Here is a 56,851-nt window from a genome sequence, read left to right on the forward strand (position 1 = left end):
GCTGCTGCTGTTGGGCGGAGTTGTGATGATGCAACGGCGGCGCGCGGCAGCGCTGCCGCAGACCGCCTGAAGGGGGGCGCGCCATGTTCAAGAATATCCTGCTACCCGTAGACATCGAACATCCTGAATCATGGGCAAAGTCCTTGCCCATGGCGGTGGAACTGGCGGGAACGACAGGGACGCTGCACTTGCTGGGGGTAGTGCATGACATCGGCTCGGCTTGGGTGGCGCAATCCCTGCCCCGCGATTTCGAGGCAACCTCGCTCCAGATGATGAAAACGCGTCTCAAGGAACTGGCCGCGCAGGAACTTCCGCAGGACCTGTCTGTCAAAACCCATGTCGGACATGGTCATATCGCTGAACGCATCCTGATGATGGCAGATTCCGTGGGGGCCGATCTGATCGTGATCGCAGCGCTACACTCCGACGATCTGCGGACGCTCATGGTCGGTTCCAACAGCGGAAAAGTTGTCCGGCATGCGAAAATCCCCGTTCTGACCGTGCGCTAATCGCCGCCTTGAGGTTGACGCAGCGTCAATCTTGGTGGAACAGAACGAAAAACCGCAGCCAAACTATTGCGTCTGCTCGAAAACACCCCAAATCGCAGGGCAGCGCGCATCTGGAGCCTGTTATTAAAGTGAAACTGCCGGTTTGGGGGGCTCCTTGGACCGGTCGGGGTGAAACCGTGTTGCACATTGGGTTTCATCCTCTTTAAAACGGCGCAACCGGTTTGCCGTCTACGGTATGACAGTTTGATCAAGGAGCCCTGTTCGTGACTCTGATTCTTATCGCTGCCCTTCCGTTTCTGGGTGCGCTTCTGCCGGGACTGATGATCCGTGCGGGTCGTGATGCCTGCGCCTGGACAACGGCCTCGGTCACGCTGACAGCGCTTGTCGGTCTTCTGGTCCATGCCCCCGCCGTGATGCGCGGCGAGGTGATCCAGTTTCAACTGGAATGGATGCCCTTGCTGGGGCTCAACGTGAATTTCTTTCTGGACGGTCTTGGCCTGCTTTTCGCGGGGCTGATCCTCGGGATCGGCCTGCTCATCATCATCTACGCCCGCTTCTATCTGGCGCGGCAAGACCCGATGGGGCAGTTCTATACCTATCTGTTGTTGTTTCAGGGCGCGATGGTGGGCATTGTCCTGTCCGACAACATCCTGCTTTTGCTGATCTTCTGGGAACTGACCTCGCTGTCGTCCTTCCTGCTGATCGGCTATTGGAAGCACCTGCCCGAAGGCCGCCAGGGTGCGCGTATGGCGCTGGCTGTCACCGGCATGGGTGGTCTGGCCCTCATCGGGGGGATGCTGATCCTTGGCAATATCGTCGGCAGCTATGACCTGACCGTGATCCTTGATAACAAGGAGCTGATCCAGGCCAGCCCGCTTTATCTGCCTGCACTCATCCTGATCCTGCTGGGCTGCTTCACCAAATCGGCGCAGTTTCCGTTCCATTTCTGGCTGCCGCACGCGATGGCCGCGCCGACGCCGGTTTCAGCCTATCTGCATTCGGCCACGATGGTGAAGGCGGGCCTGTTCCTGATGGCACGCCTCTGGCCAGTGCTGGCGGGAACACCCGAATGGTTCTACATTGTCGCCACGACAGGCCTGATCACGATGGTGCTGGGCGCGGTGATCGCGCTGTTCAAGGATGACCTGAAGGCACTGCTGGCCTTTTCGACGGTGTCGCATCTGGGCCTGATCACCATGCTGCTGGGCTTCGGCACGCCCTTTGCCGCGGTGGTTGCGGTATTCCACATCATCAACCACGCCACGTTCAAGGCGGCGCTTTTCATGAGCGCGGGGATCGTGGATCACGAGACACATACACGCGACATCAAACGCTTGGGCGGCCTGCGCCACCTGATGCCCGTGACCTTTACGATTGTCACAGTCGCAGGCCTGTCGATGGCGGGTATTCCGCTGTTCAACGGCTTCCTGTCCAAAGAGATGATGCTGGACGCGGCCAGAAATACGGTCTGGAGCGGCAATCCTTGGATCATTCCAGCGCTGGCAACACTGGGCGCGCTTTTCTCGGTCGCCTATTCGTTCCGTCTGATCGTACATACTTTCCTTGGGCCCAAGCGCGACGACTACCCCGCCAAGCCGCATGATCCGGGCTTTGGCATGTGGGCATCGCCCGCGCTGCTGGCGGTTCTGGTCGTGCTGATCGGTATCATGCCTGCGCTGATGGTCGGCCCATTGGTCGCTGTGGCATCGGGCGCTGTGATCGGGGACGATCTGCCTTATTACTCGCTCAAGATCTGGCATGGTGTGAACCTGCCGCTGTTCCTGTCGATCATCGCGGTCGTGGGCGGGCTGGCGTTGTTGGCACTGCACCGCCCCCTGGATGCGGGATGGATCAAGGCGCGCCGTCCTGAGGCCAAGGTGATGTTCGACGCGATCGTCGGAGCCGTCACCCGCGCCGCACAGTCGCTAACGGACGGGCTGCATAACGGTGCGATGACACGCTACGCCTCTGTCTTTATCGTCGCTGTGATCGCTGCCGGCACTACGGCATGGTTCGGCGGCACAGCCGCTGCCCCGCTGCGTGAAGTGCAGGAATTCGGGCTGGTGCCCCTGACCGGTTGGTTCCTGCTGATTGTTGCCACAGGCTGCATGGTGGCCTTTCATCGCAACCGCCTGCTGGCGCTTGTCCTGATGGGGATTGCCGGACTGATCGTGTCTGTCGCATTTGCCTATATGTCAGCGCCCGATCTGGCGCTGACGCAGATCTCGGTCGAGGTGGTGACGATTATCCTGCTGCTTCTGGCCCTGAACTTTCTGCCAAAGACCACGCCCAATGAAAGCACCAACACCAAACATTGGCGGGACGGCATGATTGCGATACTGGGCGGTTTGGCCGTGGGGGGACTTGCCTTGGCAATGCTGCTGTCGGATTTTTCGCAAGAGAGTATCTCGGCCTTCCATCTGGCGAACTCCAAGCCCGGCGGTGGCGGCACCAATGTGGTGAACGTGATCCTTGTGGACTTCCGCGGCTTCGATACGTTCGGCGAGATCATCGTGCTGGGTATTGCCGCGCTGGTAATTTTCGCCATGACGGAATCCGTGCTCGACAGCCCTGTGGGCGCAGCGCTGAAAAACCGGCCCGTCAACCCGAACGAGGCCGGTGACCGCCACCCGCTGATGATGGTTGTCGCCACGCGCGTGATGATGCCCATTGCGCTGATGGTCGGTGTCTTCATCTTCCTGCGCGGCCATAACGAGCCGGGCGGCGGGTTTATCGCCGGTCTGATCGTGGCCATCGCTCTGGTCATGCAATACATGGCCAGCGGCTTTGACTGGGCCGCAGCGCGTCAACGGTATCCCTATCACACGATCATTGCGCTGGGTGTCTTTGCAGCCGCCTTCACAGGGATCGGGTCGTGGTTCGCGGATCGCCCCTTCCTGACCAGTAATTACGGCTATTTCCAGATCCCCCCAATGGGCGAATTTGAACTGGCCACAGCAATGGCCTTCGACGTAGGCGTGTTCCTATGCGTCGTGGGTGCCGTGATGCTGGCGCTGGAAAGCCTGTCACGCTTTGCCCACCGAGCCGGAGAACGGCCCAGCCCCTACCCCATGGATATCGACCCCTCGCGGGATATGCCGCAGGAGGCGAAGGACGCGTAATGGAATATCTACTTGCTAGTGCAATCGGCGCGCTGACCGCCGCAGGGATCTATCTGACCCTGCGCCTACGTACCTTTCCGGTCATTCTTGGCATCTCGATGCTGACCTATGCGGTGAACCTGTTTCTGTTCGCCTCGGGCCGGATCGCAATCAACCTGCCGCCCGTGCTGCTCAACAACACACCCACCTATGCGGACCCATTGCCGCAAGCACTGGTGCTGACAGCGATTGTGATTTCATTCGGGATGACAGCCGTTGTTGTGCTGATGGCATTGGGGGCTTTCCTGTCCTCGAAGAATGATCATGTGAACCTGTCCGGCGACGCTGCCGACGAGCAGGAGGTGGGCAAATGAACCACTGGATCATTGCGCCCGTCCTGCTGCCTGCCCTTGTCGCGGCGGTCATCATTTTGGCCCTGCGGTATCAGGTTTCGACACAGCGCGTGTTTTCCGTAGCATCGACCGTGGCGCTGGTCGGCATCGGGATCGGTCTGCTGGTGCACAGCATGTCGGGCCAGATTGACGTTTACGAGCTTGGTAACTGGCCCGCCCCCTTCGGCATCGTTCTGGTGCTGGACAGGCTGTCGGCCATGATGGTGCTGCTGACTGCCCTGCTGGCACTGGCGGTGGTTCTTTATGCCATCGGTTCGGGTTGGGACAAGCGCGGCAACCACTTCCACGCGCTGTTCCAGTTCCAGTTGATGGGCATTTTTGGCGCTTTCCTGACAGGCGACGCCTTCAACCTGTTCGTGTTCTTCGAGGTGCTGTTGATCGCCTCCTATGGTCTGATGATCCATGGCGGCGGTGCCCCAAGGCTGCGCGCTGGCGTGCAATATGTAATCTACAACCTGCTGGGCTCGACGCTGTTCCTGTTCGCGCTTGGCACGATCTATGCGGTGACAGGCACGCTGAACATGGCCGATCTGGCCCTCCGCGTGGCCGACCTGCCTGCGGATGATACCGCGATGATCCGCGTGGCGGCCATGCTGCTGCTGCTGGTCTTTGCGGTCAAAGCCGCGCTAATCCCGTTGCATTTCTGGCTTCCCGCCACCTATGCCGAGGCCCCTGCACCTGTTGCAGCGCTGTTCGCGGTCATGACCAAGATCGGCGCCTATGCGATCATCCGCATCTACACGCTAGTCTTCGGGCCGGATGTCATGGCCACGGCTGACATCATCGGCCCGTGGTTGCTGCCTGCCGCTATTGTCACATTGGCCATCGGGATGATCGGTGTGCTGGGGGCCAGCCATCTGGGACGGCTTGCAGCCTTCGCGGCCATCGGGTCGATGGGCACCTTGCTGATCGCCATTGCCCTGTTCACCCCGCAATCCATCACGGCCGCGCTTTACTACATGATCCATTCCACGCTGGCCGGTGCCGCGCTGTTTCTGGTGGTGGACATGGTCCGCGCCCGCCGCATGGCCGAGGATGACACCATCGCGTCGCGTCCTGCCATCGCGCAGAACGGTCTCATTGCGGCCTTCTTTTTCGCCACCGCCATCGCCATGGCCGGCATGCCGCCACTGTCGGGCTTTCTGGGCAAGCTCTTGGTGCTTGACGCCGTGCGCGATCACAATCTGGTCTGGGTGATCTGGGCCGCGATCCTGATCACCTCGCTTGTGGCTGTGGTGGGCTTTGCGCGTGCAGGCAGCATGGTGTTCTGGAAGGTTGAACCCGATGCCACGGAGCAGACCCCGTCCGGCACCGCTGCCGCCCTGCCCTTCGTGGCAACCGGCGGACTGGTCGCAGCAATCGTGGCGATCACGGTCTTTGCCGGTCCTGTCACTGCTTTCCTGTCTGACACATCGGCGCAGGTTTTCGACAAGCAGTCCTATATTGCTGCCGTGCTGGAAACTCCGCGCGCGATCGAAGCTGAAAACCTGCCACTTGAGGGGTCGAAGAAATGATCGCCCGTTTCCTGCCTCATCCATTGCTGACGCTGCTGCTCGTCGCGGTCTGGCAAATGCTGGTCAACTATGTTTCGCTTGGCACGATCGTGTTCGGGCTGATCCTCGGGATCGTGATCCCGCTGATCACAGCCCCCTACTGGCCAGACCGACCGCGACTGAAAAACCCCATGATGATCATCGAGTTCATTTTGGTCGTCCTGTGGGACATCGTTGTCGCCAATGTCGTGGTTGCCAAGACCATCCTGTTCACCAGCAACACCAATATGCGCCCGACATGGGTAACCATTCCACTGGACCTGCACAGCCCCGAGGCAATCACCGTGCTGGCGGGCACGATCACCATGACTCCGGGCACGGTGAGCAGCGACATCGCCGCAGATGGCCGCAGCCTGCTGGTGCATTGCCTGAATGCGGCTGATCCCGACGCTGTGAGGGACGAAATCAAGCAGCGCTACGAGCGCCGATTGAAGGAGATTTTCGAATGATCCTGTCCTCTGCCCTGATCTTCGCGACCGCCTGCTTTACCCTTGCGCTGCTGATGAACCTCTGGCGCGTGGTCAAAGCCCCCGGTGTGCCCGACCGCATCCTTGCGCTGGATACGATGGTGATCAACTTCATCGCGATCCTTGTGCTTTACGGGATCATCGAAGGCACCGCCGTCTATTTCGAGGCCTCGATCCTGATTGCGATGGTCGGTTTCATCTCAACAGTTGCCTATGCCCGCTTCATGCTGCGCGGCAACATCATCGAATGACCGGAGGAATGGATATGGAACTCTGGCAGGAAGTCACCGTTGCGGCGTTTCTGGTCGTCGCTGGTATCTTCGGATTTGTCGGTTCTTTCGGGTTGATCAAGCTACCCGACCCGATGACACGACTGCATGCCCCGACCAAAGCCACCACGCTGGGCGTGGGCGGTGTGTTGATCGCGTCAATGCTGTATTTTCTTTTTGCACAGGGCCAATTCAGCTTTCACGAGTTGATGATCACGCTGTTTCTGTTCCTGACAGCCCCGATCACGGCGCATTTCATTGCCAAGGCGAACCTGCACACCAACGTCAACCGTGACAGGGTATCTGCCACGGGAACGGATCGTCCATGGGCCGGGTTCGAATCTGACGAGGCGCGCCGCTTGCACGAGGAACAAGGCGCTTCCGGCAAATGACCGCGACACCGCGCGACGCGTTGATCGTGGCACATGGCGCGCCCGCCGATCCTGCCCCGCAAGAGGCCGTGTTGCAAGCTTTGGCCACAGCTACCGCGCAGCATCTGCCGCAAGGCTGGCGCCTGCGCGGCGCGACAATGGCGGCTGAAGGCGCGCTGGAAGCCGCACTTGAGGGCTTGAACGCGCCGCTGGTCTATCCGTTCTTCATGGCCGAAGGCTTCTTTACCGGCACCTTGCTGCCCCGCCGTCTGGCGGATGCAGGCGCAACAGAGACGCTGCAGACAGCGCCTTTCGGGATTGATCCTGCCCTGCCCGACCTGATGGCCCGTGTCGCGCTTGAAGCTGCAACCGCTGCGGGGATTGATCCTGTCGTATCTTCGCTGCTGGTGGCGGCCCATGGCAGTAAGGTCTCGCGCACATCTGCCGACAGCACCCATGCAATGGTCGCAAAGCTTGGCCCGCTGACGGGTTTCGGGCGCATCCTCGCGGGTTTTGTCGAGGAAGGCCCGTTTCTGGCGGATCAGGCGCGGGAATTGAGCGCGGGGATCTGCCTGCCCTTCTTCGCGCTTGAGGCCGGCCATGTCGTGGGCGACATTCCAGAAGCCATGGAAGAGGCCGGTTTTGATGGCCCTGTCCTGCCCCCGATCGGTCAGCACAGGGACGTGCCTGCCCTGATCGCGCAAGCTTTACTGCGCGCGGCCGGGTAGTCGCGGCAGGTCACCCTGCCGCGACATCACCACCTCAACTTGCGAATTTATCGCCGAAGATGGCACGCAATTCGTTTTTCTGGACCTTGCCCATCGTATTGCGCGGCAGCATCTCGACCAGTTCCAGAGCCTTGGGCTGCTTGAACCGCGCAAGGCTTTCGCGCAGCACCGCGTCAATCGCCGCCAGATCGGGGCTCTGACCCGGTTCCGCCACGATCACCCCCAGAACTGCCTCGCCGAAATCGGGATGCGGCACCCCGACAACCGCGCTTTCCAGAACGCCGGGCTGGTCATCAAGGATCAACTCGACCTCTTTGGGATAGACGTTGAAGCCGCCGGTAATGATCAGGTCTTTCTGGCGCCCGACGATAGACAGATACCCGTCCGCATCGAATTGTCCCAGATCGCCGGTGATGAAAAAGCCTGTATCGCGCAACTCTTCACGGGTTTTCTCGGGCATCTGCCAGTACCCTTTGAAGACATTGGGGCCGCGCACCTCGATCATACCGACCTCGCCCTGCGGCAGGGCGTCGCCCGTAGTCGGATCGGTCACGACAACCTCGACCCCTGGCAAGGGCAAGCCGACAGTTCCCGCACGGCGATCGCCCGCATAGGGGTTCGAGGTGTTCATATTCGTTTCTGTCATGCCATAACGCTCAAGAATGCGGTGGCCTGTGCGCTCTTCGAACTGCACATGGGTTTCCGTCAGCAACGGGGCCGAGCCGGACACGAAAAGCCGCATATGTGCTGTCAGATCTGCGGTAAAGCGCGGATCGTCCAGCAGGCGCGTATAGAATGTCGGCACGCCCATCATCGATGTTGCGCGCGGCATCAGGCGGATCATGTCATCCATGTTCAGCCCCGGCAGAAAGATCATCGCCCCCCCGGCCAGCAACGAGATATTCGTCGCCACGAACAGGCCATGGGTGTGGAAGATCGGCAAGGCATGCAACAGCACATCCTTGTCGGTGAACTGCCATTCGGCGGTCAGAACCTCGGCGTTGGACAGCAGGTTCTGATGCGTCAGCATCGCCCCCTTGGACCGGCCTGTTGTGCCCGATGTATAGAGAAACGCCGCGAGATCCTCGGGCCCGCGCGCGACCGCCGCGAAACTGTCCGACTGCGCTGCGACCAGATCGGCAAAGCTACCTGATCCGTCGGCATTGACCACCATCAGCACCGCGCCCTGCGCTTGCGCCACAGGGGCCAGCGCCTCTGCGCGCGCGCCGTCGGCCAGCACAAGTTTCGGCGTGGCATTGCCTACGAAATAATCAATCTCGGCGGCTGTGTAGGCCGTGTTCAATGGCAGAAAGATCGCACCTGCCGCGACAGCCCCGCCATAAATCGCCAGCGCCATCGGGGATTTGTTGATCTGTACCGCGATCCGGTCACCGGGGCGCACACCTGCCGCCACAAGCGCATTGGCGACCCTGTGCACCATATCCAGAAACGCTGTGCCGCTAATCTCGGACCCGTCGGGCAGGATCAGGAATGCACGGTCGCGCCCCTTGAGCGGAGCAAAGAACGCATCATAGAGCAGGTTCGTCATTGGTCTTTTCGTCCTTTTTCTTTCCGGTCCTTCACTGGTCCCGCCAGCGCCTTGACGCCACGTGTTGCTGCCACCGTCTGGACGCTGGCAAAAGCTTCGTGGTTTTGTTCCACCCGCGCCGGATCGTAAAGATAATTCACCATCGCGCCGCAAGATTGAGCGCGGCCCTTGGGCGACAGATCGGCATTCGCATGGATCTCGTGCACCTCGGCCCCGTTGCCCAGATGAAAGCGCGCAACAGGGTCCAAGGGCTGTCCGTCTTTCGCCTTGGCCTCCAGCAGATAGGTCGCGGCCATCGCGCGCAGCAGGTCCGCATCAGGGGCCACGCCATCATCGGCCAGCAGCGCCTTGGCATGGCTGTCGTCCTGTGTGTCCAGCCAGCGCACAAGGCCGGGGATCGGCGAGAGGGTCACGAATGTCTTCAGCCCAGGCACCTCGCGTCCCAGAACATCGACCACCTGCTTGATCAGCGAATTGCCGAAGGAGATCCCCCGCAAGCCTGCCTGACAATTCGAGATGGAATAAAACACAGCCGTGTCCATCTCATGCGCGGGCAATGCCTTGCGATCCTCGGCCAGAAGCGCACCGATTGCGCCGGGGATGCCGCGCGTCAGTGCCACCTCGACAAAGATCAGCGGATCATCGGGCATGGCCGGATGAAAGAAGGCGAAACAACGCCTGTCGGGTGGCTCAAGCCTGCGGCGTAGATCGTCCCAGCTCTGGATCTCGTGCACGGCCTCATACTGGATGATCTTTTCAAGGATGTTAGCGGGGCTTTCCCACCCGATCCGGCGCAGCACCAGAAAGCCGCGATTGAACCACGATGCGAAGAGGTGCCGAAAATCCAGATCGACACGCGCCAGATCAGGCTCGGCCTTGGCCGCCGCCATCAGGTCGACGCGCATCGCCACCAGATCGGCCGTGCCGCCCGGCGCTTGATTGAGACGCCGCAGCAATTCCTGACGCGGTGGTTCAGCCGCCTCCAGCAAGGTCGACAGATGCCGTGCATCCCGCCCCTTGGCATAGGCTTGCGCCGCCTTAGTCAAGGCAGCGGGATCCAGATCCATCTCGTCGGCCAGAAAGCGGAAGAAAGCGGCTTTTCCGGCGGCATCGGCCTGACGGTAGCGCATCAGCACTTCCGCCGCCCGTTTCATCCCCGACACCTCGCCCTGGCCCGACAACAGCGCGCGGCACAGTTCGGGCAACGGCTTGCCACTTGCCGACACATCGCCGGCGCGCCGCCTCTCGAACAGCGTGGTCAGAAAATCACCCAGCGCCCAGCCGCCCAAATCCCATGTCCGTGCCATCAGACCGGCCCCATCACAAGATTGGGCAACCATGACACAATCCCCGGAAAGACGCACAGGATCACAATGGCCAGAACCATGCAGCCGACATAGGGCATCGAACCGCGCAGGATTGTCTTGAGCTTGATATCGGGTGCGATCGAATTGATCACATAGAGATTCAGACCCACCGGCGGCGATATCAGCCCGATTTCCATGTTGATGGTCAGGATCACCGCGAACCAGTAGGGGTCGAATTCAGCAGCAAGGATGATCGGCAACAGGATCGGCGCCGCCATAAGGATCACAGCTACCGGCGGCAGGAAGAATCCGGCCACCAGCAGGAAGACGTTGACGATCCCCATCAGCACCCAGCGGTTGACCTCAAGATCGGAAATCCACGCGGCGATCGACTGCGTGATGAACAGAGAGGACAGCATATAGGAGAAGACACCAGCCGCCCCGATAATGAACAGGATCATTACGGATTCGCGCGTGCTGTCGCTCAGGATGGTCCACAGCTTTTTGGGCGACCACAGTCTGTAGATCACCATGGCGATCACAAGACACAGCAGAGCACCGACAGCCGCCGTTTCCGATGGCGTCGCGATACCGCCATACATGGCATACAGCACGCCCACGATGATGATGATAAACGGGATCACACGCGGCAGGATTTCCAGCTTCTGCTTAAGGGTATAGGTGCGGCGCGCCAGAACATCGGCAGAGCCGTAGCGGAAGGTGTGAAACACCGACCACGCCATGAACAGGCCCACCAGCAACAAGCCAGGCAACACACCCGAAAGGAACAGACGGCCGATAGATGTTTCGGTCGCAATGCCATAAACGATCATCGTCACGGATGGCGGGATCAGGATACCCAGCGTACCACCCGCCGCGATCGAGCCTGCGGCCACCTCATCGGGATAGCCGCGCTTGCGCATCTCGGGGATACCCATCTTGCCAATAGCCGCACAGGTTGCAGGGCTGGAGCCAGACATCGCCGAAAACAGCGCGCAAGCGCCAAGGTTCGACATCACCAGACCGCCCGGCACACGGGTCAGCCACCGTTCCAGCGCCTCATAAAGGTCGGCCCCTGCGCGGGTCGATGAGATCGCAGCCCCCATGATGATAAACATCGGAATGGACAACAATGCGAAGGAGTTGAGTTTGCCAAAGAAAATCTCGGGCATCAGTTCCAGCGAGCGAATCCCGTCAAATACCAGCAGGAAACCGGCGGATACGATAAGCAGTCCCGACGCGACAGATACGCCCGAAAACAGCACCACGATGGTCATGAATGCGACCAGAAGGCCAAGCGAAAGCGGGTCCATCAGTTGTCCTCCAGTCCGAAGGCGCGATCAACGCCCAGAACAAGCGCCACGAAGTCAGCGGCAAGTTGCAGCAGGTAAAGACCGAACCCCAAAGGCAACGCCAGATAGGGAATCCACAGTTTCGGTGCCCATACCGTTTCCGACCGCCAGCCGCGCTCCCAAGCGAAGTGCCAGTTCTCGAAGGCATAGAACAGGATCACGCTGACCACCGCCATCGTCATCAGAAGCACCACACCTGCCAGAACGTTGCGCGCGCGCCCTTTGATCAGGATTGGGATGAGATCGACATTCACATGACCGCGCAGGCTTTGCACATAGGGAAGCCCCAGCAATGTGGCACCGATCATCAGATAGATCACAGCCTCGGTCTGCCAGATCGTGGATTTTTCCATCACGAAGCGGACAAAAATCATCTGGCAGGTGATCAGGACCGAGGCGAGGATCATCAGGGCCGAAACCCATCCGCACACAGTGGACAGCCCTTTGATCAGGCGCAAGACAAGGTAGCCACCAGTGCTGGCGGCACGGGTAGAGGGCAGGGTTGCCATTGATACGGCTCCGAAGATTTGAGGGTTTGATCGAGGCCGGGCGACCATTGGACCGCCCGGCCTGTATTAATGGCGGGCGAGTTTATTCAACCGCCAGCGCCATATCCAGCAGCGCCTGACCATTCGGCACACTGTCCACGAAGGATTTGTAGGAACTGGTTTTCGCCAGTTCGAGCCATGCGTTGAAATCGTCCTGTGTCATCGCGGCAATCTCGACACCGGCGGCCTTGAAGACCTCGACCGACGCTGCATCCTCGGCCTTGGCCTCTTGCAGATACCATGCTTCCGCTTTGGCCGCCGCTGCGGTCAGTGCCTCTTTCTGCGCGTCTGACAGGCCGTCAAAGGTAGATTTGTTCATCAGAACCGGCTGGTACATGAACCACAGTGCCACATCGGCCGCAGGGGTGTAGCACTTCACCTGCTCTTGCAGACGGAAGGACGCAAAGGACGAGGACGACGTGTTGACCGCCTGAAGAACGCCGGTCTGCATCGCGTTATAAACCTCGGATGACGCCATGGACGAGATCGAGGCACCGGCAGCCGCCAGCATTTCCTCGAAGGACTTGCCCGCCGCGCGGGTGCTCAGGCCGTTTACATGCTCGGGCCGTGTGATGCACTCGCCGACACTGGCAAAACCGCCGGCCAGATAGCCATGCACCAGCACCATGATATCGTCCTCGGCAAGGATCTTCTCGATCTCTTCCATGAACGGGCTTTCGTTCAGGCGCGCCGCGTGATCGTGGTTCTTCACCAGACCGGGCATCAGGGTCAGGTTGTATTCACCGCGCTGGCCGCCGGAATAGGACAGCGGATAGACGATCATGTCGACCTGCCCGCGTGACAGAGGGTTGTACTGCTCGCGTGCTTTCAGCAGCGATTCGGACGGAAATATCTTGATGTCCAGATCGACACCTGCAGCCGCAACATCTGTCGCGATCATCTCGGCCACCTTGTGGCGCACATCGCCGGTGGACCACTGATGCGACAGGCGCAGTTCGGTGGCATTGGCAGCCGAAAGACCCATTCCAAAAACAGCAAGAGCCGCAGCAGCGGCGAAAGTTCTGATGGCCATTGTATCCTCCCAGATATCAGTGCTGCGGGCTCCTCCCCGCAATCACAATGATCTTGCGCGGCTTTGCATTCCATGTCAAACTTTTTGTATACAAGAATTTGATTGCTGGATTTCAGTAGACCGCATATCATTGCATACATGAACACACGTATGGCAGATCATGTGCGTGAAGCACTGGAACAGATGATCGTGACCGGCGAATTCGCCGATGGCGAAAGGCTTGACGAAATCCGGCTGGCCGAGCGGTTCCACGTCTCGCGTACACCTCTGCGCGAGGCGTTTCAGGTGCTCGCCGCATCCGGTCTGGTGGAACTGCTGCCCCGTCGCGGGGCCTTTGTGCGCCACCCTGCCTTCCACGAGATGATCGAGATGTTCGAGGTCATGGCCGAGCTTGAGGCCTTTTGCGGCAGGCTGGCCGCGCGCCGCGTGACACCCGATGTGCTGGCCGCGATTCGTGCAACAGTGGACGCCTGCGAAGCCGCAGCCCATGCAGGCGACAGCGACGGCTACTACCGCGAGAACGAGAGGTTCCACCACATGATCTATACCGCCTCCGGCAACGAGTTTCTGGAAGGCGAGGCCCAGCGCCTGCACCGCAGGCTGCAACCTTTCCGTCGCATGCAATTGCGCGTGCGCGGGCGGATGGTGCAATCCCTGACCGAACACCGCCAGATTCTGGACGCGCTCGAAGAAGGCGACAGCACCACCGCCGAAACCGTCCTGCGCGACCACGTCGCGGTGCAGGGCGGCAAGTTCAACGACCTGATGGCCAGCTACAAACAATCCAACCTGCGCGCCAAACCGCCACTTGTAGCCATGCGAGGGTGATGCCTTCCCTCTTGACATGGTTTGTCTGTGGGCAGGATCGACGCAGCCGGAATGCGGGACGCAGAGGTCAGTTGCCACCTATCGTCCTGAATACCTCCGAGGTGCGTCACCAGATCGACTGTTCAATCGGGCCGTCCGTCGCGTTTTTGAAGGCAATCGAAATTATCATCCCAATGCGCGCGACTGGAAAAACAAATATGCCCGTCGGGCTATCCAGTGGTCCAGTTGGCACGACAGGCACACCATCGCCTACCTGCCTGCCTGCCTGCCTGCCTGCCTGCCTGCCTGCGAAAAAGGCAAAGCGGACCCGCAGTCGGTGCAAAAACATTTCACATGCTGTGACCCAGTCGGCCTGAAATCCCTAATTTTTTCCTTGCCTGACAACCAAGTAATCTGCGCCGTGGACGAAAACAGGTTGGCCGAATGGGCTGACCCGCTATCCTTGCGACAACACCAGCAATGACAAAGAAAGAAACTTTTGAACTCTGCCGATATCCGGAACGTCACAGTTGCACACAGGCACTGTCCAGTCACTAGATTATCCATGCACAGCCTCTCAAGATGCGACTCCCAAGCCTTCAGACGAATGTAGACTGCCCGGCTCCCTATCGTTGTGTAAGACCAAGGTTAAAAAGAAAAAAGCCAACTCACCTCCTTCCCTGCCCATGCCATACCAAGCAATACCGCGGGTGAAACGAGTCTCAGGGTCAACCTGCAATTCCAGTCCCCCATACCGCCTCCGATCATCACAGCCCTATCCGGCACAACGCGAGACGATCCGGGGGCGGGCTTGGTTCGGTCTTGTGGCCTCGGGTCAGGTGCGCACAGCGCCGCGTGTCACGCGGGCGGTCCACCAGAAGATCACGGGGGTGATGAGGACTGTGGGGCCAAGCCAGACCACAAGATCGGGCAGAAAGCCCAGATTGACAACGCCCGCCGCCGTGATCGTGGCGATGGTTCCACCCAGCATGCGCCCCAGATGCCGCGCGATGCGACGTTTGCCAGCGACCGGACCGCGCGCCCAGTCGCGCCAGTCCGCCAACGCCATGGTCAGCCCGATCGCGCCGAAGACCAGCAGGATCACCGGCTGCGCGCCACTGCCGCTCAGCATGCCCTGCCCGCCCCAGCCAAGCATCCCGACCCCCGCCAGCGCCATCACAGCACCCCCTGCGTGATCAGCCAGCCTTGGCCGCCCGTCGCGCACCATGGCCGCGCGCCAGCCTGTAAAGACAAGATAAAGGCTGAATATACCGACGGCGAACAGGAACGGGTTGGGGTCCATCACCGACAGGACAAGCGCGCTCAGGCCCGTGACCAGCATCGCAAGCGTATAGATGTTGCCCGCGCGCCGGTGCAGCCTTCCACCCTTGGCGCTACCGACAGCGATGCCAGCGGCGGCCAGTGCTGTGACACCGGCCAGTATATGCAAGAAAAGGGTTGTCTGGATCATGGGGCGATGCCTCCGTTTTTCGGGTCAAACTGTTTTCGTGATGTGCCAAGGGTGGTGGCCGCCGGCCGCGACCTGCCAGCAAAGTTGCGGAAATGGTTGGGAATTTACGCAAACGGCATGATAAGATACCGCTGCGATGCGTGAACGACTTGCCCACCTTTCCCTCCGGCTGGGGCCGCCATTCGGTGTGGGCCTTGTGCTGGGATTGATCGGGCCGTTCGGCACCTATCACCTGCTTCCCCTCGGGACACGGCTGGCCTATTGGCTGGCGGTGGTCTCGGTCAACTGGCTGCTGGCAGACGCTATCGTGCGGCGTGTGGATGCGCTGCTGGAGGCGCAGCTGCCAAAGCGTCGCTTGATTGTGCCGCTTGCTGGCGCGCTTCTGGCCGCACTGCCTGCAACCGGCGTGGTGTCCATGGCCAATGGCCTGTCGGGGATCGGGTGGCCGCAAAATGTGGCGATGCTGTCCGGTCAGGTCGCGCTGTTGTTGGCCGCGATCACCCTTCCGGTTTACACATGGCTGGATATGCAGGAGCGGATACAGGCGCCGCCTGATCTGCCAACAACCGCCGCCTCCATGCCGCATACATCCACAGCCGAGGCAACCCGACAGGAAACAGACGGCCTTGCTCTTTTCTGCGCGCGCTTTCCGAAACCGCTTGGTGGGCAGATTCTTTGCCTCGAGATGCAGGATCACTATCTTGTGGTGCATCATTCCGGCGGGTCCGACATGATCCTGTGCCGCATGGAGGATGCCACCCGCGAACTGGGCGGGTTGGGCCTGCGCGTACACCGCTCTTGGTGGGTCGCAAGCGATGCTGTGGCGGGTGTGGAGCGCGAGAGGCAGCGCACCGTCTTGCGCCTGACCGATACCCGCCGTGTGCCCGTTGGCCGCTCGTTCCGCCCCGATCTGAAGGCTGCGGGGTGGTTGTAGTTATCGGTCGGACGCGTCCATCCCTGAAGCGTCGCAACAGCCCTTGCCGTTCTTGAGATAGAACGCGTCGCAAAAACATCCGGTGCGACGGACGTTTCCAAGTAGCGTCATTGCCAAGCTGGGCGGTTCGTGAGCGACAGGCCCTTGATGAAGTTAGGGTATTGCGCGGATGAAGAAGATTGGTCTCGATGCAACCGATATCCGCATCCTGTGCGCTGTGCAGCGGCATGGGCAGCTTAGCAAGTCCAGACTTGCAGAGATTGCCAATATCTCTGCCACACCCTGCTGGGCGCGGCTTGACCGGCTCAAGGCGGCGGGCTTTATCCGTGGCTACAACGCCGATATCGCGCTTGAGCGGATTTGCGATATCTCGCAAGTGATCGTCACCGTATCGCTGACACATCACCGCAAGGCCGACTTCGACAGGTTCGAGGCTTTTGTAAACAGCAAGGACGAATTCACCGAATGTATCGCTACAGGGGGCGGCATGGACTACGTTCTCAAGGTGATCTGCTCCAACCTCACAGGCTTTCAGGCGCTCATGCAGGCAATGCTGGATGCCGAGCTTGGTGTCGATCGCTATATGACCTACATCGCGACTCGGACGGTGAAATCCGGTCTTCCCAATCTGGTTAAATTGACCTCGAAAGATGTCTTGGCACCCCGTCAGACTGAATGATCTGCAAAGCGCCCAAAAATTAGACTGTTCAGTCTAAAGCCGCCAGTTTTTCAGCCCGCCTTCGCATATCGCAGAGTTCTAGATTTGCGTCAGGTTCCAACGATCCCGGCCAGTCGGACCGGTGACAAGCAAGGGCGAAAACAATGCAAGCAGACGACTTCGGCTTTGGCACGCAGATCCGGAAATCCCCTTATTTTGACGCAACGGTCCGCTGGGGTGCCAAAGGGTTTTCCGTGTATAACCATATGTATATCCCGCGCGATTTCGGTGATCCGGAACAGAATTTCTGGAACCTCGTCAATGATGCGATCCTGTGCGATGTCGCGGTCGAGCGTCAGGTCGAGATCACCGGACCGGATGCCGCGCGTTTTGTCCAGATGCTGACACCGCGTGATCTGTCGAAGATGGCAGTCGGGCAGTGCAAATATGTCCTGATCACCAATGCAGAAGGTGGCATCCTGAACGATCCGATCCTGCTGCGGCTGGCCGAGGATCATTTCTGGATTTCTCTTGCCGATAGCGACATTCTGCTTTGGGCACAGGGCGTAGCCGTCCATTCCGGCCTTGATGTCACAATCAACGAGCCCGATGTGTCGCCGCTACAGTTGCAGGGGCCAAAATCGGGCCAGATCATGCAGGCCCTGTTCGGCGACGGTATTCTGGACCTCAAATATTACTGGCACCGCGAGATGGATCTTGATGGCATCCCGCTTCTGGTGTCGCGCACAGGCTGGTCCAGCGAACTGGGCTACGAAATCTATCTGCGCGACAGCACCTGTGGCGATGCCTTGTGGGAGCGGATCATGGCCACCGGTATGGAATTCGGCCTGAAGCCCGGCCACACCTCTTCGATCCGCCGGATCGAGGGCGGAATGCTGTCATACCATGCCGACGCGGACATCAAGACCAACCCCTACGAATTGGGGCTGGACCGGCTTGTCAACCTTGATATCGAGGCTGACTTTATCGGCAAGGACGCGCTACGCCGTATCCAGCAGCAGGGTGTCAGCCGCGTTCAGGTTGGCCTGATTATCGACACCGCGCCAATGGCAGGCCCTAACACCACTTTCTGGGCCATCAGCAAGGACGGGTCGGAGATCGGCAAGGTCACATCCGCGGTCTACTCTCCTCGGCTCGAACGCAACATCGCCCTTGCCATGATAGCTGTCGAGCACGCGCATATCGGGGTCGAGGTCGAGGTTGTCACCCCGTCCGGTCCGACCCGCGCGACGGTTGTCGAGCGTCCATTCTACGACCCCAAGAAAAAACTCGCCGCTGCCTGAGCACGGCCCATCAAGAGACCCGACACATGTCTGACCTTTCGATCCAATTGCACTGGCAGCGTGCGGAACCCGTGCTGCTGGCGGGCAAGTATTCCAATGCCCATACAGTGCGCTTCAACAGTGACTATGATGTTGCAGTGGATGCCGCCCCCGATTGGGGCGGCGATCCGGCCAACACTAACCCTGAACAGGCGCTGGCCTCGGCCTTGTCGAGTTGCCACATGATGACCTTTCTGGCTTTGGCGGCCAAGGCGGGCTGGCCGGTGGCGAGCTATAGCGATCATGCGGTGGCCCATCTTGGAAAGAACGCCAAGGGGCAGATGTCGGTTACCCGTATCGACCTGCATCCTGCGGTGCGTTTCGACGCGGGGTTTGCGCCTGATGCCGCAGAGCTTTCAAAAATGCAGCACCGCGCGCACCGCTATTGCTTCATCGCCAACACGCTGGCCGACAGCGTCGAGATCAACATTCTTCAACCAGCAGGTTAGGAACCGACCCCATGCAGACCGGCGACATTCTTCTGCACGATCTGGACGCGGACGGTATTCTGCGTCTGACCCTGAACGATCCGGCACGGCGCAATGCGCTGTCCGAGGCGATGCTGACCGAACTGGGCAAAGCCTTCGGACAGGCCGGATCTGACCCTGCCATCCGCGTCATCGTCCTTGCTGCGAACGGCCCCGCCTTCTGCGCGGGTCACGATCTGAAAGAGATGACAGCAGGGCGCACAGGGCCTGACAGAGGCCGCGCCTATTTCGCGCGTATCCTTGAACAATGCTCGGCCGTGATGCAGGGGATCGTCACCTGCCCCAAACCTGTTATTGCCGAGGTCACAGGTGTTGCGACCGCTGCAGGCTGCCAGCTTGTGGCCAGTTGCGATCTGGCTATCGCATCCGAGAACGCGACCTTCGGTACGCCCGGTGTTCACATCGGCCTGTTCTGCTCGACGCCGATGGTCGCGCTGTCACGCAATGTTGCCGATAAACATGCGATGGAAATGCTGCTGACCGGTGACATGATGCCCGCTGATCGCGCGGCGGAAATCGGACTGGTCAACAAGGTTGTGACGGCACAGAACCTGCGCGACGCCACTTTGCAGATGGCGCAGAAGATCGCGTCGAAATCCAGCATGACGCTGGCCACAGGCAAACGCGCTTTCTACGCGCAGCGCGACATGCCGCTTTCCGACGCCTATGCCCATGCGACGCAGGTCATGGTCGACAACATGCTGGCACGCGATGCCGAAGAAGGCATCGGCGCCTTCATCGAAAAGCGCGCCCCCAAATGGGAGGATGCGTAAGACCATGGCGGCCAACCCCTACAACACCGGACTGGAGCGCAACCCCGCGAATTTCCAACCCCTGACGCCGCTGACATTTCTGGAACGGGCAGCCAGTGTCTTTCCCGATCACACCGCCATCGTGCACGGTGCACTGCGGCGCAGCTATGCCGATTTTTACCGCCGTTCGCGGCAACTTGCAGGGGCGCTGGCAACATCGGGGATTCTGCGCGGCGACACCGTGTCGGTGTTGCTCGCTAACACGCCCGCCATGCTGGAATGTCACTACGGTGTGCCGATGTCCGGCGCGGTCCTGCATTCGATCAACACCCGTCTGGATGCGGCCATCATCGCGTTCCAACTGGACCATGCAGGCGCAAAGCTTGTGATCGTCGACAGCGAGTTCATGCAGTTGATGCAGGACGCGCTGGCGCTCGCCACGGTCAAGCCGGTTCTGATCCAGTATAGCGATCCTGAATTCACAGGTCACACCGCCGCTGCCGCCGCCCTCGATTACGAGGCGTTCCTGTCGGGTGGTGATCCCGATTTCTCATGGCTCATGCCCGAGGACGAATGGGACGCGATTGCCGTCAACTACACGTCCGGCACGACGGGCGACCCCAAAGGGGTGGTATCGCATCATCGCGGGGCCTATCTGCTGGCGCAAGGCAATGCGCTGACATCCTCGATGCAGAAACATGCGGTCTATCTGTGGACCCTGCCGATGTTCCATTGCAACGGCTGGTGCTTTCCTTGGACACTCTCGGCCATCATCGGCACCCATGTCTGCCTGCGACAGGTCAGAGCCGAACCGATCTGGGCCGCGCTTTCCGAAGAGGGCGTGACCCATTTATGCGGTGCGCCTGTCGTCATGTCCCTGCTGGTCTCGGCACCCGAGGCCGTGAAGCGCGGACTGGACCGCAAGGTGCAGTTCTTCACCGCTGCCGCGCCACCGCCCGAAAAGCTTCTGGCCGATATGAGGGTGGCAGGTTTCGACGTCACCCACCTTTACGGGCTGACCGAAACCTACGGCCCCGCTGTCGTCAACGACTGGCATGATAGCTGGTCCGCACTGCCGCCAGCCGAACAGGCCGCACTCAAATCGCGGCAGGGTGTGCGCTATCTGCCACTCGAGCAGCTTGACGTGCTTGATCCCGAAACGATGATGCCCGTGCCGCGCGATGGTCGGACCATGGGCGAGGTGATGTTTCGCGGTAATGTCGTGATGAAGGGCTATCTCCGCAACCCGCAGGCCACCGAAAGCGCCTTTGCAGGTGGCTGGTTCCATTCCGGCGATCTGGGCGTGATCCATCCTGACGGTTACATCCAGCTCAAGGATCGGTCCAAGGACATCATCATTTCGGGTGGCGAAAACATTTCGTCGATCGAGGTCGAAGATGTACTCTATCGTCATCGTGACGTTCAGGTAGCCGCTGTTGTTGCCATGCCACATGACCGCTGGGGCGAAACGCCCTGCGCCTTTATCGAATTGTCCGCGGGCGCCACAACGGATGCCGACGCGTTGCGCGATTGGTGTCGCTCTCATCTGGCGGCCTACAAGGTACCGGGGCGGTTCATTTTCATGCCTATCCCGCGCAGCGCGACAGGGAAGGTCCAGAAATTCGTTCTGCGCGAACAGGCACGGGCCATCGCGCAGACACAGGACAAGACGGAAGGCAAAGCCATCGCACAAGACAGCATGGTCGGGTGAGGCCCCAGCTAAGCGCGGTGCAAACGCCGTAAAACACCAATTTGAGGAGAGCGGGCACGCATCGGCAAAGATCCATTGTAAGGGAGGATACCAGATGAACCTAAGACCAGACCCCACATTCCACGCGACTCCGAAGCTTGCGATGGAAGCGCCGGCCGAAACATTGGCCTTCACCCTCATGCTCAGCCCCGACGGGTCGCAACCCGACGGGCTGGCCGTAGTCGATGTAGACCCGACCTCGGATAGCTATGGCCAGATCGTCCATCAGGTGATCATGCCCAACACCGGCGACGAGTTTCACCATTTCGGATGGAACGCCTGCTCATCCTCTCTGTCGCCCCTGTCAGGCCATGCCTTTCTTGAACGGCGCTATCTGATCATCCCCGGCATCCGGTCGTCACGCATTTATATTATCGACGTGAAGGAACCGCTGAAGGCGAAAATCCACAAGATCATCGAGCCCGAAGAGGTTTTTGCGAAAACCGGTTATTCACGCCCCCATACGATCCATTGTGGCCCCGAGGGTATTTATGTCTCGACTCTTGGCGGTGGTGGCGCAGACGGGACAGACGGCCCTCCGGGTATTTTCATCATGGATTGCGAAACCTTCGAGATCCTCGGCCGCTATGAAATGGACCGTGGCAAGCAAGACAAGCACTATGATTTCTGGTGGAACCTGCCGCGCGACTACATGGTCAGCTCTGAATGGGGCCTGCCGCCCCAGTTCGAGAACGGTATCGTCGCCGAAGACCTGCTGAGCAACAAATACGGCCATTCGATCCATTTCTGGAACCTGCGCCAGCGCAAGAACGTGCAGACCATCGACCTTGGCGAGAACTACCAGATGGCGCTGGAGATCAGGCCGGCGCATGATCCCTCCAGGAATTACGGATTTTGCGGCGTTGTTGTGGACACAACAAACCTGCAAGGCGCGATTTTCACGTGGTGGCAAAAGGACGATGGCACCTTCGAGGCCAAGAAAACCCTCACCATCGACCCGCGCCCTGAGAAGCCGGAAAACCTGCCGCCCCTGCTGCAAGGGTTCGGGGCGGTGCCGCCACTGGTCACCGATATAGACCTCAGCCTTGATGACAAATACCTCTATGTCGCCTGCTGGGGTTTGGGCGAGATGCATCAATACGATGTATCCGATCCGATGTATCCACGCCTTGCGGGGAAGGTCGAACTGGGCGGCATCGCACGCAGCACGAAACATCCGAACGGCAATCCCTTTGCCTACGGTCCGCAGATGGTCGAGATCAGTCGCGACGGCAAACGCGTCTACTGGACCAACTCGCTTTATTCGACATGGGACAACCAGTTCTATCCCGATGACGAGGGCGGACAGATGGTCATGGCGCATGTCGGCGAAAATGGCGGGCTGACACTGGCCGAAGATTTCTACGTCGATTTCCCGAAAGGCTATCGTAGCCACCAGATCCGGCTGGAAGGCGGCGACTGTTCGACGGACAGTTTCTGCTACCCCTCCGTCTGACGCGTGGCGGGCGTCGACATGGCAGCGGCCCTTTGGTGGGCCGTTGTCGCATCGGGCATATATCACGGGATCAATCCCGCCATGGGCTGGCCGCTGGCTGTCTCGGCGGCGTTGATGGACCGCGCCGAGGGCAGCCTTTTCAAGGCGGTCGGGGCCTTGGCCGCAGGGCATATGCTGGCGATGGCGGCCATTCTCTTTCCATTCACCGTTTTGTTTTTCCTCGCGCAATGGCAGCGCGAAATCCAGATTGCGGCGGCTTGTCTGGTGATCGCGCTGGGCATTTTCCTGCTATGCAACCGCCGCCACCCTCGCTTTCTGGCCCGCGTCCCACCGTCGCGCCTTGCGCTCTGGTCCTTTCTGGTCGCGATGGCGCATGGCGCAGGCCTGATGCTGGTGCCGATCTATCTCGGCATCTGCCGCACCGTCGAGACAAACGCAGGACATGCCGCAGCACAGGATCTGATGGGCAGCAATGCCGAAATCGCAGTGCTCGTCGCGCTGGTCCATACAGGCGCGATGACGCTATCGGGAGGGCTGATCGCCCTCGGCGTATACCGCTGGCTCGGGCTGCGTTTTCTGTCCAGAGCCTGGTTCAATCTCGATCTGATCTGGGCCTTGAGCCTTGTTCTTGTCGGCGCACTATCGCTTTTGATCGTGCTGTGACGTGTCGCGGAGATCCAAGCTTTCTATTTCGACAGGATCGTCGTGCGCGCGGTCACTGCCAGCGGCTATGCCCGTCGAGCGCACAAGACTACAGACCCACAACTCCACGGCAACAGGCCCAACGCACACGCCGCAGCTTCACCGGACCTGCCATTCGCGGATCGCGCAGCGCTTTTCTGTTTGCAAGTATCCACTAGCTGCGTCACGTCGCTTCCGCGGCTTGGAAGACTGACAATGGCTTTAAGCTGGCCAGTTCAGCGCCAGAAGCGAGATTCCAAGACCCTGCCATAGGCTGTCTAAGGCAGGGTTTTGTGAAATGAACGGTGCCAAACTCGAATGCCGGAACTTGTACGAAAACAACATTGTTCAGGGTAGTTCCGGCACCTGGCTGGACTGCTTGAACCGAAAATATCAGCCATCAGGCGCCATTCAATCACGCAGACCGCGAGACCAGCAACTTGTCGATACGCCGCCCGTCAAGGTCAATAACTTCAACGGTCCAGCCCTGCAAATCCGTTCGCTCTGCCACCGCCGGCAGATGCCCGAGCTTGTCGAGGATCAGGCCAGCGACCGTCTGATAATCGCGATCAGGGTCTAACCCGATCGACAGAAGGTCCGCGAATTCGTCTACCGGCATCCAGCCTGCAACCAGATAGGAACCATCTTCCCGCATCACCACCTTTGGCTCATCCGTCACGTCATCGGGAAACTCACCGGTGATGGCCTCAAGCACATCCATCGGTGTGATGATCCCCTCGAAATGTCCGTATTCATCAAAGACCAGAACCATGTGAATTGGTGTCGTGCGCAGACAGTCGATAACCTCCAGTGCGCTTGTTCCGTCCCGCACCACAGGGGCTTCTCGCAAAAGCATACGCAGATCGAATGCGGCATCCGTCAGAGCGGCCGAAAGGATCTCGCGTGTGTTCAGCACGCCGATGATGTTGTCACCATCGCCCTCCCACACGGGCAGTTTGGAACGGCTCAGACTTTGCACGCGCCCCAATATATCTGCCCTGTCGATATCGACATTCAGCGTTTCAATGTCACGGCGGGGCGTCATCAACCCGCGCGCGTTCCGGTCTGCAATACGCATCACGCCTGCGATCATCTGACTTTCGGCAGGCTTCATTGCCCCCGAACTTTCTGCTTCAGCGATGATCAGACGGACCTCTTCGTCGCTCACCCCGCGCGACGGCCCTCCAGACTGGCCCAGAAGGGCGAGCACCAGCTTTCCCGAATGGTCAAGCACCCAGATCAGCGGGGCCGCGACCCGCGCGATAATACGCATCATTGGAGCGACACGCGACGCGACTTGCTCGGGTGCGCGCAACGCGATCTGCTTGGGCACAAGCTCACCCACGATCAATGACAGATAGGTAATCGCCACAACCACCGACCCTACGCCAAGGGGTTGTGCGATAGTGGGTGCAATCCCTGTATCCACCAGGCGTGCCGCAAGACGCGCGCCCAGTGTTGCGCCAGAAAAAGCGCCGGCCAGAACTCCGACTAATGTGATACCGATCTGCACGCTGGACAGAAACCTGCCCGGGTCTTCTGCTAGACGTATCGCGGTTGCAGCGCCTTTGCTGCCCTTGTCGGCCAGCATTTTCAGGCGTGCGGGGCGGGCCGATACAATAGCAAGTTCAGACATTGCCAAAAGCCCGTTGATCAACGTCAAAGAAATGACGATTGCGATTTCGAGGTACATTTTCTCCAACTCTTGCCGGACATTCCGGCCACTGATGTTATCAGTGATATATATATGGTCCCATGTCGGGCGACCATGGCTCAAGTCGCCTTGGTTCGATATCTGAAGAAACGGCCAAGCCTGCAAATACACCTCATCTTGACACAAAGCATCGTCACCTGGCGTCGTGATGACGAAAATTAGGTCTGTCAGATATCAGCAACTGCTTGATATCCAATACTAACCTCTTCCGAACAGATGCAGCGCACCGCCGCCGTTTTCACAGGTCGCGCGTGTAATCGCGCCCGCAATCGCGAAGGCCCGACAAGCGGCCGGAAAAAAATATCCAGTCGCTTGCAAGGTGTCTCATGCTGTTTGATCTCATTCCACTGGCTAGGCCTTACCAAAGCCCGCAATAGCCCGCCCACCAGACCCTCGCCCCGTCCAAACGTGAATGCCTGGGGTGCGGCTTGCACGCGCCCTCCACCTACACGGACAAATAAGCGTCCCTGATCTCGGGTTGGGCGTTCAGAGCTTCCAGAGTGCCGTGGAACTTTTGCTCGCCGCTTTCGATGATCACGGCCATATCGGCCACGGCGCGCGCGAAATGCAGGTTCTGCTCGGACAATAGCACCGTGAGGCCTTCGGATTTCAACTGCAGGATCACGCGGGCCATCTGTTCGACGATCACCGGTGCGATCCCCTCGCTGGGTTCGTCCAGCAGCACGAAGCTGGGATTGCCCATCAGGGTGCGCGCGATGGTCAGCATCTGCTGCTCGCCGCCCGACATTTCCTTGCCACGGTTGTTGCGGCGCTCGGCAAGGTTGGGGAAGAGATCGAACAGCATGTCGCGGGTCCATGTGACCGTCCCCTCGCGCGGGGGTTGGCGCCCAACCTCGAGATTCTCGAGCACGGTCAGATCGGTGAAGATGCGCCGTTCTTCTGGCACATAGCCCAGCCCCAGCTTGGCCACTTTATGCGGCGCCTGCCCCAGCAATTCATGCCCCAGAAACGTGATCGACCCGCTGCGCGGCACGACCAACTGCATGATGGATTTCATGGTGGTGGATTTGCCCGCGCCATTGCGCCCCAGCAGCGCCACAACCTGCCCGCGCTGGACTGAAAAGCTCAGATCGCTCAGGACATGGGCCTTGCCGTAGAAACTGTTGACGGATGCGACCTCAAGCATGCTGACCCTCCTCGGCCGCGTTGAACAGGGTTCCGCCGCCCAGATAGACCTCCTGGACGCGGGGGTCGTTGCGGATGTCCTCGACGCTGCCATTGGCGATCAACTGGCCGCGGTTCAGCACCATGACGCGGTGGGCATGGGCAAAGACCACGTCCATGTCATGTTCGGTGAACAGCACGCTGACGCCACGCTCGCGCACAATATCGGCGGTCAGTTTCATCAGCGCGATGCGTTCGCGCGGGGCCATGCCGGCGGTGGGTTCATCCATCAGCAGCAAGGTCGGCTCATGCGCCAGCGCAATCGCCAGTTCCAGACGTTTCAGATCGCCGTAAGCCAGCACCGCGCAGTGACGGTCGGCCTGATCTGCCATGCCGACCAGATCCAGCAGTTCCAGCGCCTTGTCACGATAGAGCGTATGGGCATAGGGCAGGATCGAGAACACCCGCCCGTGATGCGAGATTAGCGCCATCTGCACGTTTTCGGCTACAGTCATCGAGGCGTAGGTGCCTGTGATCTGGAAGGTCCGCCCCACACCCATTTTCCAGATCTGGCGCGGCCCCAGTCCGGCAAGGTTGACCCCGTTCAGCCAGACCGTTCCCGCGCTAGGGGGCAACTGCCCCATCAACATGTTGAAGCAGGTGGACTTGCCTGCACCATTGGGGCCGATCATGGCCAGCAACTCGCCCTTGTGCAGCGCGAAAGACACGTCCGAGACAGCCTTGATCGCGCCAAAGGATTTCGACAGGCCCCGTGTTTCCAGAACAATCGTCATTTACCATCCTCCGAACTACGCAGGATACCCCAGCGTTCCGCCCATTTGCGCGTTGTGCCGACCAGACCGTCAGGTGCCAGAATAACCACCGCGATAATCAGAACACCCAAGGCCAACCGCCAGTATTCGAACCGTGTGAGCACATCCTTGACGCCTTCCAGCGCGGCACCGCCGACAACACCGCCTGCCAGCGTCTTGACCCCGCCAAGGAAGACTACGATCAGCGCATCGAAACTGCGCGCGATTTCCAGCTCGTTCGGGAATACGCTGCCTTTGGAGAAGACAAAAAGCCCGCCCGCAAGACCCGCCATCGCGCCTGCCAGTGTAAAGGCGGCCCATTGCACGCGCTTGGTATGGATGCCCGTCGCCTCGGCCTGTCTTGCGCTGTCGCGTGACGCGCGCAGGGCATAGCCGAAGGGCGAATGCGCGGCATGGCGCAGAAAAAGAATGCCACCTGCACAGATCACGAGAGTCAGGTAGAAATAGACCGTGGTGCTGGCTGCCCATGCAGCGGGCCAGATATTGACCAAGCCGTCATCGCCGCGTGTCACGTCGCCCCATTGGAAGGCCAGCGACCACAGAAGCTGCGAGAAGGCCAGCGTCAGCATCGCGAAATAAACGCCCGTTAGCCGCAGGCAGACCCAGCCGATAATCACCGCCATCAGGCCCGCACCAAGCGGGGCCAGCAGCAGTGCCAGCTCCATCGGCGTGCCCGCATAGGTCACCAGCAAGGCTGCCACATAGGCGCCGCCGCCGTAGAATGCGGCGTGACCAAAGCTGACCATACCGCCCAGCCCCAGCATGAAATGCAGGCTGGCCGCGAACAGACAGAAGATCAGGATATCGGTCGTCAGCACCATTGCAAAGCTCGAGCCATAGAGCGGCATAAATGCCAGCACAGCCAGACCGGTGGCCACGATCATCCTGACCCGCGCGCCTGCGGGCTTGATCGGGCGTTCAGGCTCGCCCACCTGCCCGTGCTCGCCTGCTACCTCGGGGCGACCGAACAGGCCGTAAGGACGCACCATCAGCACTACGACCATAATCACGAAAATCAGCACCAGCGTGCTCTGGGGGATGTACGTCACACCGAACACCCCCAGAACCGAGACCAGCACCGCCGCCAGATAGGCACCGGGCAGTGAGCCCATGCCACCGATCACGACCACCACAAAGATCGTGGTCAGGATGGTAAAATCCATCAGCAGATCAGCGCCGCCCTTGGGCAGTTGCAGCGCGCCGCCCAGACCGGCCAGCGCGCAGCCCAGAAAGAACACGCCGGTAAACAGCCATGCCTGATTGACGCCCAGCGCGCCGACCATCTCGCGGTCTTGCGTGGCGGCGCGCACCAGCACACCGACGCGGGTCTTGGTGATCAGGAACCACAGGGCCAAGGCCACGAAGGGCGTGATCGCCACCAGAGCCAGATCATATTTCGGCACCGGCTCGCCCATGATGCGGATAACACCGGTCAGGCCGGGCGCACGCGGACCCATCAGATCCTCGGCCCCGAAGGTCATCAGTGTCAGATCCTGAATGACAAGGATCACACCGAAAGTGGCAACAAGCTGGAAAAGTTCGGGCGCGCGGTAGACAGGGCGCAGCACGCAGATTTCCACGATAACGCCGATAATGCCCACGATGATGCCGGCCAGCAGGATCGACAGCCAGAAGCCGAACATCCCCGGCAAAAGCTGCATCATTGTATAGCCGACATAGGCCCCAAGCATGTAGAACGATCCATGCGCGAAGTTCACGATCCGTGTGACACCGAAAATCAGCGACAGGCCGGATGCGACCATGAAGAGCGCACCCGCATTGGCAAGGCCGGTCAATAGCTGTGCGAGGAAGAAACCCATGATGCAGTCCCGGTCATGAAAGGAAAGGGTCAGGGCGCGTCAATGGAACTGCCGTCAGCACGGCAGCGCAACCATCAATGGCCCGAAGGTTCAGCACGAGGCAGGGACAGCAACGCGGCCCCTGCCAAACTGTGATAGCGCGGCCTCAGTTGGCCGGGCGCATGGCGCGCACTTCGTCGTCGCTGGGCAGATAGTCGGCACCGTCCTTATAGGTCCAGTCGACCATCACACCCTTGCCATCCTTGAGCGTGGTCGTGCCCACGAAAGCCCCCATGGTCGCCTGATGGTCGATCGCGCGGTAGGTGATCGGGCCGACAGGTGTATCCAGTTCCAGCCCCTTGAACGCCGCCTTCAGCGCCTCGGTCTCGGTGCTGCCGGCTTTTTCCAGCGCGGCCTGAATGGATTGCACGGTCATGTAACCCACCAGCGAACCGATACGGGGATAGTCGTTGTAGCGCGCCTGATACGCCTCGACGAAGGCGGTATTGGCGTCATCGCTCACGTCATACCAGGGATAGCCCGTCACGATCCAGCCCTCGGGGGCTTCCTCGCCCAGCGGATCAAGGTATTCCGGCTCGCCAGTCAGCATGCCAAACACCGTGCGCCCGTCAAAAACGCCGCGTGTCGTGCCTTCGCGCACGAATTTCGCAAGGTCCGTGCCAAAGGTCACGTTGAAGATCGCATCAGGCTTGGACCGCTCCAGAGCCTGCACCTCGGCGCCCGCGTCGATCTTGAACAGGGCGGGCCATTGCTCGGTCACGAATTCCACATCGGGTTTCAGGTTGGTCAGCACTTTCTTGAAGGCCTCGACCGCTTCCTTGCCATAGGCATAGTTGGGCGCGATGGTCGCATAGCGCACGGCATCGGATTGCGCGGCAGCCTCGGCCAGCATCGCGGCCTGCATATAGGTCGAGGTCCGCAGGCGGAACGTATAGTCATTGCCGCTGGCCCAGACGATGGAGTCCGCCAGAGGTTCGGACGCGAGATAGAGGTATTTCTTCTCGGCCGCCAGCGATGAGATCGCCAACCCCACATTACTGAGGATCGTGCCCGTCAGCATCACAGCCCCGTCGCGCGTCATCAGTTCCTCGGCGATCTTGATCGCCTCGCCCGGCTCGCCCTGATCGTCGCGGAAGATGAATTCCAGCGGCTTGCCCAGCACACCACCTGCGGCGTTCACCTCTTCCAGCGCCAGTTCGATCCCCATTTTATAGGGTTCGGCAAAGGCTGCCATCCGCTTGTAATGGTTGATCTCTCCGATCTTGATCGTGTCCTGCGCCAGTGCGGGCAGACCTGTGACGGCAAGTGCTGCGGCACCCACCAGTCCTTTCAGAAACGTCTTGCGGTGCATTTGGGTATCCTCTGTGTTGGACGTCCTCAGTCGTGCTGGACGAAAGTTGGTTTTACAGGTTCTCCAAGGTCTGTCGTTGCCTCGGCTTCGATCAGGTCGCGTATCCTTTTACGGTATACGTTCGGCCCTTTGTCTATGGCAATCCGGATAGGCTTGCGCTTTTGAGGACGCTGTTCCTCGAGATGGATCGCTTCCAAAATCTCCTTGTCTTCGGCAAAGGCTACGCGGAACATCGCGTCCATCTGGTCCGATGCCGCGTCATCGCCCACCGCCGCGTTGCGGATATGCATCCAGTGGTCGATGGTATAGTCCTCGGTCACCGGTGTCACGAAATGCAGCGCAAAAATCCGCACACCCTTCTGGCGGTCTTCCTCGGGCAGATTCAGCGCCGCATCGGAACTGCCGAAGTCAATCACTGCCGTGCTGGGCAGATGCAGGTGGTAGTAATGCCAGCGGTCCACATTGCCGGAAAATCCGCCGAATTTCTGGAAGAACCCGACGGGCGGCGCATCCCTGATCCAGCGCCACGCGACGATGGCTTTACCCGATGTGCTGACATGGACCGGCACATTCTCTGACGCAGAACTGCCAAGCGTGGTGGGATGCACGAAACTGACATGGGCAGGATCGACAAGGTTCTCGGCCACATTCAGGTAATGGGCTTTAAGATGCAATGCATCGCCGTGATGCACATGCCATGCAGGATCGCTGAATTCGGGCAGGTCGAAGATGGTCGCGGGATCGGCGCGCTGCGGATCGCCCATCCAGACCCAGACAATGCCGTGACGCTCCTGCACCGGATAGGCCTCGACATAGGCGCTGGCGGGCAGGTTCTCCTGCCCCGGCACCCGCACGCAAGCACCGCTGCGGTCGAAGGTCATGCCGTGATAGCCGCACTGGATCGTGTCGCCGATGCGCTTACCCTTGGACAGCGGAAGCTGACGGTGCGGGCAACGGTCCTCAAGTGCGACGAGCGTGCCATCGCTGGCCCGAAACATGACAAGCGTCTCATTCACGATGGTCAGGGCGCGCATCTGGTCACCGAAATCACGCGACCAGCCTGCCACATACCAGGCGTTTTTGATGAAAGACATCGCTTCTTCCTCCGGTTGCGTTGCCACGATCAGCGGCAATCCGTTGGCTGCTCAGGCGGCGCGCCGGTCCTGCGACCGATCCGCGCAACCGTGGCCCTTTGTCCCATACGGCCCCAAAAACTTGTTAGCTGTCAAACAATATTTTAAGCTGGAAACAGGAAATGGACCCCGCCCGACTTTCGTGAAACACTAGCGCCCTGATGATAAGCAAATAGGCTGGGCTGTCCCCTACCGCGCCACAGGAAAGACGACGCATGGATATCGAGAATCGGGATATCACCGCCTACCGGCTGGAAGACCAGATCGGCTTCAAACTGCGGCTGGCCAACCAGAAACATCTGGAAGTCTTCGCGCGGATGATGCCCGATGTGACCCCGACCCAATTCGCCGTTCTGGCCAAGCTGATGCAAGACGAGGTGATCTCCCAGAACCAGTTGGGACGGCTTGTCGGCATGGATGCAGCCACCACCAAAGGCGTGGTGGACCGTCTGCGCGCCAAGGGGTTCGTGCGGCGCACCAAAAGCACCAGTGACATGCGGCGGCTGGAAATCTCGCTCACACCCGAGGGGCGCGTCTTTGCGGATCAGGCAGTACAGACCGCGCATCAGATATCGCAGGCCACAGCCCAGAACCTGTCGCGCCGAGAACTGGAACGCCTGCTGGAACTGCTCGACAAGCTCTAGACTCCTGCCGTTTCATCGTGCCCCGAACACTCAATATCCTGCGGTAGCCACAGGCTTAGCGCAGCCCGTCCTTACCTTCGGCCTCGGCATGCGCCAGCCCGCCAACGCGCGGAAGGGGGCGGCCCGAATCGGTAACAGCGACCGCGACCATGATCTCGCCAGCACGCGGCGCATCCGGAAGGCGCACTTCGATCCCGTCGAAATGGCTGCGCACATAGGCCGCGTCCTTGTGGCCCAATGGCACGTCCAGCGGCTGCCCCGGCCCGCCCATTTTCTTGGACGACGGCACGAGGGCAGCCCCCTTCTCGACCGCTGCACGCAGGGGGGCGCCCAGTTTGGGATGCAGGATCGCGGCGGCATGTTCCAGCTCTCCGTCCTCGCCCACCATCGCGGCCTTGCCATAGCTTTGCGCCTCGGCGGGGGTGATCCCCAAAGCGGCAACACAGCGTTGCCCCAGAAGCCCGCCCAGTTCCGCGCCGATCTCGATCAGCTCCGACAGATCCGCGACATAGCGACCAGCAAAGGGATTGGCGATGACGGCCACGGCCACGGCCTTGCGGGTCGCAGGGGTGATCGTCTGGCCCATCTCGCGATGCGTTTCCTCGACCCAGACAGCGATACGGCGGATATCGGCGCTCATCTCAGCCCATCCCTTTCAGCAATCTGGTCGGCGCGGAAACCGCCAGCGCGGTTATGCACACGCGGACCGGTGGTCATCACCAGCGCAAGGGCCATCTCGTGCGCGCGCGGCGCATCGTTGAGGCCCAGTTCCATCGAATCGAAATGGCTGCGGACATAGGATGCGTTCACATGGGTGACCGGCACATCCAGACGCGCACCGACACCGCCCACCTTTTTGGTTGAGGGCACAATCGCCAGCGCATCGCCCAGCACCTCACGCATTGCATAGCCGCCCGGCGCATGCCACAGCGCGCCATGCTCCAACTCGCCGGCCGCGCCGACAATAGCACCTTTGCCGTAGCCTTCGACCAGCGCGGGATCACCGCCCAACAGGTCCACCAGACGTTGCGCCATCATCAGGCCAAGGGGTTTGAGATCTTCCATGAAATGCTGGATATCCTCAACATAGGCACCGGCAAAAGGGTTGCGGATTACCGCCAGAACGGCAGCACGACGCAGAGGGGTATTGGCCTTTGGCCCACCCTCATGGAAAATCTCCTCGGTCACGTTGAGGATTTTACGGATCTCGACCTCAGGCATGCTGAAGGCTCCTTTCTGAAAGGGCGGATGCCCATGATCTGTGATGCGTCGTGGCGCCCTGACCTTGCAGCAGCAGGGCGGCGGCTGCAACATGGCCCGCATCCACCAGAGATTGTGCCCGCAGCACACCGCGGGACAGGGCCGATGCGATATCGCTCTGCGACAGCGCGCCGACATGGGTGACGACCAGTCGCGCGCCAAGATCGCTGTCGGGGTGCAACTCCTGCGCGGGCTGGCGGGAGATGGCCGGATGGTCCGGCAGATCGACCGCATTGGCCACCAGCGTGGCGGCAGCATCCGCCTGTGCCGCGCCAGCGGCCAGCACTGTGACAGATGTCGCAATCCCCCGCGACAGGCTGCGCCCGCCCTGCCCGCTGGTCGCGATACCGCCGATCCCGTCTTCTGCAGCCAATGTGATCTGTCCGCTGATCTGCCCGCCCAGACCTGCAATAGCCGCGCGGAAGGTCTGGCCCGCCGCCAGATGCAATGCGATATCGCCCCCGTTATTGACATAGGCACGGGCGAGCGGTGTTGCGGCCAGCATCGCGGCCAGCACCTCATCCGCAACGGAACCGGCTACGGCGGCCATCGGGGTGATAAAGTCACCCTGCGCAACCGCGGCGCAGGCGCGGTGCATCCGGCCCGCGATCTTGCCTTTGGGACGCACGCCAAGGGTTCTGCGCAACAGCGGCAGTTCGGGGACAAGCTCGTTCAGCACCGTGGCGAAACGATCACGCGCGGCGCGGTAGGCGATGCGACGCGCCTCCTCGCTCTGCTCCTCGGCCATGATCACCAGATCAATCGGGCCGTGATGCAGATGCAGGCGACCATCCGGCAGAAGGGCGGCTTGCGCTCCGCTCATCCCCGCCGCCCTTTGCGATCAGGCCGCCAGCGATAGTTCTGCGGATCATGCGGATCTGGCTGGCTGAGATTGGGCAAGACCCTGCGGATCGCGGGGGTCAGCACACCTTCGACAGGTTTGACATGATCCACATGACCGCCCAAGGCTGCATAATCCTCCAGCCGCAGGGTAAATTCGATAGGGGCCACCAGTGCAGGCGTCGGCACATAGCCGAAAGAATTGGTGGGCATATCCATCACATCGGCCATGACGGTGATACCGCCGCCGGGCCAGACATAGGCCTCGGCCCCGCCACAGGACACATAAGTCAGCGCATCCTTGACCGACCGTGTCAGCCGCACAGGGTTCTCGGTCACGCCTGCGCGCAATGACCCGCCCGCGCCGCCCATGAACAGGACCGAGCAGAGCGAGGGTTCGCAATTCTCGGCGATACGCTCGGCAGTAGCCAGCAAGGAGGGGGTGATTTCAGCCGGTTGCGGGATCAAGTCATCATCCAGCACGTAATAGGCCCATTGCTCGCCCGTGGTGGAAATCATCAGCAAGCGCAGCCCTGCCCAAGCCAGCTTCGGATCGGCCGGCTTAAGGATCGTCAAAGGGTCCTGCACATTAGTCCCACCCCAGCCTGTACCGGGTTCGGCCACTTGAAAATAGCGGCCCGGCGTGGATTTGCGGCCCTTCACCTTGATCCCCGAGGGGCGCATATCAAGGCCCTTGCCCGCCTCGTGCTCGCTCAGCACGCCGGTGATATGGTCGTCCACAACAACCACCTCGTCGACATGGCCGTGCCATTGCTTGGCGAACATCCCGATGGTGGCCGAGCCGCAACCCACGCGCATCAGCTTTTCCGGCACGCCGTTGATGACCGGCGCGTGACCTGCCTGCACCACAAGTGTCACGCCCTCGTCGATCTGCATCTCGACCGCCTCGCGGTTGCACAGGCGCATCAGCGCGTCACAGGTCACGCGACCTTCCTTCTTGGAACCGCCCGTCAGGTGTTCGACCCCGCCCAGCGACAGCATCTTGGAGCCGTATTCGGCGGTCATCACATGCCCGATCGCCTCGCCATCCACCCGCACAACGGCACGCTCGTGCCCGATATGGCGGTCGGTGTCGATTTTCACTTTCACGCCGCAATAGCTGAAGATGCCTTCCGTCACGACGGTAACCATATCGACGCCCTCGACCTGCTGGCTGACGATGAAGGGGGCCGGTTTGTAATCGGGATATGTGGTGCCCGCGCCGACCGCCGTTACGAAGGTGCGGTTGCCCTGGATGACGTCGCCGTCCCAATCCTGCGCGTTTTCGCCCTGATCAAGAAAGGCCACCGCCTGCGCGCCGCCCTGAATGACGGTCAGCGGATCAAGGCGCACCAATTCGCCTCCGTGGTTGGCATAACGATCGCAGGCACCTGCCTTGCCATCGGCGATATAACACATCACCGGGCAGGCATCGCAGCGGATCTTTTCCGCTGCCAAGGGGGCGTTGTCGTCAGGCATGTCCTGCCTCCTTCAGAGCGGCGCGCACGCGCGCAGGGGTCGCGGGAAGTTGCGTGATCCGCACACCGGTGGCATGCCTGATCGCGTTCAGGATCGCAGGGGCCGTGGGGATCAGCACATGTTCCCCCAAGCCTTTCGCGCCGTAAGGCCCGTGTGCGTCGGGCACTTCGATGATCAGCGTGTCAATCGGGGGCACGTCGCCGATAGTCGGGATCAGGTAGTCATGCAGGTTCTCGGTGCGGTGGGGGATATATTCCTCCATCAGCGCCATACCCATGCCTTGGGCGATACCGCCATGCACCTGCCCTTCGACCAGCAGGGGGTTAATCGCCTGGCCCACATCATGGGCGGCGGTAAATCGCAGCGGACGTACACGGCCAAGGGCAGTATCAACCTCGACCACCACCAGATGCGCGGCATAGCCGTATTGGGCATAGGGCTCGCCCTGCCCGTTCGCATCCAGCGGCTTGGTCGGGGGATCGTAGGATTCGTTCACCTCGATCACATAGCCTTTGAGGTTGGGCGACAGGCGCGCCAGATCGAGGACAAAGTGTTGCGCGCCATCCGTCACCGCAACAGTGCCATCCTGCAAGGTCACCACCGCATCGGGGCTTGCGTTGACCTGTGACAGCATCTCGCGGCGCAGCGCCTCGCCTGCCAGCCTAGCGGCATTGCCGGTTACAAACGTCTGCCGGCTGGCCGAGGTTTTGCCAGCGTCGGGCGTCAAATCGGTATCAGCCCCGACAAGGGCGATCTGATGGACGGAAACGCCCAGCGCGCGGGCAAATATCTGCGGGATCACGGTGTTGGAGCCCTGACCGATATCCATGGCGCCCTGATGCAGCACAACCGTTCCATCAGCACGCAATCCTGCGCGGATGGTGGATGGGTTGGGCATCGAGGTATTGCCGCAGCCATACCAGCCCGCGGCCAGACCGACACCGCGTTTTAGGGTGCTGTTGACGGTGTTGAAAGCGGCGCAGTCGGCCTTTGCGGCCTCCCAAGCGGGGCGCAGCGCCTCAAGGCAGGGTTTGATCCCGACGCCTTTGGCGAAGACCTGCCCGCAGACTGTCGGAACGCCGTTATCCAGCGCGTTGAGAAGACGAAAATCAAGCGGGTCCATGCCAAGTTGCGCGGCAAGATCGTCGAACAGACTTTCCTGTGCGATGGCCGATTGCGGCACGCCGAAGCCGCGAAATGCGCCTGCGGGCACGCAATGCGTATGGATCGCGCGCGACCGCGCACGGTAATCGGACACGCGGTAAGGGCCGGAGGCATGGACTGGCACGCGGTTCGCCACGGTCGGTCCCCAAGAGGCATAGGCGCCGGTGTTGAAATCACCATCGAATGTCATACCGCACAGCCGCCCGTCACGATCCGCGCCGATCCGCATCGTGATCTGTGCGGGATGCCGTTTGGTGGTGGACTGCATGGTTTCCACACGCTCATAGGTCATCCTTACGGCACGGCCTGTCTTCATCGCGGCAAGCGCCAGAAACGGTTGTAGCGATATGTCGATTTTGGAACCGAAGCCGCCCCCCACCGCCGTGGGCACGATGCGGATACGCTCGCGCGGCAGGCCCAGAATGGGCATCAGCGCGTCCTGATCCATCACGGGCGCTTGCGTGCAGGCATGGACGACAACGCGGTCGCCCTGCATCTCGGCAAAGCCTGCCTCGGGTTCGATGTAACCGTGCTCGACAAAGGCGGTGGTGAAATGCCCCTCAACGATGACATCCGCACGGCCCAGCGCGGCATCGGCATCGCCGCAAGCAACATGGCCGCCGCACATGATATTGCCAGCGCGTCCATCATGCAGTTGCGGGGCAGCACCGGACAGTGCCGCATTAACCTCCATCACAGCATCGCGGATGGCCCATGAAACAGGGAAGGCCTCCAGATCAAGCTGCGCCATGACTGCAGCCTCTCCGATAACGGCGGCCACCGCCTCGCCACGAAAGCGAACATGATCCACTGCGAAAACAGGCTGGTCGATGAAGCCGGGAATGACGCCGAAGGCATTCAGGCCGGGCACATCGGCGGCGGTCAGGATCGCGTGCAGGCCCTGATGGGCAGCAAGGTAGCCGTCCAGATCGCCAAGGGTGAAACCGGCATGGGCATGGGGCGAGCGGATTACCCGCAACACCAATGCACCGGCGGGCGCGACATCATCGCCGAAGGCTTCCATGCCTGTAACCTTGGGCAGACCGTCCAGACGACGCAGGCTCGTGCCGACATCGCCCGCAGTCTCGGCAGAGGGCACAGCCCCTGCCCCCACGACCGCGTCGATGATCTTGCGATAGCCCGTGCAGCGGCACAGCACGCCACCCAGCGCGTCCTGCACCTGAACGGCATCGGGCGTGGCGATCTCGCGTAGCAACGCCACGGCAGACACCATCATTCCGGGGGTGCAGATCCCGCATTGCGCGGCCTGATGCGCCTGAAAGCTGTTGACCAGCGCGCCCGCATGGGGATCGGCCTTGACCAGCCCTGCCAGCGTTTCGATCTTTGCACCCGCCGCCCGTTGCACCGGCATCAGGCAAGCACACAGTGGCACCCCATCGACCAGCACGGTGCAAGCACCGCAATCGCCCGCATTGCAGCCGATCTTGACGTCTTTGGCCCCCAGTTTTTCGCGCAGCACATGGGACAACCGTTCGCCGGGCGTTGCCTCGACCTCGACCACCACGCCGTTCAGCTGGAAAGCAGTCATTTCGGGTGCGGTGCGTCTATCCATTTGACTTGCCCTGTTTGCCGATTGCATGCGCCACGGCGCGCGCACAAAGAGTAGCTGCTGCCTCCATCCGGTATTCGGCACTGCCGCGCACATCCGCGATGGGCGCGAGCGGGGAGAGATGCGCGGGCGTGATCAAAGCAGCACCTGCCAGCAGCACATCCCTGACCGCGCGGCCCGTCAGATCAGCCTCTAGCGCCGGCAGGCGTTGCGCCGTCGCGGAACAGGAACCCACGGCAATAGCGGCTTTCACGATCCGGTCCTCTTCAACCGTCACCACGGCTGCGACCATCGCGATCGAGATCACCAGATAATGCCGCGCGCCCAGTTTCAGAAACGACCCCTGCGCCTTGTCGGGCTGTGCGGGAATATGGATCGCGGTCAACACCTCGGCAGGCCGTCGCGCGGTCTTGCGCGGCCCTTGCAGGAAATCGGCCAGCGGCATCCGTCGCGTGCCAGCGGTCGAGGCCAGTTCAACCACGGCCCCCAAAGCCAGCAATGGCGGCACCCCGTCAGCGGCGGGCGAGGCGTTGCACAAGTTGCCCGCGATTGTACCCGCGTTCTGGATCTGGACCGACCCCACCTCATATGCGGCAGCCTTCAACCCGTCGAAGGCAGGGGGCAGACCGGCGCGGATTACATCCGTCCAGGTCGTGGCCCCGCCGATGCGCCAGCCGGAACCGTCAGGCATAAACCCGCGCATGCCTTCCACACGGGTGATATCGACCAGATCACCTTGCAAAGGACGCGACCCCTGCGCCGGAAACCAGTCTGTCCCGCCGGCAATGATGGCGCCATGTCCGCGGTCAAGAGCGGCCAGAGCCTCGGTCAGTGATGCGGCCACCAGATAAGCCATCGTCTTTTCCCCGCAGCAAGCCGCCATTCAAACGCGGCCCCGTTTTGCGACCGCTTGGTGCAGTCATGTATTTTGTTTGCACACTAATAAGAAATCCGCAGGGCCCTACCTGTCAAATCAAATATGCGGATCACCCGACGAAAGCGCGCTCGACAACGAAGGTTGCCGGTTTGCTGTTCGAGCCTTCCTCCAGTCCGAAGCCTTCCAGTGCGGCTTTGGTATCCCGCAGCATCTCCATCGAGCCGCAGATCATTCCACGATCGGTTGCCGCGCTGATCACCGGAAGGCCCAGAGCCGCGAACAGATCGCCCGATTCCATCAGATCGGTCTGCCGTCCCATTCTGTTCGACGCTTCCCGCGTTGTGGTCGCATAGTGGATCAATCCGCCCGCCATCTCGCCCACCAGAGGGTCGGCGCGCAGATCGCGCACCAGATCGAAGCCATAGGTCAGTTCGGCCACATCGCGGCAGGTATGGCACAAGATCACCTGCTCGAATTTCTCGTAAGTCTCAGGGTCACGGATCAGGCTGGCAAAAGGCGCGATACCTGTGCCGGTGGCGAACATGTAAAGCCGCTTGCCGGGCACGAGCGCATCCAGCACCAGCGTGCCGGTGGGCTTTTTCTTCATCAGCACAGTATCGCCCGGCCGGATGCGCTGCAAATGCTCGGTCAGCGGACCGTCCGGCACCTTGATCGAATAGAACTCGATCTCCTCGTCCCATGCAGGCGAAGCTATGGAATAGGCGCGCATCACGGGCTTTTCCGCATTCGGCAGACCGATCATCACGAATTCCCCCGACCGGAAGCGGAAAGATGCAGGCCGCGTGATCCGGAAGCGGAACAGACGGTCGTCATAGTGCTGCACTTGCGTGACAGTTTCGGCAAACATGCCCTCGGGGATGGGGAAAGATGTGGCTGGCTTCAAAGTTGCGACGGACATGCGCCCCTCCTATCGGGATGAATCACTCTTATTTTTTGTTAGTATACAAACAAATTGGCTGTCAATGTGTTTTAGGCGGCACAGGTATCGCTGCCCTCTTGATCGGTGTGGCGTTTCTGTTAGCGTTCTAACAAATCAGCAGGAGTGATCCCATGGCCGAAGTTGCCCCCCAGACGCAGGACACAACCCACAAGCTTGTCATCCACAACATCGGCCTGATGCTGTCGGGCAAAATCGAACAGCCCATCTATGACGCCGATTGCTTGATCGCGGTCGGCGGCAAGATCACCGCTTGGGGCTATGAGAAGGATATGGATACCGAAGATGCCGATACGCTGATCGACGCGAATGGCAGCACGCTCTGCCCCGGCCTGATCGACAGCCATGTGCATCCGGTGGTGGGAGACTACACCCCGCGCCAGCAGCAGTTGCACTGGATCGACTCGACCTTGCATGGCGGGGTTACCACGCTGATCTCGGCAGGCGAGGTTCATATGCCGGGCCGGCCCAAAGATATCGTGGGGCTGAAGGCGATGGCGATCGCATCGCAGCGCTGGTACGAGAATTTCCGCCCCTCCGGCGTCAAGGTCCATGCCGGCGCGCCCGTGATCGAACATGGCATGGTCGAGGAGGATTTTGCCGATCTTGCCAAGGCCGGCGTCAAGCTGTTGGGCGAGGTGGGTCTTGGCACCGTCAAGGATGGCAAGACCGCGCGGCAGATGGTGGACTGGGCGCGCAAATACGGCATCCAGAGCACCATCCACACAGGCGGACCATCGATCCCCGGATCGGGGCTGATCGACGCGGATATGGTGCTGGAAACCGGCACCGATGTGGTGGGCCATATCAATGGCGGCCATTCAGCACTGCCCGACGACCAGATCATCTGCCTGTGCGAAGGCTGCAAGGCAGGGCTTGAGATTGTGCATAACGGCAACGAGCGCGCGGCTTTGCTGACGCTGAACACAACGCGCGAACTGGGCAAGCTGGATCAGGTGATCCTTGGTACGGACGGTCCCGCCGGATCGGGGGTGCAACCCTTGGGCATCCTGCGGATGATCGCGATGTTGTCGAGCCTTGGGAATGTCCCCGCCGAAGTGGCCTTCTGCTTTGGCACCGGCAATACGACGCGCCAGCGCGAGCTGGACACCGGCATGATCGAGACAGGGCTTTGCGCCGATTTTGTGCTGATGGATCAGGCGCAGCATGCGCCCGGCAAGACGATCCTGGAATCGGTGCAACTGGGCAACCTGCCCGGTATCGGCATGACCATCATTGACGGGCGCGTGACCAGCCAGCGCAGCCGCAACACGCCCCCTGCGGGTCGGATTCCGGCGATTTTGCAGGGGTAGAGTATCACCCTTTGTGCAGTCTCGGGCAGAACCCGCCCGCAGGTGGGCGTCGCGCCTTTTGTCCAAGGCGGTTCATCGCGCAGCAAACCTCTGACCCTCGCGGATGCCGGAACCCAAGAAAAGAGCCCGCCCGGGAGGGCGGTCGGGCTCTGCCCGGAGCGGCACCGGACAAGCACCATTTAAGCTCACTTCGCAGGACCGGAGCGGAGCGTCGTTTTCAGTGACTAACCCCCTGCCTCTCTGCGGTATGTTGAGCGCGATTGGAACAGGGACGGACCATGCTGGCAGGGCTGAAAACACATACGTCGAAAAATCTGACACTACTGTCGTTTTTGGTGGTGACGGAACTGCGGCCATCGGTCAGGATCACACCTGCGCCGCGCTTCCTGCGCGTTGCGCGCCCCTGTCCCTGCCGGAGCTTCCGATGACCCAGACCCTGACCAAAGACCCGCTGTTGCAACCCTATCAGTTGGGCCATCTGACCCTGAAGAACCGGATCATGACCACCAGTCACGAACCGGCATACCCTGAGGACGGGATGCCCAAGGACCGTTACCGCGCCTATCACGAGGCCCGCGCGCGCGCCGGCGTCGCACTGACCATGACGGCAGGATCGGCGGCGGTGTCGCGCAACTCGCCGCCCGTGTTCAACAATGTGCTGGCCTATAAGGACGAGGTGGTGCCTTGGATGCGCGCCATTGCCGCGGGTTGCCACGAACATGGTTGCGCCGTGATGATCCAGTTGACGCATCTGGGCCGGCGCACGCATTGGGCCAAGGGCGACTGGCTGCCTGTCGTGGCTCCCGGCCCGTTTCGGGAACCCGCGCACCGCGCCTTTCCCAAGGTGATCGAGGATCACGAGATCGACCGTATCATTCAGGATTACGCCGATGCGGCGGAACGGATGCAGGCAGCGGGTCTGGATGGGGTAGAGTTCGAATGCTACGGGCATCTGATGGACCAGTTCATGTCGCCGCTGACCAATGCGCTGGATGCGCCTTGGGGGGGCGGGCTGGAAAACCGGGCACGTTTCGCGCTCGAGGTGTACCGTGCCTGCCGCAAACGTGTCGGCAACCGTTTCCTGCTAGGTATGCGCTATGCGGCCGATGAGGCTGCACAGGGCGGGATTACCGCCGAGGACGGCATCGTAATCGGCCATATGTTCAAGGCAGAAGGCGTGGACTTCCTGAATGTGATCAAGGGCCAGATCCACACGGATGCCGCGCTGACCGATGTGATCCCCGTGCAGGGAATGCGATCCGCACCGCATCTGGATTTCGCCGGGCGCATTCGCGCCGAGGTAGGATTGCCCACGTTCCATGCCGCGCGCATCCCCGATGTCGCCACGGCGCGGCATGCCGTGGCCTCAGGCCAGTTGGATATGGTGGGCATGACCCGCGCACATATGGCCGACCCGCTGATCGTGACCAAGATCATCGAGGGGCGGGAGGAGGATATCCGCCCCTGCGTTGGGGCCAACTACTGTCTGGACCGGATCTATCAGGCGGGCGATGCGCTTTGCACCCACAACGCGGCCACAGGGCGCGAATTGACCATGCCGCATGACGACCAGATCACACCTGCGGCTGAGCAAAAGCGTGTCGTGGTCGTCGGCGCAGGTCCGGCGGGGCTTGAAGCCGCACGGGTAGCTGCAATGCGCGGACACAAGGTCACGGTGTTCGAGGCGGCACCCAATGCAGGTGGGCAGTTGCGGTTGGCGTCGCAATCGGCACGTCGGCGCGAGATGATCGGAATCATCGACTGGCGCATGGCACAATGCGCAGCGCGTGACGTGGCTTTCCACTTCAATACCTATGCTGAAGCCACTGACATCACGGCACAAAACCCCGATGTGGTGATCATCGCCACAGGCGGCATACCCAATACGGATGTGCTGGAGGATGGCAAAGATCTGGTTGTCTCAAGCTGGGATATCATTGCAGGCGATGTAAAGCCCGGTGCCCGTGTGCTGATCTATGACGATGCGGGCGACCATCCGGCCCTGCAAGCCGCCGAGGTAGTTGCGGCCAGTGGTGGCCATGTCGAGGTCATGACCCCCGACCGCAGCTTTGCACCCGATGTGATGGCGATGAACCTTGTGCCCTATATGCGCAGCCTTCAGGACAAGGATGTCCGCTTTACAGTGACTTACCGGCTGAAAGCGGTCGTGAAATCCGGCAACCACCTGCAAGCGGTGATCGGCTCGGACTATTCCGCACATCGCGACACACGCGAGTTCGACCAGATTGTGGTCAATCACGGAACTTTGCCGCTGGACGAATTGTATTTTGCCCTCAAACCGCAATCGGCCAACAAGGGCGCTGTCGATCAGGACGCGCTGATCGCGGGTCGCGCGCAGCCTTGGAAGGCGGGGCCGGACCAGTTCGCACTTTTCCGGATCGGCGATGCAGTGGCGGCGCGCAATACCCATGCGGCAATCTATGATGCGCTGCGTCTGGTCAAGGATATATGACCATGCGCGGCTGAATACACTTTCCCTCAATCAACCATAAACCTCCATTCCCCTCCTAGGATCATAGTCATGCTTGACGATTCACAACTTCAAACCCTTTTGGCCGCGCGCAAGCCTGCCCATTCCCTGCCGCGCCCCTTTTATACCGATCCGCAGGTCTTCGCGGCGGATATGGAAAATATATGGTATCGCGACTGGCTGTTCGCGATTGCGGCAGTCGAGGTGCCGAAAACCGGCTCCTATGTCTCGCTCCAGATCGGGGAATATGCGATCATCATCGTGCGCGGCGCGGACGGTGTAATCCGCGCGTTCCACAATGCCTGCCGACACCGTGGCAGCCGCATCTGTGCAACCGAGAAGGGCAATGCGCCGAAACTGGTCTGTCCCTATCACCAGTGGACCTACGAACTGGACGGCAAACTTCTGTATGCACGCGACATGGGACCGGATTTCAAGCCGCAGGATCACGGGCTGCGGGGCGTGCATTGCACCGAGGCCGCAGGCATGGTTTTCGTCTGTCTGGCCGGGGACGCCCCCGATTTCGCACCCGTCGCGGCGCAGATGGCCCGCTACATCACGCCCCATGACCTGAGCCAGTTGAAGGTGGCACACCAAAGCACCATCACCGAACAGGCCAACTGGAAACTGGTGATGGAGAATAACCGCGAGTGCTATCATTGTTCGGGCTCTCACCCGTCGCTCTGCCGCACGTTCAACGATGATCCCGATCTGGTCGGGGCCGAGGACAGCATGTCATCTCCCGCAGGTCTGGCTCATGTCGAGCGTTGCGAGGCCGCAGGTCTGCCCTCGCGCTATGTGGCCGATCCTGACGATCAATGGCGGCTGGTGCGTATCCCGTTCCTTGGCGCGGCTGTCAGTTATACAATGGATGGCAAGGCCGCTGCCGCGCGGCGCGTGGGCGAAGTGCCCTTCGACAATGCAGGGTCCTGTCTGTTTTTCCACTATCCCAACACATGGAACCATTTCCTGTCGGATCAGGTCCTTCTGTTCCGCATCATGCCGGTTTCTGTGACCGAAACGCAGGTCACAACCACTTGGCTGGTCCACAAGGATGCGGTGGAAGGGGTGGATTACGATCTGAACCGTCTGACCGAGGTCTGGATTCACACCAATGACGAAGACCGCGCCATCGTCGAGGAAAACCAGAAAGGCATCCTTTCGCCCGCCTATCTGCCCGGCCCTTATTCTGTCCGGCAGGAAAGCGGCGTAATCCAGTTTGTCGACTGGTATGCCAATACGCTGGAACGGCGACTGACCGGCCCTGCCCGCCCTGCAACAAACATCGCGGCGGAGTAAGCAGCATGATCCCGATGCCCCGTGCCGATACGCCCGTCTGGCAGGATAGCGAACCGCTGGAATGCGTGGCCGTGGTGCCCGAGACCCCCGGCGTGCGGACATTCGTGTTCCGTCCGCCTTCAGGGGCCACTTTCGTCTATCGCGCGGGGCAGTTCCTGACGCTGGACTTGCCCTTGCCCGGCGGGAATGTGCAGCGGACCTATACGATCTCCAGCAGTCCGGTGGTGAACGCCTATGTGTCCATCACCATCAAGCCGGGACCGGATAGTGTGGCAGGGCGCTGGATGATGGAGAACCTGCAACCCGGCATGCGGATCAAGGCCTATGGTCCATCCGGCCTGTTCCACCTGCCGCCACAGCCGGACGGGAAATACCTCTTCATTTCGGCGGGTTCCGGCGTGACGCCGATGATGTCGATGGCCGCGACCTTGTTTGAACGCGGCGAAGACCCGGACATGACCTTTATCCAATGCGCGCACAGGCCGGCCGAGTTGATCTTCAGGCGCAAGCTGGAATACATGGCCAGTCGCGTGCGCGGATTGAAGCTGCATTTTGTCGTGAGTGTCGAAGACCCATACGAGGTCTGGACCGGCTATCGCGGGCGGTTCAACCAGTTGATGCTGGGCCTGATGGCGCCCGATTACCTTGAGCGGGACGTCTATTGCTGCGGGCCCGACAGTTTCATGCAATCCGTGCGCGATATGCTGAACGCGCTTGGCTTCGACATGAGCCGCTATCATCAGGAAAGCTTCCACGCGCCTGCCGAGACCAAGGCCGAATTGACCGAGTTCGACGACGTGATCCCGCAAGAGGATGTGGGCGCCGAGATGATTTTTGCCGCCTCGGGCCTGTCCGCGCGCTGCTCACAAACCGATACGGTGCTGAACGTCGCACGCGGTGCTGGGCTGAACATCCCGTCGGGCTGCCAGTTCGGGATTTGCGGCACCTGCAAGATCCGCAAGATCTCGGGCGAGGTGCATATGGTGCATAACGGCGGTATCAGCGAGGATGATGTGACCGAGGGCTATATCCTCGCTTGTTGTTCGCACCCCATCGGCAAGGTCGAGGTCGAGGCGTAATCAGCCCTGTTTGCCGTGCCTGACAGCGGGGCGCGGCAGATGGCGGGCGCGGAAACGCTCGACCTCGGATTCGGATGGCGGCTTGCCGGTAAACACCTCGATATAGGTGGGCATGCGGTCGACACGGACCTGCGTGTCCTCCTGCACCATCATCGAGACATAGCCGACCTGCGTGTAATAGATCGTGAAGGCCCGGATACGGGCATCATGCGGGGCATGGCCGAAGCGTTCGAACATCGCGGCAATCGCGTCGATACGGTCTGAATCCGTGTGCTCCAGTATGGCGCGCAAGGCAGGATCGCCCAAGGCCCAGTTTCGGATCGCGTGGTCCAGTCGCGCATCGAACAGATCGGGGCGCAGCCAGCAGTCGAAGATATTGAGAACCGCCTCTGTGATGGTCTCGGCATAGGCCTGCGTCTGGCGGATCAGGTTGCCGGTATTTTTATCACGCCAGCGGCCGACAAGGGCCTCAAGCAAAGCCTCGCGGCTGTCGAAATGTCCGTAGAAACTGGTGCGCGACAGCCCCAGATTTTGCGCCAACGGCTGCACCTTGACCGCATCCACCCCTTTCTCAATGAGCAGATCATAGGCCGCGTTCAGCCACAGTTCCTCGGACCCGCGCCAGCCGCTTTTCTTTTGGGGTGATTGCGTGCTCATAGCATCTGTCTAGCAAGGGCGGTTGAGTGTCGCAATCATGTTCCGGTAAGCAGTCGCCCGCAGCGCCTGACCGCGTTTGAGCAGTGCACGCTGCGAAAGTAGCTGTTTAACGCGCAGCAAACATTCTTCGGTGACAGGTGCCGCGAGGTTGCAAAAGAGCCCGCCCGGGGAGGCAGCGCCACCCATCCCGGGCGGCGATTTCCGGCTAGACCAACCGCATCAGCAGAGCCGCTGTCAACTTGGCGCGCTCCGGCAGGCTGGAGACCTCGATATGTTCGCCGAGGGTATGTAGCCCCTTGCCCCGCACGCCGATGGAATCGAGCGTGGGGATGCCCATGAAGCCGGTGAAATTGCCATCCGACCCGCCGCCGGAACTGGCGCCTGTCAGTTCGAAGCCCAACTCTGCACAGATATCCTTGGCAACCGCGAACATCTCCATCGTGCCCGGTTGGTCCGGCTCCCAGACCGGTCGCGTCACGCCGCGCGTGACCTCGAATATCACACCGTTTTCCTCGCCCTGCAGCGCCATCATCGCGGCCACACCGCGATCAAGGTCTTCCTGCGTCTTGGCCATGGTCAAGGCCTGCGCGTCGCAACTGGACGACACACAGTTCACCCATTGACCCGCATGGATCACCCCGACCGAGAAGGTGCAGTCATCGCTGGTCATCGCCTCGATCTCAAGGATTTTCTTCGCCATGGCGGCAATCGCGGACCGCCCGTCCGCCAGCGCCCAACCGGCGTGGCTGGGGCGGCCCACAGTGCGCAGGTTGAAGCGCGCGATGGCATAGCGACCGATCACAGCGCCACCGTCCTGCTTGGCGGGTTCGGGGACAAGGACGTATTTGTTCTTGGCCGCTTCCGCCTCGATCAGATCGCGGGTCGAAGGGGTGCCCACCTCTTCATCCGGTGTGAACAGGACCGTGACGGGCAGAGGTGTCCGCATCCCTGCCTTGGCCAGTTCCCTGATCGCCTCCAGCGAGACAAAATTCCCGCCCTTCATATCCATGATGCCGGGGCCGTAACAGATATCACCCTCGCGTTTGAAGGGCAGCTTTTCCAAGGTGCCGACCGGATGGACCGTATCCATATGGCCCGCAATCAGAATGCCCGACTTGCCAAAATCGGGATGCGGAAACCGCGCGCGAACCGAACCGCCAAAACCCATGCGGCCGGGAATACGCTCCACGACCGCGCCCGCGACGGTCAAGTCATAGGCGGCCAGATCCATCATCCGGTTCACGGCATCGGCGTCATAGGTCGGGCTTTCGCATTCGATCCACGGGCGCAGACGTTCAACCATATCATCGGCGTCGAAAGGCAAATCCAGAGGGTTCATGCAGCGGCCTCCGCCAAGGTATCGGCAGAAAGGCGGCGTTCGACGATCCGCGCCATGATGGATGCGCCCACCGGCAACACCTCGGTGCCCAGCACGAAACCGGGATTGTGCAGCGGCACATTGCCGGTATGGCCGACACGGCAATAGGCACCGGGCACGACTTTCAGCATATCGGCAAAATCCTCGGACCCTGTTGCGGGTTCGTCATTGCGGCTGATCATCTCCTCGCCCACGATATCGCGGGCCGCGTCCATATAGGCGTCTGACAGATCGTCATCGTTCATCAGAACGTCAAAGACATTCCGCAGATCGACCTTGATCTCGGCCCCGTAGGCGGTGCCGAAACCAGCGCAGATTTCCTTCATGCGGGTTTCCGCGATGGCATAGACCTCGTCCTTGAAATAGCGGATCGTGCCACAGATCTGCGCGGTTTCGGGGATCACGTTATAGGCCGAACCGGCATGGATCTGCGTGACCGACAGCACGCAGGTGTCCAAAGGTGCGACGTTGCGGCTGACGATGGTCTGCAACTGGCCGACCAGCGCTGTGGCCGTCACCAACGCATCGCGCGATTGCTGGGGCATGGCCGCGTGGCTGCCCTTGCCCGTGACGGTAATGTCGAAAAACGCGGCCCCCGCCATCGCGCGGCCCTTGCAGATACCGACGGTGCCCGGCTGGCCATTGGGTGAATTGTGCATCCCGTAAACCTCGTCACAGGGAAAGCGGTCAAACAGGCCATCGGCCAGCATGCCGCGCGCACCGCCCAGCCCTTCCTCTGCGGGTTGGAAGATCATCACGGCGGTGCCGTCGAAATCACGCGTGGCGGCCAGATGTTTGGCCGCCCCCAGCAGCATCGTGGTGTGGCTGTCATGGCCGCAAGCGTGCATTTTCCCTGCATTGGTCGAGGAATAGGGCAGGTTCGTCTGCTCGTGGATCGGCAGCGCGTCCATATCGGCACGCAGACCCACGCGTTTGCCGCCCGCATCCTTGCCACCGCGCCCGTAGATGATGCCAACGACGCCGGTGATGCCGATACCTGTGTGGACCTCATCGACACCGTAGCTACGCAGTTTATCTGCCACGATGGCGGCTGTGCGCTGCTCTTCCAGCCCGATTTCGGGATGGGCGTGCAAGTCTTTGAAAATCGCTGTCAGCTCCTCCGTGCTGGCCTCGATCACGGGCAGAATATTCATGTCTCTCTCCTCGGTATTCACATTGGGGTCTATGTTTGGATGGGATCAGGCAGCGCCCAGTTCCCTGAAATTGGCAAAATCCCATGCGCGGCCGGGGGCCGCTTCGATCAGGGATCTGGTATATTCATGCTGCGGATCGGCCAGAACGGCTGCAGCAGGTCCCTGCTCTACGACAACGCCGCGCTGCATGACGATCACATCGTCGCAAATCTGGGCCGCAACACGCAGGTCATGGGTGATGAAAACGATGGTGATACCCAGCTTTTCCTGCAAATCGTCCAGCAGTTCCAGCACCTGCGCCTGCACCGACACGTCCAGCGCCGACACGGCCTCGTCGGCGACAAGCACATCGGGCTGCATCATCACGGCCCGTGCAATCGCAATACGCTGGCGCTGGCCGCCGGAAAACTGGTGCGGATAGCGATCGAGGCTGTCGCGCGGCAGGCCCACGATCCCCATCAGTTCAGCCGCGCGGGCCATCGCATCGCGGGCCGAGGTGCCATAGTTCACAGGCCCCTCGATCAGACTGCGCCCGACCGTCCAGCGCGGGTTGAGCGAACGGAAAGGGTCCTGAAACACAACCTGCAAATGCTGGCGATGCGGCTTGAGCTGCGCGCGCGACAGATGCGCGATATCGGTATCGCGCAGATGGATCGCACCCGAAGTCGGCGCGATCAGCCGCATGATGCAGCGCGCTACAGTCGATTTGCCCGAGCCGGATTCCCCCACGATGCCCAATGTGCGACCGCGCGCCACGTCGAAGGTCACATCCTTGGCCGCATGGGTGCCCGGACGTTTCACGAAGAAACCACCCCCGCCATAGATCATATCAAGGCTCTCGACCCGCAGCACCGGATCACCCCCCGGAACGGGTCGCGCCGCGCGAGGCACCAGGCTGGGGACCGCGCGCAAAAGCTTCTGTGTATAGTCCTGCTTGGGCGCGCGTAGCAGCGTCTCGATCGGCGCGTTTTCCACCAGATCGCCTGATTTCATCACATAGACGGTATCGGCAATCTCGGCGACGACGCCCATATCGTGGGTGATGAACAGCACGGCTGTGCCGTGTTTCTCCTGCAACTCGGCGATCAGCGACAGGATCTGCTGCTGTGTGGTCACATCCAGCGCTGTTGTCGGCTCGTCCGCGATCAGCAGTTCCGGCTCAAGCACAAGCGCCATTGCGATCATGATGCGCTGACGCTGCCCGCCTGATAACTGGTGCGGGTAACTGCGGTGGATGCGTTCGACATCGGGCAAATGCACGTCCTTCATGATGTCGATCACGCGTTGCCGCCGCTCATGCGCGGACATGCTGGTATGGCTTTCCAGCACTTCTTCGATCTGGTCGCCCACGCGCATCACGGGGTTCAGCGCGGTCATCGGTTCCTGAAAGATCATCGCGACACGGCGCGCGCGGATATCCTGCATCGCGTTCTGGCTCTGCGACAGCAAATCGGTGCCGGACAGGGTGATCCTGCCGCCGGTCACAAACAGCGCGTCCTTGGGCAAAAGCCCCATGATCGCCAGCGAGGTCACGGATTTGCCCGAACCGGACTCGCCCACAAGGCAAACCGTCTCGCCCTGACGGATGGTCAGGCTGATGCGGTTCAATACTGGCGGGGCCTTTGCCGCGGGGGGCAGGCTGACGGTCAGATTCTCGACCGTCAGGATGGTTTTCGCAGTATCGAAATTGCGCGTCTTGAACAGCATCGGCCTATTCCCCCCGTTTCTTGAGGCGCGGGTCCAGCAGATCGCGCGCGGTATCGCCCAGCAGGTTGATCGTCAGGATGCACATCGACAGCATCAGGCCGGGCCAGAGGATCAGTTCGGGTTTCACGCGGAAATATTGCCGCCCCTCGGCCATAATATTCCCCCATGTCGGGATCTCGGTCGAAACGCCCGCGCCAAGGAAGGACAGGATCGCCTCGGTCAGAATGGCCGATGCAAGGATATAGGTGCCCTGCACGATCAGTGGTGCCATCGTGTTCGGCATCAGATGCTGGAACAGGATCTTGGGCATGGACGAACCAAGCGCGATTGCCGCCTCGACATAGGGTTCCTCGCGCGCGGTCAGCACGACGGACCGCACCAGACGCACGACACGCGGGATTTCGGGAATGGTAATGGCCATGATCACCGATGTGATCGACGGCCCGTTCAGCGCCACCAGTGCAATGGCCAGCAGGATCGACGGGATCGCCATAAGGCTGTCCATCACCCGCATGATCAACGTATCAGCCAAGCGGAAAAAGCCGGCGATCAGGCCGATCACCAACCCGATCAGCACCGACACGACCGCCGCACCGATGCCGATAAGCAAGGAGACCCGCCCACCGATCAGGACACGCGAATAGATGTCGCGCCCGAACGGGTCGGTGCCCAGAAAGTGCTCTTCGCTTGGCCCTTGCAGACGGTTCATCGGGTTCATTTCCAGCGGATCGAACGGCGCCAGCCATGGCGACAGAAGCGTGACGATCACGATCATCACCAGCACGGCAGCGGCGATCAGCGGACCAACCCCGAGCTTGGCCAATGACGGGATCGAGAACAGGCGCAACACCGATTGCATGGCCGAGGCGGGGGGAGCGGAATACGACATCAGTAACGGATCCTCGGGTCAAAAATCGTGTAGGAGATGTCGATGATCAGGTTCACAACCACATAGGTCGCGCTTGTGATCAGGATCATCGCCTGAATGACCGGATAGTCGCGCGCCAGAATGGCATCGACGGTCAGACGGCCTATGCCGGGGATGTTGAACACACTCTCCGTCACAACAACGCCCGAGATCAGCAGCGCGAAACCGGTACCGATGACGGTCAGGATCGGCACGGCCGCATTCCGCAACGCATGGCGGAACAGCACACGGCTTTCCTTGACGCCCTTGGCGCGGGCGGTGCGGATGTAATCCTCGCCCAGCACTTCCAGCATCGAGGCGCGGGTCATGCGCGCGATCAGCGCGATGTAGATCGTCGCCAGCGTCAGCGCAGGCAGGATGCCGCGATAGAGAAACTCTCCGAAACCCTTTTCGGCGGGAGCCGCATAGCCTTGCACCGGCAACCAGCCCAACGTGATCGAAAAGACGAGGATGAAGATATAACCGATCACGAAGACAGGCACGGAAAAGCCCATGACGGAAAAGCTCATCACCGCATAATCCACCCAGGACCGGTGACGCCATGCAGCCAGCACGCCCATGGGCACAGCAATGGCCACGGCAATCACAATGGTCAGAAGGGCGATATTGATCGTCGGGAACATACGTTGCCCCACCATCGTAATCACGGGCGTGCCGGAAATCAGCGAGGTGCCCAGATCGCCCTGCAAAAGGCGGCCCATCCATGAGATGAACTGCGTATGGATCGGCTGGTTCAGGCCCATCGCCTCGCGGATACGCTCAAGCTGTTCGGGGGTAGCCATGTCGCCTGCGATGATGGCCGCCGGATCGCCCGGTGTCAGTCGCAGCAACAGGAACACGAAGATCGCAACGATCAGCATCACCGGGATGATCGCCAGAACGCGTCGGATGAGATAGCCCAGCATCGGAAGCAGACCCTTTCGGCGGGAAATTCAGCAAGGGACGGGCAGCGGGGTATTTGCAACCGCCCGACGGAAGCATCCGGCGCGCGCAAGGCACGCGCCGGAGCATGTCAGAGAAGGATCACTCTTCTTTCTTGACGTTCCAGAAGACCGGCACCGGCGAGGGCAGCATATCGACGATATTCGACCGGCGCGCCTGCGGCAGCGCATATTGCCCCACGGGAACGTAAAGAACCTGCTCCATGTTATGGGCCTGAATCTCGGCTGCGACCTTCTGCTGTTCTTCAAGGGAAGAGGCGGCAATGAACGCGGCTTTCAGTTCCTCGATCTTCTCATCTTCGGGCCAGCCGAACCATGCACCGTCGCCGCGACCGTTCAGCATCGGCGAGACCAGCGGGCTGGAGATTTCCGGCACCAGCCAGTTGGTGAAGAACATGTTCCAGCCACCATCGGCAGGGGCGTTCTGGCTGGCGCGACGGGTCACAAGGGTCTGCCAGTCCATCGGCTGCATATCGACGTTGAAGCCCGCGTTCCGCAGCGCCTGCGAGGCGACAACCGGCTGCGCGGCAAGCGCCACAACATCGGTGGGGGCCATCAGGACGATCGGCGTACCGTCATAGCCGGATTCAGCCAGCAAAGCCTTGGCAGCTTCCAGATCGCCGCCCGAGGTCAGGCTGTCCGAACCGGTTGTATCGGCCAGTGGCGTGCCGCAACCGAAGATCGCACCGCAGATTTCGTAGTAGTCGGGGTTGCCCACCAGCGCCGACAGGATCGCCTGCTGGTCAAGGGCCATCATCGCGGCCTGACGCACCTTCACATTATCGAAGGGCGCATGTTTGAAGTTCATCCGGCCAATGGTTTGGTAGCCCAGCGGCTCGCGTTTTTCGTTGATGACATCAGGGTCACCTTCCAGCAGCGGCAAAAGATCGACCTGCACGGATTCGATATAGTCGATCTCGTCTCCCAGCAGCGCGTTGATCGCGGTCGAGGCGTCAGGCATCGTGGACCAAACAACCTTGTCGACATGCACGACCTTGCCGCCAGCCATGTTGTCCGCAGGCTCGTCACGTGGAACATAGTCCTCGTTCTTGACATAGGTTACGCTGACGCCGGGCTGGAATTCAGCCTCGACGAATTTGAACGGGCCCGATCCGACATGCTCGGTGATCGCGGTATCTGTCGGCGTGGCAGCAATGCGCGCGGGCATGATAAAGGGCGGCAGGGCCGATTGCTTGCCGATCGTGTCCAGCAATGGCGCGAAGGGTTCGGTCAGTGTCCAGACCAGTGTCTTGTCATCCGTTGCAGTCAGGCTTTCTGTGCGGTCCATGATGATCTGGCCGCCCGAATCCTTCTCGGCCCAGCGCTTGAGCGAGGCTTCGGCATCGGCCATCGTCACCGGTGTGCCGTCATGGAACATCAGACCGTCACGCAGGGTGAAAGTATAGACCTTGCCATCCTCGGACACGGACCATTCGGCCATCTGCGGCTGAGGTGCGAAATTGCCGTCAACAGCTACCAGCACGTCATAGATCATGTAGGCATGGTTACGGGTGATATGCGCGGTGGTAATGATCGGGTCCAGAACGCGCAGGCCCGAATGCATCACGGCTGTGATCGTGGTTTCGGCCCATGCGGCGGAACCGGCCAACGCGGTCGAGGCCATCAGGGCCCCCGCCATCAGGTTGCGAACGCGGGACGCGCCCTTTGAACGGAAACTTTGTAAAGTCATGGTCATCTCTCTCTGTTGCAGTTCGGGTTGGTGGTCATGTGCCCCGCTTTCTGTGGCAGGTACACGGGCGGTAAAGGAAATGGGTCAGCTCTCCTCAAGACTGGGTTCAGACGTCTTGGCGGGCATCCAGCGCACGCCCATCGGTTCAAGCTTCATGCCGGGTGCAAGACTTGTCCATGCCAGACGAGCCGGACTGATCGGCATCGGGCCAGGTGCCGTGCAGACGAGGATTGTTTCAGCAATCGGCTGAAAATCCGCGCGAAAGTGGACCGAGCTTTTGTTTACAAGGATCGCTTGCGTGGTCGGTTCGATACCCACAAAGCGATACATCTGCTGATCCGCCATTTGTGCCTTATGGGTTGATACCACAATCCGCACATCACCGATACGCAGACAAGCGGACGCGCCAAGGTCCAGCGGTGCGCCTCCGTAGAACGGACCGGAAGCGATGAATTTGCCATCCGAAAGGGTCTCGACCGTGAAGCGAGCCTGAAACGGGCTGTCGCCGGGAATATTCGAAAAACCGCCCAGCGCGATGTCGATCTCGGCGCCCTGCCCCGCCGCATGCGCGGCTTTGGCCGCGGCAGGATCGACGATGATGCCAATGGCCGCGCGCTGGGCATCGGCACGAACAAGCGCGCGCAACATGCCAGTGGTGTTGCTGTCTCCGCCCGCACCAGGATTGTCCTGCGTGTCTGCGATCACCACGGGCTTTGTGGCGGTGGCGGCGATGCGGATCGCCTCGGCCACGCCTGCATCGGGATCGAACGCCTTGCCCGCAAAGGCAGGCTCGGCGCGGTTTACATCGCCAGCAACCCTATCGGCAGCCGCATCAGCGGCAGTCTGTGTCGCACCATAAGCGACAACCGTCGGCCCGCATCCGGCGAAATCAGCGGCTGGAAAGCCCGGAAAGAAAGACACCGAGGCCAGATCGCCGCCTTCAAGTGCGGCCATCCGGTCGTATATGCCTGCCGCCGGCTCCATCACTGTGCTTTGCCACGCAATGGGGATCAGGAAATCCAGCCGCCGGAACGCCTTGGCAAAAGGCGCGCCGCGCACCATCAGCGCATCAAGCTGCACCGCCGCGCGGCGGCCTGTTTCGGCCATGTCCACATGCGGATAGGTACGAAAGCCCACCAGCACATCGGCGGCATCAACCATCTGCGCGGTGATATTGCCGTGCAGGTCCAGCGCCACCGCGATCGGCACATCGGGGCCGACCGCAGCACGCACACGCGCGATCAACGCACCCTCGCCATCATCCTCGTGCTCGGCCACCATCGCGCCGTGCAGGTCCAGAAAAACACCGTCCAGCGGCAAGGCCGCCGTGATACCCGCCACGATCTCGTCGGCGATTAAATTATAGGCACTTTGCGACACATGGGCCGAAGGAATAGCGCCGCACCACAGGATCGGCTGAAGGTTCCAGCCCGCCGCCTCGCCATGCTCGACCGCGCCGCCGATTCCCAGATTGATTCCACGTCCCGCCTCCATCAGGGCTGCGCCGCGCGCCATGGGCATATAGCCACCGCCCTGAACAAAGCTGGACATATCCGCGAGGCTTGGCGCGAAAGTATTGGTTTCATGCAGAAATCCTGCAAGCGCCACACGTCTGGTCATTCCTGGACTTGGCCCCCGTCCCTCATCGCAAATCGCCCATCACCTGTTCGCTGGACAGAAAAAAGCGAAACCCGCCTGATTGTGTGTATTGCAATGCGATACACTTGCATCGTAATCTAAGCCTAGAGGTGGCGCTGCCCCTAAGTCAACGGCCTTGATGGAGCGATGATGAGAAACACCCTGCGCGCGGAATCCGGTGTCCGTTATTTAAGCGATGAACAGCGCGCGGACCCGCTTTTCACGAATTCCATCGCCCGCGCCATGCAGGTGCTGGCTGCGTTCCACC

The 56,851-nt window shown here is 60.8% G+C and carries 52 protein-coding genes (2 of these 52 cut by a window edge); 24 read left to right on the forward strand and 28 right to left on the reverse strand.

The features are described from left to right. From K7H22_RS06125 to K7H22_RS06165, 9 genes are all read left to right on the forward strand, one after another. Positions 1-70, forward strand: partial view of a TRAP transporter permease gene (locus K7H22_RS06125; RefSeq protein WP_230799848.1) — the final stretch only. It extends 2,678 nt beyond the left edge of the window; the window shows 70 of its 2,748 coding nt (coding positions 2,679-2,748); its start codon lies off the left edge, out of view; its stop codon occupies positions 68-70. Positions 71-83: 13 nt separating this feature from the next. Continuing rightward, complete coding sequence (locus tag K7H22_RS06130) at positions 84-509, forward strand: universal stress protein (RefSeq protein WP_230799849.1); 426 nt, start codon at positions 84-86, stop codon at positions 507-509. A 263-nt stretch (positions 510-772) separates the two neighbouring features. Beyond that, a complete protein-coding gene (locus K7H22_RS06135; RefSeq protein WP_230799850.1) occupies positions 773-3,631 on the forward strand; it encodes a monovalent cation/H+ antiporter subunit A in 2,859 nt (952 codons plus the stop codon). Next, positions 3,631-3,984, forward strand: coding sequence for a Na+/H+ antiporter subunit C (locus K7H22_RS06140; protein ID WP_230799851.1), 354 nt, complete (start codon positions 3,631-3,633; stop codon positions 3,982-3,984). Before K7H22_RS06135 ends, K7H22_RS06140 begins: the two co-directional genes overlap by 1 nt. Beyond that, entirely contained in the window at positions 3,981-5,537 is a 1,557-nt protein-coding gene (locus K7H22_RS06145; protein WP_230799852.1) for a monovalent cation/H+ antiporter subunit D, read from the forward strand. Before K7H22_RS06140 ends, K7H22_RS06145 begins: the two co-directional genes overlap by 4 nt. Then, positions 5,534-6,025 (forward strand): Na+/H+ antiporter subunit E, encoded by a 492-nt coding sequence (locus tag K7H22_RS06150; RefSeq protein WP_230799853.1) that lies wholly within the window; start codon positions 5,534-5,536, stop codon positions 6,023-6,025. Before K7H22_RS06145 ends, K7H22_RS06150 begins: the two co-directional genes overlap by 4 nt. Further along, on the forward strand, positions 6,022-6,294 hold the full coding sequence (locus K7H22_RS06155) for a K+/H+ antiporter subunit F (RefSeq protein WP_269063031.1): 273 nt from the start codon (positions 6,022-6,024) through the stop codon (positions 6,292-6,294). Before K7H22_RS06150 ends, K7H22_RS06155 begins: the two co-directional genes overlap by 4 nt. A gap of 8 nt (positions 6,295-6,302) precedes the next feature. After that, positions 6,303-6,704 (forward strand): Na+/H+ antiporter subunit G, encoded by a 402-nt coding sequence (locus tag K7H22_RS06160; protein WP_230799854.1) that lies wholly within the window; start codon positions 6,303-6,305, stop codon positions 6,702-6,704. After that, positions 6,701-7,411: a CbiX/SirB N-terminal domain-containing protein gene (locus K7H22_RS06165; RefSeq protein ID WP_230799855.1), complete on the forward strand. Its 711-nt coding sequence runs from the start codon at positions 6,701-6,703 to the stop codon at positions 7,409-7,411. Before K7H22_RS06160 ends, K7H22_RS06165 begins: the two co-directional genes overlap by 4 nt. A gap of 34 nt (positions 7,412-7,445) precedes the next feature. Here K7H22_RS06165 and K7H22_RS06170 read toward each other — a convergent pair whose 3' ends face one another. From K7H22_RS06170 to dctP, 5 genes are all read right to left on the reverse strand, one after another. After that, positions 7,446-8,960 carry a malonate--CoA ligase gene (locus K7H22_RS06170; protein ID WP_230799856.1) on the reverse strand — a complete coding sequence of 505 codons (1,515 nt, stop codon included), beginning with the start codon at positions 8,958-8,960 and terminating at the stop codon, positions 7,446-7,448. Beyond that, positions 8,957-10,267, reverse strand: coding sequence for a malonyl-CoA decarboxylase (locus tag K7H22_RS06175; RefSeq protein ID WP_230799857.1), 1,311 nt, complete (start codon positions 10,265-10,267; stop codon positions 8,957-8,959). The genes K7H22_RS06170 and K7H22_RS06175 overlap by 4 nt, the downstream gene beginning before the upstream one ends. Next, entirely contained in the window at positions 10,267-11,580 is a 1,314-nt protein-coding gene (locus K7H22_RS06180) for a TRAP transporter large permease (RefSeq protein WP_230799858.1), read from the reverse strand. Before K7H22_RS06180 ends, K7H22_RS06175 begins: the two co-directional genes overlap by 1 nt. Then, positions 11,580-12,128 carry a TRAP transporter small permease gene (locus K7H22_RS06185; RefSeq protein ID WP_230799859.1) on the reverse strand — a complete coding sequence of 183 codons (549 nt, stop codon included), beginning with the start codon at positions 12,126-12,128 and terminating at the stop codon, positions 11,580-11,582. Before K7H22_RS06185 ends, K7H22_RS06180 begins: the two co-directional genes overlap by 1 nt. An 82-nt stretch (positions 12,129-12,210) precedes the next feature. Continuing rightward, positions 12,211-13,200, reverse strand: a complete 990-nt coding sequence (gene dctP / locus K7H22_RS06190; RefSeq protein WP_230799860.1) for a TRAP transporter substrate-binding protein DctP — start codon at positions 13,198-13,200, stop codon at positions 12,211-12,213. Between the two features lie 138 nt (positions 13,201-13,338). Here dctP and K7H22_RS06195 point away from each other — a divergent pair, with 138 nt between their 5' ends. Beyond that, positions 13,339-14,028: a GntR family transcriptional regulator gene (locus tag K7H22_RS06195; protein ID WP_230799861.1), complete on the forward strand. Its 690-nt coding sequence runs from the start codon at positions 13,339-13,341 to the stop codon at positions 14,026-14,028. 249 nt (positions 14,029-14,277) lie between these two features. Here K7H22_RS06195 and K7H22_RS20230 read toward each other — a convergent pair whose 3' ends face one another. After that, positions 14,278-14,574 carry a GFA family protein gene (locus K7H22_RS20230; protein WP_419248156.1) on the reverse strand — a complete coding sequence of 99 codons (297 nt, stop codon included), beginning with the start codon at positions 14,572-14,574 and terminating at the stop codon, positions 14,278-14,280. 268 nt (positions 14,575-14,842) lie between these two features. Next, complete coding sequence (locus K7H22_RS06200; RefSeq protein ID WP_230799862.1) at positions 14,843-15,478, reverse strand: DUF2306 domain-containing protein; 636 nt, start codon at positions 15,476-15,478, stop codon at positions 14,843-14,845. 136 nt (positions 15,479-15,614) lie between these two features. Here K7H22_RS06200 and K7H22_RS06205 point away from each other — a divergent pair, with 136 nt between their 5' ends. The 8 genes from K7H22_RS06205 (at position 15,615) to K7H22_RS06240 (ending at position 23,522) form a co-directional block, all read left to right on the forward strand. Next, the gene (locus K7H22_RS06205) at positions 15,615-16,412 is read left to right on the forward strand and encodes a LytTR family DNA-binding domain-containing protein (RefSeq protein WP_230799863.1); all 798 of its coding nucleotides are present in this window, start codon (positions 15,615-15,617) and stop codon (positions 16,410-16,412) included. A 169-nt stretch (positions 16,413-16,581) separates the two neighbouring features. Then, on the forward strand, positions 16,582-17,091 hold the full coding sequence (locus K7H22_RS06210) for an Lrp/AsnC family transcriptional regulator (RefSeq protein ID WP_230799864.1): 510 nt from the start codon (positions 16,582-16,584) through the stop codon (positions 17,089-17,091). Positions 17,092-17,234: 143 nt separating this feature from the next. Continuing rightward, positions 17,235-18,374, forward strand: coding sequence for a glycine cleavage T C-terminal barrel domain-containing protein (locus K7H22_RS06215; RefSeq protein WP_230799865.1), 1,140 nt, complete (start codon positions 17,235-17,237; stop codon positions 18,372-18,374). A 26-nt stretch (positions 18,375-18,400) separates the two neighbouring features. Beyond that, a complete protein-coding gene (locus K7H22_RS06220; protein WP_230799866.1) occupies positions 18,401-18,862 on the forward strand; it encodes an OsmC family protein in 462 nt (153 codons plus the stop codon). An 11-nt stretch (positions 18,863-18,873) separates the two neighbouring features. Then, positions 18,874-19,674, forward strand: coding sequence for an enoyl-CoA hydratase (locus tag K7H22_RS06225; RefSeq protein ID WP_230799867.1), 801 nt, complete (start codon positions 18,874-18,876; stop codon positions 19,672-19,674). A 4-nt stretch (positions 19,675-19,678) separates the two neighbouring features. Continuing rightward, positions 19,679-21,364, forward strand: a complete 1,686-nt coding sequence (locus K7H22_RS06230) for an acyl-CoA synthetase (RefSeq protein WP_230799975.1) — start codon at positions 19,679-19,681, stop codon at positions 21,362-21,364. A 94-nt stretch (positions 21,365-21,458) separates the two neighbouring features. Continuing rightward, a complete protein-coding gene (locus K7H22_RS06235) occupies positions 21,459-22,859 on the forward strand; it encodes a selenium-binding family protein (protein ID WP_230799868.1) in 1,401 nt (466 codons plus the stop codon). Positions 22,860-22,877: 18 nt separating this feature from the next. Continuing rightward, the gene (locus K7H22_RS06240) at positions 22,878-23,522 is read left to right on the forward strand and encodes a hypothetical protein (RefSeq protein ID WP_230799869.1); all 645 of its coding nucleotides are present in this window, start codon (positions 22,878-22,880) and stop codon (positions 23,520-23,522) included. A 433-nt stretch (positions 23,523-23,955) separates the two neighbouring features. Here the strand turns inward: K7H22_RS06240 and K7H22_RS06245 are convergent, their stop codons facing one another. The 6 genes from K7H22_RS06245 to K7H22_RS06270 form a co-directional block, all read right to left on the reverse strand. After that, complete coding sequence (locus tag K7H22_RS06245; RefSeq protein WP_230799870.1) at positions 23,956-25,233, reverse strand: hemolysin family protein; 1,278 nt, start codon at positions 25,231-25,233, stop codon at positions 23,956-23,958. A gap of 466 nt (positions 25,234-25,699) precedes the next feature. Beyond that, complete coding sequence (locus K7H22_RS06250; protein ID WP_230799871.1) at positions 25,700-26,401, reverse strand: ABC transporter ATP-binding protein; 702 nt, start codon at positions 26,399-26,401, stop codon at positions 25,700-25,702. After that, positions 26,394-27,173: an ABC transporter ATP-binding protein gene (locus K7H22_RS06255; protein WP_230799872.1), complete on the reverse strand. Its 780-nt coding sequence runs from the start codon at positions 27,171-27,173 to the stop codon at positions 26,394-26,396. Before K7H22_RS06255 ends, K7H22_RS06250 begins: the two co-directional genes overlap by 8 nt. Continuing rightward, positions 27,170-29,032, reverse strand: a complete 1,863-nt coding sequence (locus K7H22_RS06260; RefSeq protein ID WP_230799873.1) for an ABC transporter permease — start codon at positions 29,030-29,032, stop codon at positions 27,170-27,172. The genes K7H22_RS06255 and K7H22_RS06260 overlap by 4 nt, the downstream gene beginning before the upstream one ends. Positions 29,033-29,177: 145 nt before the next feature. Beyond that, on the reverse strand, positions 29,178-30,383 hold the full coding sequence (locus K7H22_RS06265) for an ABC transporter substrate-binding protein (RefSeq protein WP_230799874.1): 1,206 nt from the start codon (positions 30,381-30,383) through the stop codon (positions 29,178-29,180). Between the two features lie 26 nt (positions 30,384-30,409). Beyond that, positions 30,410-31,477: an aromatic ring-hydroxylating dioxygenase subunit alpha gene (locus K7H22_RS06270; RefSeq protein ID WP_230799875.1), complete on the reverse strand. Its 1,068-nt coding sequence runs from the start codon at positions 31,475-31,477 to the stop codon at positions 30,410-30,412. 254 nt (positions 31,478-31,731) lie between these two features. On the opposite strand from K7H22_RS06270, the gene K7H22_RS06275 reads away from it, so the two are divergent. Then, on the forward strand, positions 31,732-32,160 hold the full coding sequence (locus K7H22_RS06275) for a MarR family winged helix-turn-helix transcriptional regulator (protein WP_230799876.1): 429 nt from the start codon (positions 31,732-31,734) through the stop codon (positions 32,158-32,160). Positions 32,161-32,215: 55 nt separating this feature from the next. Here the strand turns inward: K7H22_RS06275 and K7H22_RS06280 are convergent, their stop codons facing one another. The 7 genes from K7H22_RS06280 to K7H22_RS06310 form a co-directional block, all read right to left on the reverse strand. Beyond that, on the reverse strand, positions 32,216-32,800 hold the full coding sequence (locus tag K7H22_RS06280) for an amino acid synthesis family protein (RefSeq protein ID WP_230799877.1): 585 nt from the start codon (positions 32,798-32,800) through the stop codon (positions 32,216-32,218). Beyond that, the gene (locus K7H22_RS06285) at positions 32,797-33,381 is read right to left on the reverse strand and encodes an amino acid synthesis family protein (protein WP_230799878.1); all 585 of its coding nucleotides are present in this window, start codon (positions 33,379-33,381) and stop codon (positions 32,797-32,799) included. The genes K7H22_RS06280 and K7H22_RS06285 overlap by 4 nt, the downstream gene beginning before the upstream one ends. Next, the gene (locus K7H22_RS06290; protein WP_230799879.1) at positions 33,374-34,243 is read right to left on the reverse strand and encodes a UPF0280 family protein; all 870 of its coding nucleotides are present in this window, start codon (positions 34,241-34,243) and stop codon (positions 33,374-33,376) included. Before K7H22_RS06290 ends, K7H22_RS06285 begins: the two co-directional genes overlap by 8 nt. After that, the gene (locus K7H22_RS06295; RefSeq protein ID WP_230799880.1) at positions 34,240-35,739 is read right to left on the reverse strand and encodes a 6-hydroxynicotinate reductase; all 1,500 of its coding nucleotides are present in this window, start codon (positions 35,737-35,739) and stop codon (positions 34,240-34,242) included. Before K7H22_RS06295 ends, K7H22_RS06290 begins: the two co-directional genes overlap by 4 nt. Beyond that, a complete protein-coding gene (locus tag K7H22_RS06300) occupies positions 35,732-38,476 on the reverse strand; it encodes a molybdopterin-dependent oxidoreductase (RefSeq protein ID WP_230799881.1) in 2,745 nt (914 codons plus the stop codon). The genes K7H22_RS06295 and K7H22_RS06300 overlap by 8 nt, the downstream gene beginning before the upstream one ends. Beyond that, positions 38,469-39,329, reverse strand: coding sequence for an FAD binding domain-containing protein (locus tag K7H22_RS06305; RefSeq protein WP_230799882.1), 861 nt, complete (start codon positions 39,327-39,329; stop codon positions 38,469-38,471). Before K7H22_RS06305 ends, K7H22_RS06300 begins: the two co-directional genes overlap by 8 nt. A gap of 130 nt (positions 39,330-39,459) precedes the next feature. After that, the gene (locus K7H22_RS06310) at positions 39,460-40,269 is read right to left on the reverse strand and encodes a ferredoxin--NADP reductase (RefSeq protein WP_230799883.1); all 810 of its coding nucleotides are present in this window, start codon (positions 40,267-40,269) and stop codon (positions 39,460-39,462) included. Between the two features lie 152 nt (positions 40,270-40,421). Between K7H22_RS06310 and K7H22_RS06315 the strand changes: the two genes are divergently transcribed. The 4 genes from K7H22_RS06315 to K7H22_RS06330 all read left to right on the forward strand — a co-directional run bounded on the left by K7H22_RS06315 (position 40,422) and on the right by K7H22_RS06330 (position 46,490). Further along, positions 40,422-41,621 carry an amidohydrolase family protein gene (locus tag K7H22_RS06315; RefSeq protein ID WP_230799884.1) on the forward strand — a complete coding sequence of 400 codons (1,200 nt, stop codon included), beginning with the start codon at positions 40,422-40,424 and terminating at the stop codon, positions 41,619-41,621. Between the two features lie 436 nt (positions 41,622-42,057). Next, positions 42,058-44,094 carry an NADH:flavin oxidoreductase gene (locus K7H22_RS06320; RefSeq protein ID WP_230799976.1) on the forward strand — a complete coding sequence of 679 codons (2,037 nt, stop codon included), beginning with the start codon at positions 42,058-42,060 and terminating at the stop codon, positions 44,092-44,094. Between the two features lie 69 nt (positions 44,095-44,163). Beyond that, a complete protein-coding gene (locus tag K7H22_RS06325) occupies positions 44,164-45,411 on the forward strand; it encodes an aromatic ring-hydroxylating oxygenase subunit alpha (RefSeq protein WP_230799885.1) in 1,248 nt (415 codons plus the stop codon). 14 nt (positions 45,412-45,425) lie between these two features. Further along, the gene (locus K7H22_RS06330) at positions 45,426-46,490 is read left to right on the forward strand and encodes a hybrid-cluster NAD(P)-dependent oxidoreductase (RefSeq protein WP_230799977.1); all 1,065 of its coding nucleotides are present in this window, start codon (positions 45,426-45,428) and stop codon (positions 46,488-46,490) included. On the opposite strand, the gene K7H22_RS06335 is transcribed toward K7H22_RS06330, so the two are convergent. The 8 genes from K7H22_RS06335 to K7H22_RS06370 all read right to left on the reverse strand — a co-directional run bounded on the left by K7H22_RS06335 (position 46,491) and on the right by K7H22_RS06370 (position 56,565). Next, on the reverse strand, positions 46,491-47,147 hold the full coding sequence (locus tag K7H22_RS06335; RefSeq protein WP_230799886.1) for a TetR/AcrR family transcriptional regulator: 657 nt from the start codon (positions 47,145-47,147) through the stop codon (positions 46,491-46,493). 205 nt (positions 47,148-47,352) lie between these two features. Continuing rightward, complete coding sequence (locus K7H22_RS06340; protein WP_230799887.1) at positions 47,353-48,486, reverse strand: M20/M25/M40 family metallo-hydrolase; 1,134 nt, start codon at positions 48,484-48,486, stop codon at positions 47,353-47,355. After that, complete coding sequence (locus K7H22_RS06345) at positions 48,483-49,679, reverse strand: M20 aminoacylase family protein (protein WP_230799888.1); 1,197 nt, start codon at positions 49,677-49,679, stop codon at positions 48,483-48,485. The genes K7H22_RS06340 and K7H22_RS06345 overlap by 4 nt, the downstream gene beginning before the upstream one ends. Positions 49,680-49,724: 45 nt before the next feature. Beyond that, a complete protein-coding gene (locus K7H22_RS06350) occupies positions 49,725-51,386 on the reverse strand; it encodes an ABC transporter ATP-binding protein (RefSeq protein ID WP_230799889.1) in 1,662 nt (553 codons plus the stop codon). A 4-nt stretch (positions 51,387-51,390) separates the two neighbouring features. Then, on the reverse strand, positions 51,391-52,275 hold the full coding sequence (locus K7H22_RS06355) for an ABC transporter permease (RefSeq protein ID WP_230799890.1): 885 nt from the start codon (positions 52,273-52,275) through the stop codon (positions 51,391-51,393). Next, the gene (locus K7H22_RS06360; RefSeq protein WP_230799891.1) at positions 52,275-53,219 is read right to left on the reverse strand and encodes an ABC transporter permease; all 945 of its coding nucleotides are present in this window, start codon (positions 53,217-53,219) and stop codon (positions 52,275-52,277) included. Before K7H22_RS06360 ends, K7H22_RS06355 begins: the two co-directional genes overlap by 1 nt. Positions 53,220-53,337: 118 nt before the next feature. Beyond that, positions 53,338-54,945, reverse strand: a complete 1,608-nt coding sequence (locus K7H22_RS06365; RefSeq protein ID WP_230799892.1) for an ABC transporter substrate-binding protein — start codon at positions 54,943-54,945, stop codon at positions 53,338-53,340. 84 nt (positions 54,946-55,029) lie between these two features. Next, a complete protein-coding gene (locus K7H22_RS06370; protein ID WP_230799893.1) occupies positions 55,030-56,565 on the reverse strand; it encodes a M81 family metallopeptidase in 1,536 nt (511 codons plus the stop codon). A gap of 168 nt (positions 56,566-56,733) precedes the next feature. On the opposite strand from K7H22_RS06370, the gene K7H22_RS06375 reads away from it, so the two are divergent. Then, positions 56,734-56,851, forward strand: the 5' portion of a protein-coding gene (locus tag K7H22_RS06375; RefSeq protein WP_230799894.1) for an IclR family transcriptional regulator. The gene runs 692 nt beyond the window's last position; 118 of the gene's 810 nt are visible here — the first part of the coding sequence; the start codon lies at positions 56,734-56,736; the stop codon falls past the right edge of the window.

Source organism: Seohaeicola saemankumensis, assembly GCF_021021435.1.
In the GTDB taxonomy this organism is placed as follows: domain Bacteria; phylum Pseudomonadota; class Alphaproteobacteria; order Rhodobacterales; family Rhodobacteraceae; genus Seohaeicola.

What these genes read in the sequence shown, in the direction of transcription:
- K7H22_RS06310 (WP_230799883.1), bottom strand. Translation starts at nt 40,269, where the DNA reads ATGTCCGTCGCAACTTTGAAGCCAGCCACATCTTTCCCCATCCCCGAG.
- K7H22_RS06150 (WP_230799853.1), top strand. Translation starts at nt 5,534, where the DNA reads ATGATCGCCCGTTTCCTGCCTCATCCATTGCTGACGCTGCTGCTCGTC.
- K7H22_RS06340 (WP_230799887.1), bottom strand. Translation starts at nt 48,486, where the DNA reads ATGAACCCTCTGGATTTGCCTTTCGACGCCGATGATATGGTTGAACGT.
- K7H22_RS06145 (WP_230799852.1), top strand. Translation starts at nt 3,981, where the DNA reads ATGAACCACTGGATCATTGCGCCCGTCCTGCTGCCTGCCCTTGTCGCG.
- K7H22_RS06265 (WP_230799874.1), bottom strand. Translation starts at nt 30,383, where the DNA reads ATGCACCGCAAGACGTTTCTGAAAGGACTGGTGGGTGCCGCAGCACTT.
- K7H22_RS06140 (WP_230799851.1), top strand. Translation starts at nt 3,631, where the DNA reads ATGGAATATCTACTTGCTAGTGCAATCGGCGCGCTGACCGCCGCAGGG.
- K7H22_RS06325 (WP_230799885.1), top strand. Translation starts at nt 44,164, where the DNA reads ATGCTTGACGATTCACAACTTCAAACCCTTTTGGCCGCGCGCAAGCCT.
- K7H22_RS06230 (WP_230799975.1), top strand. Translation starts at nt 19,679, where the DNA reads ATGGCGGCCAACCCCTACAACACCGGACTGGAGCGCAACCCCGCGAAT.
- K7H22_RS06315 (WP_230799884.1), top strand. Translation starts at nt 40,422, where the DNA reads ATGGCCGAAGTTGCCCCCCAGACGCAGGACACAACCCACAAGCTTGTC.
- K7H22_RS06250 (WP_230799871.1), bottom strand. Translation starts at nt 26,401, where the DNA reads ATGCTTGAGGTCGCATCCGTCAACAGTTTCTACGGCAAGGCCCATGTC.
- K7H22_RS06330 (WP_230799977.1), top strand. Translation starts at nt 45,426, where the DNA reads ATGCCCCGTGCCGATACGCCCGTCTGGCAGGATAGCGAACCGCTGGAA.
- K7H22_RS06130 (WP_230799849.1), top strand. Translation starts at nt 84, where the DNA reads ATGTTCAAGAATATCCTGCTACCCGTAGACATCGAACATCCTGAATCA.
- K7H22_RS06370 (WP_230799893.1), bottom strand. Translation starts at nt 56,565, where the DNA reads ATGACCAGACGTGTGGCGCTTGCAGGATTTCTGCATGAAACCAATACT.
- K7H22_RS06200 (WP_230799862.1), bottom strand. Translation starts at nt 15,478, where the DNA reads ATGATCCAGACAACCCTTTTCTTGCATATACTGGCCGGTGTCACAGCA.
- K7H22_RS06240 (WP_230799869.1), top strand. Translation starts at nt 22,878, where the DNA reads ATGGCAGCGGCCCTTTGGTGGGCCGTTGTCGCATCGGGCATATATCAC.
- K7H22_RS06290 (WP_230799879.1), bottom strand. Translation starts at nt 34,243, where the DNA reads ATGAGCGGAGCGCAAGCCGCCCTTCTGCCGGATGGTCGCCTGCATCTG.
- K7H22_RS06210 (WP_230799864.1), top strand. Translation starts at nt 16,582, where the DNA reads ATGAAGAAGATTGGTCTCGATGCAACCGATATCCGCATCCTGTGCGCT.
- K7H22_RS06165 (WP_230799855.1), top strand. Translation starts at nt 6,701, where the DNA reads ATGACCGCGACACCGCGCGACGCGTTGATCGTGGCACATGGCGCGCCC.
- K7H22_RS06170 (WP_230799856.1), bottom strand. Translation starts at nt 8,960, where the DNA reads ATGACGAACCTGCTCTATGATGCGTTCTTTGCTCCGCTCAAGGGGCGC.
- K7H22_RS20230 (WP_419248156.1), bottom strand. Translation starts at nt 14,574, where the DNA reads ATGGATAATCTAGTGACTGGACAGTGCCTGTGTGCAACTGTGACGTTC.
- K7H22_RS06155 (WP_269063031.1), top strand. Translation starts at nt 6,022, where the DNA reads ATGATCCTGTCCTCTGCCCTGATCTTCGCGACCGCCTGCTTTACCCTT.
- K7H22_RS06195 (WP_230799861.1), top strand. Translation starts at nt 13,339, where the DNA reads ATGAACACACGTATGGCAGATCATGTGCGTGAAGCACTGGAACAGATG.
- K7H22_RS06335 (WP_230799886.1), bottom strand. Translation starts at nt 47,147, where the DNA reads ATGAGCACGCAATCACCCCAAAAGAAAAGCGGCTGGCGCGGGTCCGAG.
- K7H22_RS06345 (WP_230799888.1), bottom strand. Translation starts at nt 49,679, where the DNA reads ATGAATATTCTGCCCGTGATCGAGGCCAGCACGGAGGAGCTGACAGCG.
- K7H22_RS06355 (WP_230799890.1), bottom strand. Translation starts at nt 52,275, where the DNA reads ATGTCGTATTCCGCTCCCCCCGCCTCGGCCATGCAATCGGTGTTGCGC.
- K7H22_RS06300 (WP_230799881.1), bottom strand. Translation starts at nt 38,476, where the DNA reads ATGGATAGACGCACCGCACCCGAAATGACTGCTTTCCAGCTGAACGGC.
- K7H22_RS06185 (WP_230799859.1), bottom strand. Translation starts at nt 12,128, where the DNA reads ATGGCAACCCTGCCCTCTACCCGTGCCGCCAGCACTGGTGGCTACCTT.
- dctP (WP_230799860.1), bottom strand. Translation starts at nt 13,200, where the DNA reads ATGGCCATCAGAACTTTCGCCGCTGCTGCGGCTCTTGCTGTTTTTGGA.
- K7H22_RS06225 (WP_230799867.1), top strand. Translation starts at nt 18,874, where the DNA reads ATGCAGACCGGCGACATTCTTCTGCACGATCTGGACGCGGACGGTATT.
- K7H22_RS06160 (WP_230799854.1), top strand. Translation starts at nt 6,303, where the DNA reads ATGGATATGGAACTCTGGCAGGAAGTCACCGTTGCGGCGTTTCTGGTC.
- K7H22_RS06285 (WP_230799878.1), bottom strand. Translation starts at nt 33,381, where the DNA reads ATGCCTGAGGTCGAGATCCGTAAAATCCTCAACGTGACCGAGGAGATT.
- K7H22_RS06350 (WP_230799889.1), bottom strand. Translation starts at nt 51,386, where the DNA reads ATGCTGTTCAAGACGCGCAATTTCGATACTGCGAAAACCATCCTGACG.
- K7H22_RS06270 (WP_230799875.1), bottom strand. Translation starts at nt 31,477, where the DNA reads ATGTCTTTCATCAAAAACGCCTGGTATGTGGCAGGCTGGTCGCGTGAT.
- K7H22_RS06215 (WP_230799865.1), top strand. Translation starts at nt 17,235, where the DNA reads ATGCAAGCAGACGACTTCGGCTTTGGCACGCAGATCCGGAAATCCCCT.
- K7H22_RS06305 (WP_230799882.1), bottom strand. Translation starts at nt 39,329, where the DNA reads ATGGCTTATCTGGTGGCCGCATCACTGACCGAGGCTCTGGCCGCTCTT.
- K7H22_RS06180 (WP_230799858.1), bottom strand. Translation starts at nt 11,580, where the DNA reads ATGGACCCGCTTTCGCTTGGCCTTCTGGTCGCATTCATGACCATCGTG.
- K7H22_RS06255 (WP_230799872.1), bottom strand. Translation starts at nt 27,173, where the DNA reads ATGACGATTGTTCTGGAAACACGGGGCCTGTCGAAATCCTTTGGCGCG.
- K7H22_RS06275 (WP_230799876.1), top strand. Translation starts at nt 31,732, where the DNA reads ATGGATATCGAGAATCGGGATATCACCGCCTACCGGCTGGAAGACCAG.
- K7H22_RS06220 (WP_230799866.1), top strand. Translation starts at nt 18,401, where the DNA reads ATGTCTGACCTTTCGATCCAATTGCACTGGCAGCGTGCGGAACCCGTG.
- K7H22_RS06175 (WP_230799857.1), bottom strand. Translation starts at nt 10,267, where the DNA reads ATGGCACGGACATGGGATTTGGGCGGCTGGGCGCTGGGTGATTTTCTG.
- K7H22_RS06360 (WP_230799891.1), bottom strand. Translation starts at nt 53,219, where the DNA reads ATGCTGGGCTATCTCATCCGACGCGTTCTGGCGATCATCCCGGTGATG.
- K7H22_RS06205 (WP_230799863.1), top strand. Translation starts at nt 15,615, where the DNA reads ATGCGTGAACGACTTGCCCACCTTTCCCTCCGGCTGGGGCCGCCATTC.
- K7H22_RS06295 (WP_230799880.1), bottom strand. Translation starts at nt 35,739, where the DNA reads ATGCCTGACGACAACGCCCCCTTGGCAGCGGAAAAGATCCGCTGCGAT.
- K7H22_RS06260 (WP_230799873.1), bottom strand. Translation starts at nt 29,032, where the DNA reads ATGGGTTTCTTCCTCGCACAGCTATTGACCGGCCTTGCCAATGCGGGT.
- K7H22_RS06365 (WP_230799892.1), bottom strand. Translation starts at nt 54,945, where the DNA reads ATGACTTTACAAAGTTTCCGTTCAAAGGGCGCGTCCCGCGTTCGCAAC.
- K7H22_RS06280 (WP_230799877.1), bottom strand. Translation starts at nt 32,800, where the DNA reads ATGAGCGCCGATATCCGCCGTATCGCTGTCTGGGTCGAGGAAACGCAT.
- K7H22_RS06235 (WP_230799868.1), top strand. Translation starts at nt 21,459, where the DNA reads ATGAACCTAAGACCAGACCCCACATTCCACGCGACTCCGAAGCTTGCG.
- K7H22_RS06245 (WP_230799870.1), bottom strand. Translation starts at nt 25,233, where the DNA reads ATGTACCTCGAAATCGCAATCGTCATTTCTTTGACGTTGATCAACGGG.